Origin of the sequence: Candidatus Thiothrix phosphatis (assembly GCF_035668035.1) — a bacterium.
GTDB classification, from domain to species: domain Bacteria; phylum Pseudomonadota; class Gammaproteobacteria; order Thiotrichales; family Thiotrichaceae; genus Thiothrix; species Thiothrix phosphatis.
The window spans coordinates 54193-111275 of the sequence record NZ_JAYMYJ010000152.1 but is presented as its reverse complement, the minus strand read 5'-3'; the positions used below and the strand labels follow the sequence as shown (position 1 = coordinate 111275).

Annotated in this window: 53 protein-coding genes (2 of these 53 only partly in view); 27 read left to right on the top strand and 26 right to left on the bottom strand. The window is 56.9% G+C overall.

The window, feature by feature from the left end; genetic code table 11:
- From urtA to urtE, 5 genes are all read left to right on the top strand, one after another.
- On the top strand, nucleotides 1-473 hold the end of the coding sequence (gene urtA, locus VSS37_RS19935; protein ID WP_324698064.1) for an urea ABC transporter substrate-binding protein. The gene continues 838 nt to the left of window position 1, outside the view; 473 of the gene's 1311 nt are visible here — the last part of the coding sequence; its start codon lies beyond the left edge, outside the window; the stop codon is at nucleotides 471-473.
- Nucleotides 474-584: 111 nt separating this feature from the next.
- Entirely contained in the window at nucleotides 585-2255 is a 1671-nt protein-coding gene (gene urtB, locus VSS37_RS19930) for an urea ABC transporter permease subunit UrtB (RefSeq protein WP_324698062.1), read from the top strand.
- A 3-nt stretch (nucleotides 2256-2258) separates the two neighbouring features.
- Nucleotides 2259-3371, top strand: coding sequence for an urea ABC transporter permease subunit UrtC (urtC, locus tag VSS37_RS19925; RefSeq protein ID WP_324698060.1), 1113 nt, complete (start codon nucleotides 2259-2261; stop codon nucleotides 3369-3371).
- Nucleotides 3368-4159, top strand: coding sequence for an urea ABC transporter ATP-binding protein UrtD (gene urtD / locus VSS37_RS19920; protein ID WP_324698058.1), 792 nt, complete (start codon nucleotides 3368-3370; stop codon nucleotides 4157-4159). The genes urtC and urtD overlap by 4 nt, the downstream gene beginning before the upstream one ends.
- Nucleotides 4160-4181: 22 nt before the next feature.
- A complete protein-coding gene (gene urtE, locus VSS37_RS19915; protein WP_324698056.1) occupies nucleotides 4182-4877 on the top strand; it encodes an urea ABC transporter ATP-binding subunit UrtE in 696 nt (231 codons plus the stop codon).
- A 15-nt stretch (nucleotides 4878-4892) separates the two neighbouring features.
- Here the strand turns inward: urtE and VSS37_RS19910 are convergent, their stop codons facing one another.
- The gene (locus VSS37_RS19910; protein ID WP_324698054.1) at nucleotides 4893-5198 is read right to left on the bottom strand and encodes a helix-turn-helix transcriptional regulator; all 306 of its coding nucleotides are present in this window, start codon (nucleotides 5196-5198) and stop codon (nucleotides 4893-4895) included.
- Nucleotides 5198-6058: a HipA N-terminal domain-containing protein gene (locus VSS37_RS19905; RefSeq protein WP_324698052.1), complete on the bottom strand. Its 861-nt coding sequence runs from the start codon at nucleotides 6056-6058 to the stop codon at nucleotides 5198-5200. Before VSS37_RS19905 ends, VSS37_RS19910 begins: the two co-directional genes overlap by 1 nt.
- A 145-nt stretch (nucleotides 6059-6203) precedes the next feature.
- Between VSS37_RS19905 and VSS37_RS19900 the strand changes: the two genes are divergently transcribed.
- The gene (locus VSS37_RS19900; protein ID WP_324698051.1) at nucleotides 6204-7751 is read left to right on the top strand and encodes a PD-(D/E)XK nuclease domain-containing ATP-binding protein; all 1548 of its coding nucleotides are present in this window, start codon (nucleotides 6204-6206) and stop codon (nucleotides 7749-7751) included.
- Nucleotides 7748-8428: a uracil-DNA glycosylase gene (ung, locus tag VSS37_RS19895; RefSeq protein WP_324698049.1), complete on the top strand. Its 681-nt coding sequence runs from the start codon at nucleotides 7748-7750 to the stop codon at nucleotides 8426-8428. The genes VSS37_RS19900 and ung overlap by 4 nt, the downstream gene beginning before the upstream one ends.
- Here ung and VSS37_RS19890 read toward each other — a convergent pair.
- Genes VSS37_RS19890 through VSS37_RS19865 form a run of 6 tightly spaced genes read right to left on the bottom strand, consistent with a single transcriptional unit; the run spans nucleotide 8425 to nucleotide 14787 of the window.
- Nucleotides 8425-9372: an HpcH/HpaI aldolase/citrate lyase family protein gene (locus VSS37_RS19890; RefSeq protein ID WP_324698047.1), complete on the bottom strand. Its 948-nt coding sequence runs from the start codon at nucleotides 9370-9372 to the stop codon at nucleotides 8425-8427. The genes ung and VSS37_RS19890 overlap by 4 nt on opposite strands.
- A complete protein-coding gene (locus VSS37_RS19885) occupies nucleotides 9369-10442 on the bottom strand; it encodes a cysteine protease StiP domain-containing protein (RefSeq protein WP_324698046.1) in 1074 nt (357 codons plus the stop codon). The genes VSS37_RS19890 and VSS37_RS19885 overlap by 4 nt, the downstream gene beginning before the upstream one ends.
- Entirely contained in the window at nucleotides 10439-11173 is a 735-nt protein-coding gene (locus VSS37_RS19880) for an HAD family hydrolase (RefSeq protein WP_324698045.1), read from the bottom strand. Before VSS37_RS19880 ends, VSS37_RS19885 begins: the two co-directional genes overlap by 4 nt.
- On the bottom strand, nucleotides 11170-12276 hold the full coding sequence (locus tag VSS37_RS19875; RefSeq protein ID WP_324698043.1) for a phosphoribosyltransferase domain-containing protein: 1107 nt from the start codon (nucleotides 12274-12276) through the stop codon (nucleotides 11170-11172). Before VSS37_RS19875 ends, VSS37_RS19880 begins: the two co-directional genes overlap by 4 nt.
- Entirely contained in the window at nucleotides 12276-13619 is a 1344-nt protein-coding gene (locus tag VSS37_RS19870; RefSeq protein WP_324698042.1) for a VWA domain-containing protein, read from the bottom strand. Before VSS37_RS19870 ends, VSS37_RS19875 begins: the two co-directional genes overlap by 1 nt.
- Nucleotides 13620-13653: 34 nt before the next feature.
- Nucleotides 13654-14787 (bottom strand): trypsin-like peptidase domain-containing protein, encoded by a 1134-nt coding sequence (locus VSS37_RS19865; RefSeq protein ID WP_324698041.1) that lies wholly within the window; start codon nucleotides 14785-14787, stop codon nucleotides 13654-13656.
- Nucleotides 14788-14922: 135 nt separating this feature from the next.
- Here VSS37_RS19865 and VSS37_RS19860 point away from each other — a divergent pair, with 135 nt between their 5' ends.
- The 7 genes from VSS37_RS19860 (at nucleotide 14923) to VSS37_RS19830 (ending at nucleotide 20713) form a co-directional block, all read left to right on the top strand.
- Nucleotides 14923-15948 (top strand): ATP-grasp domain-containing protein, encoded by a 1026-nt coding sequence (locus tag VSS37_RS19860; RefSeq protein WP_324698039.1) that lies wholly within the window; start codon nucleotides 14923-14925, stop codon nucleotides 15946-15948.
- Between the two features lie 92 nt (nucleotides 15949-16040).
- Complete coding sequence (locus VSS37_RS19855) at nucleotides 16041-16640, top strand: TerD family protein (RefSeq protein ID WP_324698038.1); 600 nt, start codon at nucleotides 16041-16043, stop codon at nucleotides 16638-16640.
- A gap of 11 nt (nucleotides 16641-16651) precedes the next feature.
- Complete coding sequence (locus tag VSS37_RS19850; RefSeq protein WP_324698037.1) at nucleotides 16652-17866, top strand: TerD family protein; 1215 nt, start codon at nucleotides 16652-16654, stop codon at nucleotides 17864-17866.
- 41 nt (nucleotides 17867-17907) lie between these two features.
- Nucleotides 17908-18486 carry a TerD family protein gene (locus tag VSS37_RS19845; RefSeq protein ID WP_324698035.1) on the top strand — a complete coding sequence of 193 codons (579 nt, stop codon included), beginning with the start codon at nucleotides 17908-17910 and terminating at the stop codon, nucleotides 18484-18486.
- A gap of 38 nt (nucleotides 18487-18524) precedes the next feature.
- Nucleotides 18525-19103, top strand: coding sequence for a TerD family protein (locus VSS37_RS19840; protein ID WP_324698034.1), 579 nt, complete (start codon nucleotides 18525-18527; stop codon nucleotides 19101-19103).
- A 95-nt stretch (nucleotides 19104-19198) separates the two neighbouring features.
- Nucleotides 19199-20239, top strand: a complete 1041-nt coding sequence (locus VSS37_RS19835; protein WP_324698032.1) for a DUF475 domain-containing protein — start codon at nucleotides 19199-19201, stop codon at nucleotides 20237-20239.
- Between the two features lie 18 nt (nucleotides 20240-20257).
- Complete coding sequence (locus VSS37_RS19830) at nucleotides 20258-20713, top strand: tellurite resistance TerB family protein (protein ID WP_324698031.1); 456 nt, start codon at nucleotides 20258-20260, stop codon at nucleotides 20711-20713.
- Here VSS37_RS19830 and nhaR read toward each other — a convergent pair.
- On the bottom strand, nucleotides 20691-21614 hold the full coding sequence (gene nhaR, locus VSS37_RS19825; RefSeq protein WP_324698030.1) for a transcriptional activator NhaR: 924 nt from the start codon (nucleotides 21612-21614) through the stop codon (nucleotides 20691-20693). The two genes, VSS37_RS19830 and nhaR, sit on opposite strands and share 23 nt — an antisense overlap.
- A gap of 81 nt (nucleotides 21615-21695) precedes the next feature.
- On the bottom strand, nucleotides 21696-22424 hold the full coding sequence (locus tag VSS37_RS19820) for a LytTR family transcriptional regulator DNA-binding domain-containing protein (protein ID WP_324698029.1): 729 nt from the start codon (nucleotides 22422-22424) through the stop codon (nucleotides 21696-21698).
- Between the two features lie 390 nt (nucleotides 22425-22814).
- Here VSS37_RS19820 and VSS37_RS19815 point away from each other — a divergent pair, with 390 nt between their 5' ends.
- The 8 genes from VSS37_RS19815 to VSS37_RS19780 are packed head-to-tail and all read left to right on the top strand — an operon-like array spanning nucleotide 22815 to nucleotide 31106.
- Nucleotides 22815-23678: an FAD binding domain-containing protein gene (locus tag VSS37_RS19815; RefSeq protein ID WP_324698028.1), complete on the top strand. Its 864-nt coding sequence runs from the start codon at nucleotides 22815-22817 to the stop codon at nucleotides 23676-23678.
- Between the two features lie 4 nt (nucleotides 23679-23682).
- Nucleotides 23683-24159, top strand: a complete 477-nt coding sequence (locus VSS37_RS19810) for a (2Fe-2S)-binding protein (RefSeq protein WP_324698025.1) — start codon at nucleotides 23683-23685, stop codon at nucleotides 24157-24159.
- 13 nt (nucleotides 24160-24172) lie between these two features.
- Nucleotides 24173-26578 (top strand): aerobic carbon-monoxide dehydrogenase large subunit, encoded by a 2406-nt coding sequence (locus tag VSS37_RS19805; RefSeq protein WP_324698023.1) that lies wholly within the window; start codon nucleotides 24173-24175, stop codon nucleotides 26576-26578.
- Between the two features lie 20 nt (nucleotides 26579-26598).
- On the top strand, nucleotides 26599-27198 hold the full coding sequence (locus tag VSS37_RS19800) for an SRPBCC family protein (protein WP_324698021.1): 600 nt from the start codon (nucleotides 26599-26601) through the stop codon (nucleotides 27196-27198).
- Between the two features lie 32 nt (nucleotides 27199-27230).
- The gene (locus VSS37_RS19795) at nucleotides 27231-28118 is read left to right on the top strand and encodes an AAA family ATPase (protein WP_324698020.1); all 888 of its coding nucleotides are present in this window, start codon (nucleotides 27231-27233) and stop codon (nucleotides 28116-28118) included.
- 5 nt (nucleotides 28119-28123) lie between these two features.
- Nucleotides 28124-29299: a vWA domain-containing protein gene (locus VSS37_RS19790; RefSeq protein WP_510952329.1), complete on the top strand. Its 1176-nt coding sequence runs from the start codon at nucleotides 28124-28126 to the stop codon at nucleotides 29297-29299.
- Between the two features lie 38 nt (nucleotides 29300-29337).
- A complete protein-coding gene (locus VSS37_RS19785) occupies nucleotides 29338-30393 on the top strand; it encodes an XdhC family protein (protein WP_324698017.1) in 1056 nt (351 codons plus the stop codon).
- On the top strand, nucleotides 30390-31106 hold the full coding sequence (locus VSS37_RS19780) for a hypothetical protein (RefSeq protein ID WP_324698016.1): 717 nt from the start codon (nucleotides 30390-30392) through the stop codon (nucleotides 31104-31106). Before VSS37_RS19785 ends, VSS37_RS19780 begins: the two co-directional genes overlap by 4 nt.
- Before the next feature lie 22 nt (nucleotides 31107-31128).
- On the opposite strand, the gene guaD is transcribed toward VSS37_RS19780, so the two are convergent.
- The 16 genes from guaD to VSS37_RS19700 form a co-directional block, all read right to left on the bottom strand.
- Nucleotides 31129-32436: a guanine deaminase gene (gene guaD, locus VSS37_RS19775; RefSeq protein ID WP_324698014.1), complete on the bottom strand. Its 1308-nt coding sequence runs from the start codon at nucleotides 32434-32436 to the stop codon at nucleotides 31129-31131.
- Between the two features lie 167 nt (nucleotides 32437-32603).
- Nucleotides 32604-35351 (bottom strand): DEAD/DEAH box helicase family protein, encoded by a 2748-nt coding sequence (locus tag VSS37_RS19770; RefSeq protein WP_324698013.1) that lies wholly within the window; start codon nucleotides 35349-35351, stop codon nucleotides 32604-32606.
- 2 nt (nucleotides 35352-35353) lie between these two features.
- Nucleotides 35354-37129 (bottom strand): site-specific DNA-methyltransferase, encoded by a 1776-nt coding sequence (locus VSS37_RS19765; RefSeq protein WP_324698011.1) that lies wholly within the window; start codon nucleotides 37127-37129, stop codon nucleotides 35354-35356.
- Nucleotides 37130-37212: 83 nt separating this feature from the next.
- Complete coding sequence (locus tag VSS37_RS19760) at nucleotides 37213-39525, bottom strand: AAA family ATPase (RefSeq protein WP_324698009.1); 2313 nt, start codon at nucleotides 39523-39525, stop codon at nucleotides 37213-37215.
- On the bottom strand, nucleotides 39522-39728 hold the full coding sequence (locus VSS37_RS19755) for a hypothetical protein (protein ID WP_324698008.1): 207 nt from the start codon (nucleotides 39726-39728) through the stop codon (nucleotides 39522-39524). The genes VSS37_RS19760 and VSS37_RS19755 overlap by 4 nt, the downstream gene beginning before the upstream one ends.
- A 69-nt stretch (nucleotides 39729-39797) precedes the next feature.
- A complete protein-coding gene (locus tag VSS37_RS19750) occupies nucleotides 39798-40292 on the bottom strand; it encodes a PIN domain-containing protein (RefSeq protein WP_324698007.1) in 495 nt (164 codons plus the stop codon).
- Nucleotides 40285-40536: a UPF0175 family protein gene (locus VSS37_RS19745; RefSeq protein ID WP_324698006.1), complete on the bottom strand. Its 252-nt coding sequence runs from the start codon at nucleotides 40534-40536 to the stop codon at nucleotides 40285-40287. Before VSS37_RS19745 ends, VSS37_RS19750 begins: the two co-directional genes overlap by 8 nt.
- Before the next feature lie 68 nt (nucleotides 40537-40604).
- The gene (locus VSS37_RS19740) at nucleotides 40605-43463 is read right to left on the bottom strand and encodes an SNF2-related protein (protein WP_324698005.1); all 2859 of its coding nucleotides are present in this window, start codon (nucleotides 43461-43463) and stop codon (nucleotides 40605-40607) included.
- A gap of 130 nt (nucleotides 43464-43593) precedes the next feature.
- Nucleotides 43594-44709 (bottom strand): BMP family ABC transporter substrate-binding protein, encoded by a 1116-nt coding sequence (locus VSS37_RS19735; RefSeq protein WP_324698003.1) that lies wholly within the window; start codon nucleotides 44707-44709, stop codon nucleotides 43594-43596.
- A 20-nt stretch (nucleotides 44710-44729) separates the two neighbouring features.
- Nucleotides 44730-45659: an ABC transporter permease gene (locus VSS37_RS19730; RefSeq protein ID WP_324698002.1), complete on the bottom strand. Its 930-nt coding sequence runs from the start codon at nucleotides 45657-45659 to the stop codon at nucleotides 44730-44732.
- Nucleotides 45656-46777 carry an ABC transporter permease gene (locus tag VSS37_RS19725; protein WP_324698000.1) on the bottom strand — a complete coding sequence of 374 codons (1122 nt, stop codon included), beginning with the start codon at nucleotides 46775-46777 and terminating at the stop codon, nucleotides 45656-45658. Before VSS37_RS19725 ends, VSS37_RS19730 begins: the two co-directional genes overlap by 4 nt.
- Nucleotides 46774-48333 carry an ABC transporter ATP-binding protein gene (locus VSS37_RS19720; protein ID WP_324697998.1) on the bottom strand — a complete coding sequence of 520 codons (1560 nt, stop codon included), beginning with the start codon at nucleotides 48331-48333 and terminating at the stop codon, nucleotides 46774-46776. The genes VSS37_RS19725 and VSS37_RS19720 overlap by 4 nt, the downstream gene beginning before the upstream one ends.
- The gene (xdhC, locus tag VSS37_RS19715; protein ID WP_324697997.1) at nucleotides 48326-49108 is read right to left on the bottom strand and encodes a xanthine dehydrogenase accessory protein XdhC; all 783 of its coding nucleotides are present in this window, start codon (nucleotides 49106-49108) and stop codon (nucleotides 48326-48328) included. Before xdhC ends, VSS37_RS19720 begins: the two co-directional genes overlap by 8 nt.
- The gene (gene xdhB, locus VSS37_RS19710) at nucleotides 49105-51435 is read right to left on the bottom strand and encodes a xanthine dehydrogenase molybdopterin binding subunit (protein ID WP_324697996.1); all 2331 of its coding nucleotides are present in this window, start codon (nucleotides 51433-51435) and stop codon (nucleotides 49105-49107) included. Before xdhB ends, xdhC begins: the two co-directional genes overlap by 4 nt.
- Complete coding sequence (gene xdhA / locus VSS37_RS19705; RefSeq protein ID WP_324697994.1) at nucleotides 51432-52916, bottom strand: xanthine dehydrogenase small subunit; 1485 nt, start codon at nucleotides 52914-52916, stop codon at nucleotides 51432-51434. The genes xdhB and xdhA overlap by 4 nt, the downstream gene beginning before the upstream one ends.
- A gap of 92 nt (nucleotides 52917-53008) precedes the next feature.
- Nucleotides 53009-53740, bottom strand: coding sequence for an outer membrane protein OmpK (locus VSS37_RS19700; protein WP_324697992.1), 732 nt, complete (start codon nucleotides 53738-53740; stop codon nucleotides 53009-53011).
- 233 nt (nucleotides 53741-53973) lie between these two features.
- Between VSS37_RS19700 and VSS37_RS19695 the strand changes: the two genes are divergently transcribed.
- From VSS37_RS19695 to puuE, 5 genes are all read left to right on the top strand, one after another.
- Nucleotides 53974-54636 carry a TetR/AcrR family transcriptional regulator gene (locus tag VSS37_RS19695; RefSeq protein ID WP_324697990.1) on the top strand — a complete coding sequence of 221 codons (663 nt, stop codon included), beginning with the start codon at nucleotides 53974-53976 and terminating at the stop codon, nucleotides 54634-54636.
- Between the two features lie 133 nt (nucleotides 54637-54769).
- A complete protein-coding gene (gene uraH, locus VSS37_RS19690; RefSeq protein WP_324697988.1) occupies nucleotides 54770-55126 on the top strand; it encodes a hydroxyisourate hydrolase in 357 nt (118 codons plus the stop codon).
- A gap of 22 nt (nucleotides 55127-55148) precedes the next feature.
- Nucleotides 55149-56327, top strand: a complete 1179-nt coding sequence (locus tag VSS37_RS19685; RefSeq protein ID WP_324697986.1) for a urate hydroxylase PuuD — start codon at nucleotides 55149-55151, stop codon at nucleotides 56325-56327.
- The gene (locus VSS37_RS19680) at nucleotides 56324-57022 is read left to right on the top strand and encodes a GntR family transcriptional regulator (protein ID WP_324697984.1); all 699 of its coding nucleotides are present in this window, start codon (nucleotides 56324-56326) and stop codon (nucleotides 57020-57022) included. Before VSS37_RS19685 ends, VSS37_RS19680 begins: the two co-directional genes overlap by 4 nt.
- Nucleotides 57023-57024: 2 nt before the next feature.
- Nucleotides 57025-57083, top strand: partial view of an allantoinase PuuE gene (gene puuE / locus VSS37_RS19675; RefSeq protein ID WP_324697982.1) — the start only. Its footprint extends 856 nt past the window's final position; 59 of the gene's 915 nt are visible here — the first part of the coding sequence; the start codon lies at nucleotides 57025-57027; its stop codon lies off the right edge, out of view.

Below are 57083 nucleotides of genomic sequence, written 5' to 3'. Positions count from 1 at the left end.
TGGCGGCCTGGAACTACTTCATGAGCGTCGACACGCCCGCCAACAAAGCCTTCATCAAACAGTGGCATGCATTCATCAAGGACGACAAGCGCGTCACCAATGACCCGATGGAAGCGCACATGATCGGCTTCAACCTGTGGGTCAAGGCGGTGGAAAAAGCCGGTACGACCGACCCCGACAAAGTGGCGGAAGCCATCATCGGCCTGGACACACCCAACCTGACCGGCGGCACCGCCAAAATGCTGCCCAACCACCACATCACCAAGCCGGTGCTGATTGGCGAAATCCAGGAAGACGGCCAATTTGATGTGGTCTGGAAAACCGACAAAGAAGTTCCCGGCGACGCATGGTCTGACTACCTGCCTTCCTCAAAGGTCATTGAAGCCGACTGGACTGGCGAGAAAACAGGCGGTAAACCGTGCGGTAACTACAATACCGAAACCAAAAAGTGTTCCGGCCAGAACTACAAGTGATCAGAAAATGATTAACCTCTGACCTTCCAAGCACTGCTGGGCGTCCCGCCCGGTCGCCGGGAACGGCGGGCGGACGCCCTGTTCTCCCCTCACCCCAACGGACGGTTCATTATGGCGTTGAAGACCACCACAGGATTCGCCGCATTCCTGGCCGCCCTGCTGCTGATGGCGGCAGCCGCCAGCCAAGCTGATCCGGCCAGCCAGCCCCCCGCCGCCGCGCCGCCGGATGCGCCAGCCGCCAGCAGTGGCGCGCAACCCGCCGCCCTGCCCCCGCTGCAACAAGCCGCGCTCTGGCTGCAAGACCCCTCTTTCCAGCAAAAGGCCAATGCCATCGAGCTGCTGGCCAACAGCAACGAGGCGCACGCGCAACGCTGGCTGGAAGCCCTGCTCAACGGCAAGCTGTACGCCGACAAGCAGGACAACCGCATCGCCTTGCTGGATGGCAGCCAGCTCACCGACGCCATCACCGGCAATGCAGTCGACAGCGCCGACCAAGGCAATTTCAGCAAGATCACCATCAACAACAGCATGCGCAAACAGCTGCGCGCAGGCATCGCCCGGTTAAGCTTGGCCAGCCCGGACGACAGCGTGCGCCTGCAAGCGGTCAATGCGATGCTTGACGCCATTGACCCGGACAGCGCCGCCTTGCTGCAAACCCTGGCAGCCAAGGAAACCAACCCGGCCATCCACGAAGCCATGCAGCTCGGGGTTGCCATGTCCGCGCTGAACAACGGTTCGGCGGAAGGGCAACTGGCGGCGATCGCAACCGTTTCCGGCAGCCTGCACCCGAAAGTGCGCAACCGCTTGGCCAACCTGGCCAGCCATGCAAACCCGCAGATTGCGGCGGCGGCCAAACACGCACTGCAAAGCATCGATGAGCGCATTGCCCTGTACGGTTACGCCGAAACCCTGTTTTTCGGCCTCAGCCTCGGCTCGGTGCTGGTGCTGGCGGCGATCGGGCTGGCCATCACCTTCGGCGTCATGGGCGTGATCAATATGGCGCACGGCGAGCTGATCATGCTGGGGGCGTACACCACTTGGCTGGTGCAGCAACTGATGCCGAATTTCATTGATTATTCACTGTTTATTGCCATTCCCGCCGCGTTCATAGTCTCCGGCGCGGCAGGGATTTTTATTGAACGCAGCGTGATCCGCCACCTGTACGGCAGGCCGCTGGAAACCTTGCTGGCCACCTTCGGCGTCAGCCTGATCCTGCAACAACTGGTGCGCACGGTGATTTCGCCGCAGAACGTGCCGGTTTCCAACCCGGCCTGGATGTCGGGCACGCTGGACATCAACGCCGTGCTGTCGCTGACGCTCAACCGCCTGTACATCATCCTGTTCTGCCTGCTGGTGTTCGCCGCACTGTTCATGATTTTGCGCAAGACCCACCTGGGCTTGCAGGTGCGCGCCGTGTCGCAGAACCGGGCGATGGCGCGGGCAATGGGGGTGCGTTCGGCGCGGGTGGATGCGCTGACCTTCGGCCTGGGTTCCGGCATTGCGGGCGTGGCGGGCGTGGCCCTCAGCCAACTGACCAATGTCGGGCCGAACTTGGGGCAGTCCTACATCATCGACTCCTTCATGGTGGTGGTGTTCGGCGGGGTCGGCAACCTGTGGGGGACACTGCTGGCCGGGCTGTCGCTGGGCGTCATCAACAAGGTGCTGGAGCCGTGGGCAGGCGCGGTGCTGGCCAAGATCCTGGTGCTGGTGTTCATTATCCTGTTCATCCAGAAACGGCCACGCGGCTTGTTCCCGCAAAAAGGCCGGGCGGCGGGGGATTAGGCCATGTTGATTGCACGTATCCTGCAAGGCGACCGAGGCGGGCAAATCATGCTGGCGCTGCTGGCACTGATGATAGTGCTGGTGCCGGTGCTGAACCTGCTGGTGCCGGAAGGCAGTTTCCTGCACCTGCCCACTTACTTGGTCACGCTGATGGGCAAATACCTGACCTATGCATTGCTGGCGGTGGCGGTGGATCTGGCCTGGGGGTATCTGGGAATCCTCAGCCTCGGCCATGGCGCGTTCTTTGCACTCGGCGGCTATGCGATGGGCATGTACCTGATGCGCCAGATCGGCGACCGGGGCGTGTACGGCAACCCGGAACTGCCGGATTTCATGGTGTTCCTCAACTGGAAAGAGCTGCCGTGGTTCTGGCATGGCTTCGACCTGTTCTGGTTCGCCGTGCTGATGGCGGCGCTGGTGCCGGGGCTGTTGGCGTTCGTGTTCGGCTGGCTGGCGTTCCGCTCGCGGGTCACGGGCGTGTACCTGTCGATCATCACCCAGGCGCTGACCTATGCGCTGATGCTGGCGTTTTTCCGCAATGAAATGGGCTTCGGCGGCAACAATGGCCTGACCGACTTCAAGGACATCCTCGGCTTCAGCCTGCAAGCGGACAGCACCCGCATCGCGCTGTTCCTGCTGTCGGGGCTGGCGCTGGCGGGCGGCTACCTGCTGTGCCGTCACATCATCAGCTCCAAACTGGGGCGGGTGGTGGTCGCCATCCGCGATGCGGAAAGCCGCGCGCGCTTCACCGGCTACCGCGTCGAGCACTACAAAGCCTGGGTGTTCACCGTGTCGGCAGTGCTGGCCGGGATCGCGGGCGCGCTGTATGTGCCGCAGGTGGGCATCATCAACCCCGGCGAGTTTTCCCCGCTCAACTCGATTGAGGTGGTGATCTGGGTCGCCATCGGCGGGCGTGCCACGCTGTACGGCGCGGTCATGGGCGCGATCCTGGTCAATTACGCCAAAACCGTGTTCACCGGGCTGATGCCGGATTCGTGGCTGTTCATGCTCGGCGCGCTGTTCGTGCTGGTGACGCTGTACCTGCCACAAGGGTTGGCGGGGCTGGCGCGCCACCTCAGGCGTAGCCGCTGGCTGCACAAGGGGGCGGAAGCATGAGCGAAGGCGCGCACCTGCGGAAACAGGAGGCCGGGCGGCCAGACGCCAGCCACCAAACGATCCTCTACCTGGAAGACCTCAACGTCAGTTTCGACGGCTTCAAGGCCATCAACAACCTGAGCCTGCACATCGACGCCGGGGAATTGCGCTGCATCATCGGCCCCAATGGCGCAGGCAAAACCACCATGATGGACATCATCACCGGCAAGACCCGCCCGGACAGCGGCAAGGCGTTTTTCGGCCAGACCCTCGACCTGTTGCGCATGTCGGAGCCGGAAATCGCCAACGCAGGCATCGGGCGCAAGTTCCAGAAACCCACCGTGTTCGAATCGCATACGGTCGCGGAAAACCTGGAGCTGGCCATGCACGGCGACAAAGGCGTCTGGCACAGCCTGTGGGCGAAGCTCAACGGCGAGCAGCAGGCGCAGATCGACGCAACCCTGCTCACCATCGGCCTGACGGAACATTACCGGCGTCCGGCGGGCGCGCTTTCCCACGGCCAGAAGCAATGGCTGGAAATCGGCATGCTGCTGGTGCAAAAGCCTTACCTGCTGCTGGTGGATGAGCCGGTGGCGGGGATGACCCATCAGGAAATGGGCCGCACCGCCGAACTGCTGACCTCGCTGGCCGGGCAACACGCGGTGGTGGTGGTCGAGCATGACATGGATTTCGTCCGCTCCATCGCCCGCAAGGTGACGGTGCTGCACCAGGGCAGTGTGCTGGCCGAAGGCAGCATGGACGAAGTGCAGGACGACCCGCGCGTGATCGAAGTCTATCTGGGGGAATAACCCCCCATCCCGGAGAATAACCATGTTGACTGTTGAAAAACTCAACCAGTATTACGGTGAGAGCCATACCCTGTGGGATCTCGGCATGCAGGTGCCGGAAGGCCAGTGCACCGTCTTGATGGGGCGCAACGGCGTCGGCAAAACCACCCTGCTGCAATGCATTATGGGCTTGCTGCCGGTGCGCAGCGGCAACATCCAATACCAGGGTGAAAACCTGCTCCAATACAACGCCGAGCGCCGCGCCAACCTAGGCATCGGCTATGTGCCGCAAGGGCGGCAAATTTTCCCGCTGCTGACAGTGGAGGAAAACCTGCTGATCGGCCTGCCTGCACGGCGCGACAAGGTGCGCACGATCCCGCCGTTCATTTTCGGGCTGTTCCCGGTGCTGAAGGAAATGCTGGGGCGGCGTGGCGGCGATTTGTCCGGTGGCCAGCAACAGCAACTGGCGATAGGCCGCGCGCTGGTGCTGGACCCGAAACTGCTGATCCTGGATGAACCCACCGAAGGCATCCAGCCGAACATCGTGCATGAAATCGGCGACATCATCCGCAAGCTCAATCAGGAAACCGGCCTGACCGTCTTGCTGGTGGAGCAGAAACTGCCGTTTGCGCGCAGGGTCGGGGATCGGTTCTGCATCCTCGATCGCGGGCGGCAGGTGGCGGAAGGCGCAATGGATGCGCTGGATGAGGGGCTGGTGCAGCGTTACTTGACCGTGTGAGGGCTGGGCATCATTTCACTGCCCGGTTTGCCCGTCGCGGGCAACAGCAGCCACTACGCCCAAGGTCAGCCCAAAAGGTTGCAACAACCTGTAAATCGTATTGACGGAGGGGTTGGCCGTTCCCGCTTCAATGGCCTGTATAGTCCGGGCAGCGACCCCGGTCAGCCGCGCATATTCCGCCACGGTCAAATGCAAGCCCGTGCGCAACTGGCGCACCACCTGCTCCAGCGGCATGTCCGGCTGTTGTTGGATCTGCCCCAACAAGGCGATGCGTTGCTGAAGCTGTTCAACCGGCGAAAGTGGCTTGTAACGCCGATCCATCAGCAACAAGCCTCTAGCTGTGCGGCGGCATCACGGCATAAAGGTGCAAAGCGTTCCACAATCCCTGCCGGAACGCCTGATTGCCGCATCTTGTCCGGCAATGCCGCCAATGGTTCACACATTGCCGCCAGCCCAGAAGCCAATGCCGTGCAAACTGCATTGTGGGTCAATTGGGAGCCAAAACCGCTGCATTGGCACAGGGCATACACGCTTTCCTGGGCGTGGCGCTGCACCCCCGAGGAGGTCAGTTCACGGTCAAAGCGGGGGATAAACAAGGCTCTCCCCTGCAATATATGATCCAGGAAAAATTGCCCGCTGTGATCTTCAGTCAACAACAATTTGGGCCATTCGCCCTGCACGCCTGAAGATCCCGCCACAAACAAGCCGTAATTTGCCAAATACTCGGCAAAATGCTCCCCACGCTGCGCCACTTCAGCCAGTGGGAAACCTTGCGACCGGGCCGTATCCCGTGCTTGCAGCCACTCATAAGCTTCCCGCGCCCGGCAGTTGCCGATAGGGTCGCCAGCCCCCGCCAACAGCAAACGCCAGTCTGCGCCTGCCTCCGCCCGTCCCGGCAAACCCAATTGACGTAACAGCTCCTGGCGGCCATAGCCTTGGGGCAGCAAGTCCATAACAAAGCCTGGCCAGACGGCAGTCCGCAAAGGGGCAAGACTGACCGGAAAAGTCCAGGAAAGGGCTGGCGCATCCCGCCGTCCGGCATACTCGATGGCATGGTCAACGGCATAGCCCAGATATGCGGCACCTTGCCAGCCTTTATCTGCAGACGCCAACAAGGCCATACCGCCAGCTTCACGCCATGCGCCATTGAGAAACAACTCGAAAGTGCAATCTGTCTTCATTTCCGCAGTATAGTGCGGATTTAGACGCTTTTCAGGCGATAGTTACGCAATATAGAGCGCAATCCTCCTCCGCCCTGATCTTCGCCAGCAAGGCCATGCTGGTGGATCATGCTAAACTCAGCGCAACAGCAGCAAACAGGCCAGCATGATGCAGCGCAAACTTTTACCCATCGGTATCCAGACCTTCAGCGAAATCCGCCGGAATAACCACTATTACGTGGATAAATCCCATCTGGCGGTGAAGCTGGCGAAAGAAGGCAAGCATTATTTCCTCTCCCGCCCCCGCCGTTTTGGCAAAAGCCTGTTCCTCGACACCCTGAAAGAACTGTTTGAAGGCAATGAACCGCTGTTTGAAGGGCTGGCCGCCCACCAACAGTGGGATTGGTCGGTAAAATATCCGGTGCTGCGTTTCAGCTTCGGTGGTGAAAATTACCGCCAGACAGAAAGCCTGGTGGCGACGCTGGATGCGCAATTACGTTTACTGGAGGCGCAGTACCAGTTACCGCCGCAGGTGGATAGCATGAGTGGCCGTTTTGCCCACCTGATCGTCAAGCTGCATCAGCAGAGCGGGCAGCCGGTGGTGATTCTGATCGATGAATACGACAAACCGATTCTGGATGCCTTGCTATACCCGGAAGTCGCCCGCGCCAACCGTGATTTCCTGCGCGGTTTCTACGGCAACATCAAGGACTACGACGCGCATATCAAGTTCAGCTTCCTGACCGGGGTGAGCAAGTTTTCCAAGGTCAGCCTGTTTTCCGGCCTGAACAATCTGAATGACATTACGCTGGACAAGCGTTATTCAACCCTATGTGGTTATACCGACAACGATATTGATAGTATATTTGCAGCGGAACTGGAGGGTCTGAACCGAAACCAAATCCGTGAGTGGTACAACGGTTATCACTGGCTGGGAACAGGCGTTTACAACCCGTTCGATATTCTGCAACTGTTTGATAAGCGTGAGTTCAAGAGCTACTGGTTTGAAACCGGCACACCGACTTTTTTGCTGGATCTGCTGTTCCAGCGGCAAGTGCCAAGCCTGAATCTGGGGGAAATGATCAGCAGCAGCAGCATGTTGTCCAGCTTTGACGTGGATGACATCACCACCGAAGCCCTGTTGTTCCAGACCGGCTACCTGACCATCCACAAAGAGGAAAATCTCGGCGGGCAGTATTTCTACACACTGGGTTACCCTAACCGTGAGGTCTACCAAAGCCTGAATGAATCCCTGCTGTCGGTGCTGGTCAAGGACAAATCCAAACAGGCGGTGCAAAGCCTGCAATTGTACCGGCTGCTGGAAGCCAACGATTTTGCCGGTCTGAAACGGCTTTTCCAGAGCTTTTTCGCCAGCATCCCTTATCACTGGTACACCAATAACGACATACAAAGTTACGAAGGCTATTATGCCTCGGTGTTTTATTCCTATTTCGCCTCATTGGGCTTGAATGTGACACTGGAAGACATCACCAACCTGGGGCGGATTGACATGACCCTGAAGTTTAATGCCCAGGTGTATATCTTCGAATTCAAGGTGGTGGAACTGGCCCCGGAAGGCAGGGCATTGCAGCAAATCAGGGACAAGGCTTACGCCGACAAATACCGGGGTTTGCAGCAGCCTATCCATCTGCTGGGGGTGGAGTTCAGCAAGGCATCCCGCAATATTGTGGGCTTTGAAGTGGAGCAGGCATGAACGATCCGTTGCCACCATCCTGGCAGGCGGCTGTCGGCGCAGAATTTTCCAAACCCTACATGCAATCGCTGGGTGCTTTCCTGCAAGCCGAGGAGGCCGCCGGTAAGCTGCTCCTGCCACCTGCCGCACAACGTTTCAACGCGCTGCAAAGCACGCCGCTGGAACAGGTGAAAGTGGTGATCCTCGGGCAAGACCCTTACCCTACCCCCGGCCATGCGCACGGCCTGTCATTTTCGGTGCAGCCGGAAGTCAGCCCCCTGCCCCGCTCACTGCTCAATATCAACCGCGAATTGCAGGACGACCTGGGCATCAACAATGGCCACACAGGCTGCCTGCAAGCCTGGGCGGAACAGGGCGTGCTGCTGCTGAACACCGTGCTGACGGTGGCGGCGGGCAATGCAGGCAGCCATCAGAAACGCGGCTGGGAAAGCTTCACTGATGCGGTGATCCGCGCCATCAGCGCCCAGGAACAGCCAGTGGTGTTTATCCTCTGGGGCAGCCACGCGCAGAAGAAAGCGGAGCTGATCGACAGCCAGCGCCACCACATCATCGCCAGCGCCCACCCGTCACCCTTGTCAGCGCGGCGCGGCTTTTTCGGCAGCAAACCGTTTTCCCGTGCGAATGGATTCTTGCAAGCCAACGGCAGGACGCCGGTCGAGTGGGCTTTGCCCGCCTAAGGGCTAGCCGCCAGTGGAGTGCTGGCCATGGGGACGGAGTGCAGGTAACAACCGAAATGTTGCGCCCGCTCCATGATCTGCACCGCCCAATGGTGGTGGGTCGCCGGTTCACACATGGCGCCTTCAAACTGGAACACCGCAGGCATGGTGTCATCCAGAATCTGCAAGGCGGCTTCGTAGTCACGGCTATCAACCTTCAAGGCGTGATGGATGACCGCAATCTGGCTGGGGTGGATCACGGTTTTGCCTACCAGGCCATGCAGCAAATCGCGCTGGAACTCGGCCTGCAAGATAGTGTGATCCTGAAAATATTCAAACACCGGCGCGGTCAGGTGGAATCCGGCGGGCGCAAACTGCGTCACCAGCATGGCCACCGCATGCCCCAACGGGCCGTCGTACAAGGTATGGGCGCGATGGGTGCGCAGCCGCAGGCAGGAAGACAAATCATTCCCGCCAATCCTCAAGGCCAATATCCGTGGCTTAATCCCGGCATGTTGCAAGCGTCCACACAATTCCCGCACGGCGGCCGCATCCAGCATTTGCGCGGTTTCCAGTGTGGGCATAAACAACCAGTGGGAAGGTGCGGCCCGTATCACTGCATGCCAGGCCGCAAATGAGTGGTTATCAAATTTTGGCAGCACAAAACCGTCAATACAGCCAATCCCCTGCATGGCCAACAATTCCTGCGCCATCTTCGGGTGGCGTGGCCGGACGAACACCAAAGGGCGCATCCGGCCTTCCTGCTCATTTAGTTCGTGCAGGCAGTGTTGCAGGCTGGCCAAACTTCTGGCGATTTCCTCCTCACGCACGGCATCCTCAAGACAAATCACCATCGAGCGTAGGTCAGGGATTTTTTGCCGCAAAATGACATCGGGCAAGTCGGGGCGCGTCGCTGGCATGTACAAGGTGGCGCCTAATTGGTAAGGGGAAATGCGTGTGCTCATGACGTCTTCTTGATTATGGTTATCGCATGGTACGGGGCCAGTTCATCGCCGACCGCTTGCAGGGGAATGCCCCGTATTGCAGCAAGATGGCGCAATAAACGGATATTGGGGTCATCTGTCCGCTGTATCAAAATATGTTCCGGCACCCGCCGCATGACGGCGCGGGTGGCTTCCGCAATCCCCGGTTTGAGGCGGTTGATATTGCGGATTTGATACCTGCCAACCAAATGTTGGATGATGCGGCGGGAGGCCGCCTGCAAGGCCTGGCGCTGTTCCGGCAACCATTCCAGCGGGGGCTGGGCGGCCAACTGGCGGCGGTAATGGTCGACCTCGCTGATAAAGGCCTGGCTGACATCGTAAGCAGCCAAATGCTGGTAATACATGCAGGCATGCCAACCGCCATCATGGGTGAGGATGGAGCGCGACACCAGACCCGATACGGTCGCCCCCAGAATGCCGAATGGGATCAGCCAGTCATCCCCCGATGCGGACAGCCATGCCCTGCCGGTCGGGTCTGCCAGCACGGCAAAAGGGATTTCCCCCTCGGGGTAACGTTCCCCGAGGGAAGCTTGCAATTGGCTGTGGATGGCACCTTTGCCAACCCAGCCATCGACCCACACGATGTCACCAAAGGCATGGCGTTGCCCAATCCAATCCAGCGCGGCCTGGTCAATGCCCTTGTCGCGGATAATGCTGACGCCGTAATGCGTGCTTTCCATCCCGAGGTCGCGCAACGCCCGCACCAGCAGCACCCCCAGGGGCACACCAGCACGCACGAAACTGACCAGCACCAGCGGGCGGCCAGGGCGGCGCTGCTGCAAGGCGACCGCCAATTGCTGCACTTCTGTCGCCAACCGCTGCAAGCCGTCAGCCAGTGCCTGTTGGTAGAGCGCCTGATGTTCTGCAGAAGGTGCGGATTCCGTGCTGATCATTTCGGAATAATGGCGTTGGCCGCTCTGGATCAGGCGTTCCTTTTCCTCGACCGGGGTGGCTTCCAATTCGGTCAGGCGCAGCAGGAACGTGACATCATCAGGCGGATACGAGCCGTGGAAACCTTGCGGCGCACTCATGGCAATTGCCCACCCAACTGGCTGGGCGGCGGGAAGGCCGCAAAATCGCACAAGCGCATAAAGCCCAGATCCGACACGCTATCCCCCAGGCCAAACACCGGCACACGCCCGTGTGCAGCGGTATGCCGCCGCAGGATTTCAGCGGCAGCGGCGCGTTTGTTCACCGGGTCTGGCAACAAGGCCAGATTATTCGCATTCATGTGGATGTAGAAACCGTGTAAGTCGAGCGTTTCGCGCAAGGCATGCAATAACTGTTGCAGGTCTTCCGGGCGGGAAGCATTGCTCTTCACCACCAAGTAAGCCGCATAATCTTCTACCGATTCCAGCCAGCCGCGTAAAGATAACCCCAGCATTTCACCCGTTTGCAACGCGCTGGCCAACAGGGCGGGCAAGCGCGGCTGGTAGGGGGCGAGCTGCTGCCGCATGTATGCATGCCAGTCTGCATCCAGCATGCCTTGCGGGTTCAGGATGGCGGCACCGTGCACACAAACGGCTGCGTGCTGGAACGGCAGTTGCACCCGTTGAAATGATTCAATACCCCGCGCGGTGACCGGCACGACATGCATGCAGCCGAGCGCCCAGTGGATGAAATCGTGCTGCCAAGGGTGCATGAAGCTGATAACGCCGCCCTGCAAACCTTGCGCAGCAGGGATTTTCGCCGCATCCAGCGGCATTTTGCGGGCAGTCTGAAACAGGGTGTCATCCAGGTCGGTGAGCAATAAAGGCTTCACGGGTAAAACTCCAGGCAAGTGGGGCGCAGCGTGTTGATTAATTCCTGATCCAGCAAACGGGCGGGCGGCTCGCTGCACAGCAGGATACGGCCGTAATGGCTTGGCTCGACGTTGTAAAGGAAGTTGGCGATGCCTTGCCCGTAATTGTCGTGCAGGCAATAGCGCTGTTGGATGCTATGCCCCAGGGCAATCGGTGAACGGGTGGTGGCGCTGAACTGCACATTGGCGCCTTGCTGCTCCAGGTATTCCGCCAGCAGGAAAGGCGGCCAGACGAATTCGCCGGTGCCCAACACCAGGATGCGTTCGCCGGGGGTGACGCCCAACTGCTGGGCAAGCGGGGTAAGCGTATGTTGGCGCACGCCCAGACGCCCCCAGTCATTGGCCGGGTTGGGATGCCATTCGCCCGTACCCAGCACATCGACTTGCGGCATTTCCGGCAGCGGCGCATCGTTGGCTTGCCAATGCCAATGTCCGGCCAGCAGCGATACGGCGCTGGCGCGCGGGCCCAAACGCTGGGCGGCGGCACCGCCTGACCAGTCAGTAAGGGTGGTGGCTACAATGTGCTCAAACTGGTCTAGCCCGGCGCGTTGCAAGGCTTCCAGCAGATTGGCGAAGGTTTTGCCAGTGGAGGCTTCATCATCCACCAGCACCAAGGTGCGCGCTGTCCGCAGCAAATCAATATCGGCAGGATGCTGGGGAAGGTGCAGCACTTGCTGGGTGGCGTGGCTGTGCTCTTCACGGAATTCGGCCAGGATGGGCAAATCCAGCGGATGGCGCGTGGTGCAAAGGTAGAGCGTGTCGTTACGCTGGCGGCTGAGGGCCTGCTGCACACCCGCGCCCAGGGCAATGGCGGTTTCCGCCATGCCGATGACGGCCACCGGCCCTGGCAGGTCAGCGGGAATTTGTGCGGCCAAGGCGTCCGTCGCGTTGCGCATGACCGCCGGGGATACCGGGATATGCCGCCCCAGCACCTTGGAGACAAACAGGAAGGCGCGTTTCGGGTTGCGGCGTTGGGCAAAGCCAAAGAGCTCATCCGGGGAATAAGCGCCTGCTTCGATGCTCAGGTTGAGCGTGCCTTGTTCGAGGGTGACGGTTAAGGCCATTAACGGAGGATTCCTTGTTGTTTGGCGAGTGTGATCCAACCGGGGTATTCGCCCATCATCAGGTCGTAAAGCGCTTCATCACTGTGCTCATTGGGGGATTCCACCGAGAAGAAGCCTGCGTTGTCGAGTAAGCGCCCCGGCAATTCATCCAGTTTTTCCAGAAACGGAAAGTCTGAGTTGGCAAACGCCGCCAGCAGTTTTGAGCGGGATTTGCGACCTTTGCCGATGCCCATGAATTGCCAGAAGATGGGTTCCTGGCTAGACCAGCGCAATTGCTTTTCGGTTAAGCCTTGGTCAGACGTGCCGCCATCGGTCACAAACATGACATAGACCGGCATGTCAGCTTGCAAGGTTGTTTTGCGTTCACCCCCAGCGGCGTCGGGGAAATAGTGGCGGCGGATAGCCTGCATGGCGAGCCCATAACGGGTGTCGCCTTCCAGCGGGTGTTGTTGGATGATGCGGGCAATATACGTCGCGTAATTGCCAATGCCCATGGGGGCTGGCTGATGGACATGCCTGCCAAACAGGAACACGTCAATTTCCCCATCGTCATCAAAACGGCAACCCAGCGCCAGAATCCGTTCCGAGAATGCCTGGATCAGGCCGTCACGGTACAGGCGGTTCATGGAGCCGGAAATGTCAAGGCACAGGCAGACTTTCGCGCGGTGGCTTTCCAGCCCGACTTTGGCCAGGGAGATCGCCGATTTTTTGGCTAGACTGAGCAGCTTGGGCGCTTCTGTTTCCAGCCGTTTTTCCAGGGAAATGCGCGCCGGGTTCACCACTGGCGGCGGTGGGGTGCTAGGGGCCGGTGCTTCCGCCACGGTCGCGCCAAAATGTTTGACCAAGGCATCCAGCCCGCCATTGAACCCTTGCGCTGTCGCACTGATCCGCCAAACCCCGGCTTTGCGGTAGAGCTCCACCAACATCACCGCCCGTTCCTGTTCAAAATCACTCCCTGCAAAGCTGAACTGCGCCACCGTTTTCCCCTGCGACTCCAACTTGACGGTGCCATTGGGAATATCGTGCATGGTCGCCTGACCATCAATCGCGGCGGTCAGCACCAAGCGTTCAATGGTGTCGGGAAGCCGCTGGAGGTCTATCTTGAAGGCCGCACTGCTGGCGGTTGCACTTTCTTGCAAGGCAACGCCGCCACATGGGGTGACATGCTGGTTGAAAAAGGTCATGTAACGGTCGTCCGACAGCATCCCGGCGGCGTCCAGCCCGAAACAGGCAAAATCCAGCGTGACGCCAGCACCGTTATAGTCGGCGTGCAGCAAAAAAGCCGTGTGTTCCGGGACAATTTCAGCCAGCTTCAGGCGTTGTCCTTTTTGGATTTGTATCATTTTTATACTCCCTCGATGGTGGCATTTACCGCTGTCAGCTGGCGCATTCCACCCGCCAGATGGCGTTTTGGGCCTGCGTGACCATCTGTGCGGCTGTCAATGTTTGCATGCTGCTTTGCAGGCTGTATTGGATATTGGCAGCTTCCATCAATGCAATCGCCAAACTGTGACGGATGGCGAAATTCATGTTTTGCGCATGGGTGAAAGTGGACGACACCACCCCCAACACCGCGCCGGTTTCGTCCAGCAACGGGCTGCCGCTGGAACCGGGCTGGATCGGGGCGGTGAATTGCAACAGACGGACATCGTTGTGCGCCCCAAACAAGCCGGAAATCACCCCTTGCGTGACCTGGATGCCAGCACCCATCAAACCCGCCAGTGGATAGCCCAGGGTGGTGATGCTTTGCGCCAGACCGACCCCGCTGCTACGGAATGGGAGCGCTTGCAAATGGGCGGGTGCGGCTGCCCGCAGCAAGGCAAGGTCATTGGTGCTGTCGCTGATAATGGGTTCGGCGTCCAGATTGCCTTGCAGCGAACTCAGGCGGATGCGGCTTGCCCCATCGGCGACATGCGCATTGGTCATGAACACATTGGGGGCGACCAGGAAGGCTGTCCCCGTCCAATTGCCGGGCAGTTGTTCGCGGTTGCCCGGCGTGCTGAAGGGCGAGCTTTCGTCCACGTCCATGCCCATCCTGCGCCCCAGGGCGGCAAGCCCGTAAGCGGAGGTTTCCGCCAACGCCCGCACTTTCCACTGCCCTGCCCGCAGGTAAAACTCGGCGGCAATCAGCGCTGACGCCTGCATTTCCCCCAACGCAATGCTGTGGCTGAACACATCATCCATTTGCACGTTGACTGCGTCGCCAACATTCACCGGCCCCCGCGCCCCGTAGCGGTACAGCACGACACACAAGCGGGTAATGTTCGGGGCGGGCAAGGCGCTGACATCGAGCGTGAGGCGGTAACTGGTGCCCGCTTCATCCAGTTGGATGCTTGCCCAGTCTGCGGCTTTGGCATGGGCCAATTGCGGCGGGGCCACCAATTGCTTGGCTTCATTCACCGGCAAGACTGCCAGCCCCAAGTCATGGCGGATGTTGTGTGGAAAGGTGATGCCCACTGTCCAGCGGTTTCCAGTGAGCGGCAAGTTGGCTCCCAAGGGTAAAGTCATCATAATTATTGTTACCGAGATACATGAGTATGCGTGGGATGATAACAAGAATTTCGAAGCCGATGCCTAAAATCATTTACACTGGCAGGGCATACCCATTACCCAGCATCATGATTAAAATTTTAAACAAGGCATACCATGCGCATTTGGTTCAACAAGACATTTTCCAGTATCAGTTCCGTGTTCCACAACCTGCGCCAAGCCCGTATTGAGGGTGGGCTGGCCGTCATTTACTCGCATAACAACCCCGTTGCTTCGGCCTTCCTCGCGGCGGATGAGGCTTACCTGGAGCCTGCCGGATTAACCGGGGCCGCTTACGTCGAGTGGTGTTTGAATTTTTGTCAGGAACATGGCATCAGCCATTTCTGGGCCGCCAAAGAGGCGCGCCTCATTGGGCAACAGCGCGCCGCATTCGCTGCGTTGGGGACGCAGGTGATTGCGGTCGCCACGCCGGAAACACTCAAGCACCTGAACCACAAGGGTGAATTTTATCAACATCTGCCTGTAACAGTGGCTCCGGCGATGGCGTGCATCCGCGTGCAGGATGCCGCTGGTTTCGATAACGCCGTGGCCGTTTTGTCGCAACAGCATGCGCAGTTGTGCGTGAAACCGGCCATTTCGGTGTTTGGTTTGGGCTTCCGGATTCTGGATAGGCAGCGTGACAGCATTACGCATTTGCTCAAAGGCGTTGAGTATGAAATCCCACTGGCAGAATTGCGGGCAGGCATGGGGCACACGCCGGAATTTCCCGAACTGCTGGTGATGGAACATCTGCCGGGTGCGGAATGGAGTGTGGACTGCGCCGGACGGGACGGGCAATTGCTGTGCGCCATCCAACGCAAGAAGCATCCGCAGGCGGGGTATGGGCAGGAAATCGACAATAACCCTGAGATCCAAGGCATGGTTGAACGTTTGGCCACGCACTACGGCCTGAATGGCCTGTTCAATATCCAGTTCAAGGCGAATGCGGCAGGTGAGGCGCGTTTGCTGGAAATCAACCCACGCCCCTCCGGCGGCTTTGGGATGGCGTGCCTGGCTGGGGTAAACCTAGCGGAGGTTTTCCTGCAAAGCCTGCAAGGGAGAACCCCAGCCATTGCGCCCCTGCGTTACGGTTTGCTGGTCGGTGAAGTCAGCAAACCCGTGGAATTACAAGCACTAAGCTGAAATAACCCGACATTGATGGGTGAGTGTTGTTTGCACATAAACGACCCGCTAAGATTGTGGCTACTCAACAATACAAAATGACGGAGATTCTCATGGCTGTAAGTTTAAGCAAAGGTCAACGCATTTCCTTGGAAAAAAGTAACGGCGCTGGCTTGAGTAAAGTGCGCATGGGGTTGGGCTGGGATCCGGCGCAAGCACCGAAAAAAGGCGGTTTCTTTGGTGGCCTGTTTGGCGGCGGCGGTGCAGATGAAATCGATCTGGACGCCTCCTGCCTGTTGCTGGATGCGCAAAAGAACCTGCTGGATGTCGTATGGTTCCGTCAATTGCAAAGCCGCGATGGCTCCATCAAGCATTCTGGCGACAACCTGACGGGTGAAGGGGATGGCGATGATGAAACCATTTTCGTCGACCTGACCCGCTTGCCGGGCAACGTGGCGCATTTGGCGTTTACGGTCTGTTCATTCCGTGGGCAAACATTCAATGAAGTCGAGGGCGCATTCTGCCGCTTGGTCGATGACTCCAACAATACCGAACTGGCAAAATTTAACCTCTCGGAGAAAGGCGCGCATACCGGCGTGGTGATGGCGATTGTCAGCCGGGATGGCGCAGGCTGGCAAATGAAGGCCGTGGGCGCACCGACTGCGGGCGCGATCGCCAACGACATGATGCCTGCGGTATTGGCCGCCCTATAAGGAGCATTGCGATGTCAGTGACGCAACTGGTGGCCGGGGCAAATTGCCCAGTACCACGCGAGAAACTATCTGTTGAAGTCCTGTTGTCGCCCACTCAAGTCAGCGGTGCAGAAGTGGACATTTCCGCTTTTGCCCTGACGGCCAGCAGCAAGGTGCGCGGTGACGATGACATGGTGTTTTACGGCCAACCGCGTCCCGGCAATGGCAGCGTTGCGTTGCTGGCAAACAGCGCTGGCCGTGCAGAATTCAGCGTCGACTTGCCGAACTTGCTGGCAAGCACGGAAAAAGTGGCATTCACCGCCACCATCCATGAAAACCGCGCCAACTTCGGTGCCTTCAGCAGCCTCCAGGTCACAGTGAAAAATGCCGCCGGGCAAGCCATCTTGCAAGCCAGCCTGCCCTCCTCCGGCATGGTCGAATCCGCCCTGATCCTGGGCGAGCTGTACCTGCGCCAAGGGCAGTGGAAATTCCGTGCCGTCGGCCAGGGCTTTGCCGGTGGGCTGAAACCGTTGGCGGAACATTTTGGGGTGGAAATCAGCGACCCTGCCCCAACGGCTGCGCCACCTGCCCCGCCACCGCCCAGCCCCGCGAAAAAACCCATTTCCTTAAGCAAGGTGACGCTGGACAAAACCAAGCCGCGCGTAAGCCTGGAAAAGAAAACCGAAGGCTTTGGCGAAATCCGCATCAATCTGAATTGGAACCGTGGCCAGGCTCCGGCAGCGAAAAGCGGCGGTTTGTTGGGGGGCTTGTTTGGCGGCGGCAATAAGGGGGTGGATCTGGATGTCGGTTGCCTGTACGAACAACGTGACGGCACAATCAGCGCCATCCAAGCGCTCGGCAACCGTTTTGGTTCACTCCGCAGTGACCCGTTCATTGAGCTTAAAGGCGATGACCGCACCGGGGCGATCAGCGAAGGCGAATGGCTGCACATCAATGGGCAACAATGGCATACCTTTAAACGGATTCTGGTGTATGCCTTTATCTATGAGGGCGCGCCTAACTGGGCACAGACGGATGGCATTGTCACCATTTATGTGCCGAACGAAGCGCCAGTGGAGATTCGTTTGACCGAAGGTGGCAACTCCCTGGGCATGTGTGCGGTTGTATTGCTGGAAAACAACAACGGCGCTTTGCAGGTTAACCGCGAAGTGCGTTATTTCCATGGCCATCAGGATATGGATCAAGCTTACCGCTGGGGCTTGAATTGGCGGGCAGGCTCCAAATAATGTATCCGTAACACTAAAAACACTCTCCCAGGAGGCAAATCATGGCATTAAGTTTACAAAAGGGTGGCAACCTCTCATTAAGCAAGGCCGACCCCAGTTTAAGCAAAATTTTGGTGGGTTTAGGTTGGGATGAACGCACGACCGACGGCTCAGGGTTTGACCTGGACGCCAGCGCATTTTTGCTGACCGCCAACGGCAAAGTGCGGGGTGATTCTGATTTCATTTTTTACAACCAATTGAAATCCACTGATGGTTCCGTCGAACATACCGGCGACAACCGCACCGGGCAAGGTGAAGGGGATGATGAATCCTTGAAAGTGGATTTGACCAAAGTCCCGGCGGCGATTGAAAAAATTGCTTTTACCGTCACCATCCACGATGCGGAAGCACGGCGGCAGAATTTCGGGCAGGTGGCCAATGCCTTCATCCGTATCGTCAATGATGTGAGTGGCGCTGAAATCGTCCGTTACGATCTGGCGGAAGATTATTCCACCGAAACCGCCATGGTGTTTGGGGAATTGTACCGTTACAACAATGAGTGGAAATTCCGTGCGGTCGGGCAAGGCTACGCCGGTGGTTTAAAAGCGATGTGTGACCAATTCGGCATTCAGATCGGCTAATTCATTTTTATCAATAATAGTGATGTGGAGTTCATAATATGGCAGTCAGTTTACAAAAAGGCGGCAACGTTTCTTTAACCAAAGAAGCCCCAGGTTTAACCGCCGTCACCGTGGGGCTGGGTTGGGATACCCGCGCCACCGATGGCGCAGACTTTGACCTTGACGCCTCTGTGTTTATGTTGGGTGAAGATGGCAAGGTTTTGTCCGACGATTCCTTCATTTTCTACAACAACAAAAAATCCGCTTGCGGCAATGTGGAACACCTGGGCGACAACCGCACCGGCGCTGGTGACGGTGATGACGAACAAGTCAATGTGAACCTGGCGGGCTTGGCGGACAACGTCAAAAAAATGGTGTTTTCCGTCACCATCCATGAAGCAGAAGCGCGCAAACAAAACTTTGGCCAAGTCAGCAATGCGTATATCCGTTTGGTGAATCAGGCGGATGGCAAGGAAATTGCGCGTTATGACCTGTCTGAAGACGCCAGTGTGGAAACCGCCATGCTGTTTGGCGAAATTTACCGTCATAACACCGAGTGGAAATTCAAAGCGGTTGGCCAAGGCTTCGCCGGTGGTTTGGGGCCAATGGCCTCATCGATGGGCGTTAACCTTGGTTAAATAGCGCAAGGCCTCGGGCAGTGCGCTTATGATCTGGCAGGCATCTGATGGTAGATGCCTGTTTTGTTTGACCCTATGATAAAGTTAATAACGCTATGATGCAGGATTTCAAGTATTCGTTTTTAGTCACCATCCTCTGTGTCGGCCTGGCGATTTGGTGGGGCGCGACCACCTCGATGGGCATTGCCACCGCTGTGTTCCTGGTGTTGGTTTTGGGCATCATGGAAGTGAGCCTTTCATTTGACAATGCCGTGGTGAATGCCTCTGTCCTGAAGGAAATGGACGAAAAGTGGCAAATGCTGTTCCTGACGGTCGGCATCCTGATCGCTGTATTCGGCATGCGCCTGATTTTCCCGATTGTGATCGTCGCCATTGCGACCGGGTTGGGCACGTTTGATGTCGTGCATATGGCGTTGAACAATCCCGAAGAATATTCCCGGCATTTGATGGAAAGCCACGCAGGCATCGCTGCATTTGGCGGCATGTTCCTGTTGTTGGTGTTCCTGAGCTTTATGTTTGACAACGAGAAAGATGTCCACTGGATTCATGTGATCGAAGAACGCATGAGCGCCATGGGCAAACTCGATGTGATCAGCGTGCTGCTGGCCTTGATCGTGTTGTTCCTGTTGCAGGAATTCCTGCCCATTAGCGATGCAACCCGTTTGACTATCCTGGTGGCTGGCTTGGCGGGCATCGTGCTATACATTGCCGTCAGCAGCCTGGATATGTTTTTTGAAGACGAGGCGGAAGGCGACGCGGTCGTAAAAAGCGTCAAGCGCAATGGTTTGGCGGGCTTTTTATACCTTGAAGTCCTGGATGCCTCATTCTCGTTTGACGGGGTGATCGGTGCCTTTGCGATTACCAACGATGTCGTCATCATTATGCTGGGTTTGGCGATTGGCGCCATGTTTGTGCGTTCCCTGACCGTGCATTTGGTGCATAAGGGCACATTGGATGAATACATTTATCTGGAACACGGCGCGCATTACGGGATCGGCGCATTGGCGGTCATTATGCTGTTCAGCATCCACTACCACATCCCTGAAGTGGTCACAGGCCTGATTGGCGTGACATTCATTGCCTTGTCAATTGTTTCGTCTTTGCGCCACAAAAAATTACTGGCGAACACCCAATAACGCTTAAGGAGATTATCTATGTCATTTTTTGATACCTTGAAACAAAAAGCCGGGGAAGCCCGTGCAAAACTGGCGACCGAAGTCGGCAAATTCCGTAACCGCGAATTCATGGAAGCCTGTGTCGCCGGTTGCGCTTTGGTGGCGGCGGCAGATGGCAATATTGACTCTTCTGAAAAACAGAAGATGATGAAATTCATCCAGCAGTCCGATGAATTGAAAGTGTTTGAAACCAAAGATGTCATCGCCTTCTTCAATAAGATTGTAGAAAACTTTGAGTTTGATAATGAGATCGGCAAAGCGGAAGCCCTGAAAGTGATCGGCAAGCTGCGCAGCAAACCGGACGCCGCCCGTCTGATGGTGCGGGTCTGTGTCGCCATTGGCAGCGCCGACGGCTCGTTTGATGATAAAGAAAAACAAGTGGTGCGTGAAATTTGCCGTGACCTTGGTGTCCCTATGGAAGATTTCGGCCTGTAATCAAACCGCTGGTTTGTAGCCAATCCTGCGCACTCTTGGTGATTGCCAAGACCGCAGGATGGCTAATCCGCCGCTCAACAGAAATCGCAAAAAACTGCTCCATCACCCCGTCTGCCCGCCCAATGCACTGGATGTCCACTTCCTGGGTAAAGGTGCCTTCCTGCACCGATGGCGCGATGAAGATGCCCGCCCCCCCAAAACCAAACGCCCGCATCAGTGCGCTGTCATCAAACTCCCCAATAATTTTCGGCTGCACTTTCTGCTGGTGAAACCAGTTCATCAGTTCATTACGCACGGAAGTGCCCTCACTGGGAATCAGCAATGGTGCATTGTTCAGGCTTTGCGGAAACTTACCCCGCAATTGCGCCGCCACCTTGGCATGCGCAAAAAAGCTGATGCCGCTGAAACCCAGGCGATGGGAAAACCCCTTGATCGGCATGGTGTTGGGCAACGGCTTGTCCGCAATCACCAGTTCAATGCGGTGCATGGCCAGCTCCCCCAACAAATCCTGCAACGGGCCTTCGTTGCACACAATGTGGATGGGCGGATTGAGCAGCATCGCAGGCTCCAATAGCTTGTAGGCAATGGTTTTAGGCACAACATCGACAATGCCGACCCGAAACAGGCGCTCCTGCCCGGATGGATGGTTTTGCAAGGCCTGCTCCAAAGCGCTGCCTAGCTGGAAAATCTCATCCGCATAGCGCCGCGCCGTATGCCCGGCGTCTGTCAGCTCCAGGTTACGGCCTTGCTTGCGGAAAAGCTTGACGCCAAGGGACTCTTCCAACAGCTGCAATTGCCCGCTGATGGTTTGCGGCGTTAGCTTGAGGCTTTCACAGGCGCGGCTAATGCTGCCGGTGGCCGCAACTTCCCGAAAGTAGTATAAGTGTTTGTAATTTATCATGGTATTGTATAGAAAAATTAAAATGGCAGGCGGAGGGGCAATCCTGAGAATGTCTCCGCACTAAAGATTCAAATTGACGTTTTAAGCCATGCCCAGCAACTGTTTCAGGTAGGTTGCTTTGCTGCGGCTGATCGGCACCTTGATATCGTCCATGTGCTTCATGATCAGGTAACATTGGTCGTCGATCTTTTCAAAGGCCATGGCGAACATTAAATTGACAAGATAACTGCGATGCACGCGGAGGAAGCGTTTCTTGTTCATGCGATATTCCAGTTCCGAGAGGGATAAATTACAAAAGTAGCTCCCTTCCTCAGTATATAGGGTCGAATACTTGCCGTCCGCCTTGATTCCGGCAACCGATTCCAGGTCAACAAGCAGCACGCCCTTATTCTTGTAAACCGGCAGTTTGTACAATTCGCGAGGTCGCTCGCTTATATCTTTTTCATCATCGTCTTCACCCGGCCTGGTGGCCAGATCAGTCAGGTCGTAGAAAACCATGCAGGTGCCAACCGCACCGTCCCTGCCATGCATTTTCGATACCTTGATAAGCAACACCCGTTCGGGGATGTTGATCATCATGGTCATGGGGGGCGGTGAATTGATGGGGCAGGATGAGCTTTCCAGCAACCAGCGAACCTTGTCACGGCTGGCTTCCGGGTGTAATTGCAAAACTTCCTGGCCTACCAGATCGCCCGGTTTGGCAGCCAGGGTTTCCATGGCAAAACTGTTCATTGCTGAAATGCGGTTGTCCGCATCCAGCCAGACCATGCCCAGTTCAAATTGCTGCAATTTGTGGTGGATAGACTCCACTGTTGATCCTGTAAATTAATCAGACTATTTATAATCCTGGCATCTAAAGCGTCAGGTGTTTTTGCGCGGCTCCAAAGCGGTACCTGCAATAAATCCCCTCGAAACGGGCCTGTATTGAGCCTACAAGTATAGCCCAATGAATAGGGGTTAACAGAGACCCTACCGGCCTCGTGGGTGGTGTGATGTGCCTGCCTGTGAAATATTATAAATACCTTATTATTAATGAGTTTTTTCTTCTTCCGCTCGATTGTTCATACGCTATATCCGCTATTGGTGTCAGGAATCCGCAGTTCATTCCTGGTGTGTTGTCTTCCCGTCAGGCAGGGGTAGAGTAGTGGACAAGCGGGGCGCTGCAATGGCCTCCCGGCACTAAAAATGGAGGAGGAGACAATGATTCCGAGTGGTTTTGAATATCACGCCCCTTCCAGTGTGAACGATGCGCTCAAGCTTCTTGCAGAACACGATAACGCCAAAATCCTGGCGGGCGGGCATAGCCTGCTGCCCATGATGAAACTGCGCTTTGCCGAGCCTGATCACCTGGTGGATTTGAATGGCGTAGCTGAACTGAAGGGTATCCGTCTGGATGGTGACACAATCTGCATCGGTGCCATGACGACCGAAAGTGAACTGATTGCATCCGAGGTTTTGCGCGAACACTGCCCGCTGATAGTCGATGTCGCCAAGTTGATCGCTGACCCGCAAGTGCGTAACAAAGGCACGATCGGTGGGGACATTGCCCATGGTGACCCCGGCAATGACCACCCTGCGCTGATGTTGGCGCTGGATGCCGAACTGCTCATCCGCAATTCACAGGCGGACAGGGTCGTACCTGCTGCCGATTTCTTTCTGGGAACCTACTGGACGGCGCTGGAAGAGGGAGAAATCCTGACGGAGATTCGTGTGCCGGTTTTCCAGCCCCATACGGGTTACGGCTATAACAAGCTCAAACGCAAGACCGGCGATTTCGCCACCGCAGCTTCACCCGTCGTTCTTACCCTGGATGGCGATAGCTGCCGCGACATCCGCATTGGCTTGACCAATGTGGCGCCCATGGCCATTCGTGCAACAGCAGCGGAAGACCTGTTACGCGGTCAGGTGATCACTGACAGCCTGATAGAACAGGCAGCGGAAAAGGTAATGGCTGCCTGCGAGCCAGTCGAGGATCTGCGCGGGGACGTTGAATACAAAACCCACATGGCGGCAGAGATGGCTCGCCGCTCCATGCGTGACGCCCTGGAGCGGGCAAGGAGCTGACACCATGGCCAAGCAACACATTATGTTCAAATTGAATGGCCAGCCGATTGATGCGCTGGTCGAGCCACGCGAGTTGCTGGTTTACGTTATCCGTGACCAGCTTGGTTTGACCGGCACCCATGTCGGTTGTGATACCAGCCATTGCGGTGCCTGCACCGTGGATCTGAACGGGCAATCGGTGAAGTCCTGCACCGTCCTGGCTATCCAGGCCAATAAGGGTGAAGTGCTGACTGTGGAAGGTCTGGCGGATGCCTCCGGGTTGCACGCATTACAGCAATCCTTTATTGACGAGCACGGTCTGCAATGCGGCTTTTGTACGCCCGGTATGTTGGTGCGCGCCTACCGTTTCCTACAGGAAAACCCCAACCCAAGTGATGAGGAAATTCGCGTGGGCATGGCGGGCAACCTATGCCGTTGCACCGGCTACCAGAACATTATCAAGGCGGTGAAGTCGGCTGCCCAAAAACTGCAACAGGCGTGAGGAGGAACAGATCATGGCAACAAGCGCTGAAGGCATCACCACTCAAGACCCCATCCAAGGCATCGGCTGTTCCCGCAAACGCAAGGAAGACCCTCGCTTTGTGCAAGGCAAAGGCAATTACGTTGATGACGTGAAAATGACCGGCATGGTCTACGCGGATATTGTGCGTAGCCCCTATGCCCATGCACGCATCAAATCCATCAACAAGGAAAAGGCGCTGGCAGTACCAGGCGTGCACGCCGTATTGACGGCAGACGACCTGAAGCCCCTGAAACTGCACTGGATGCCAACGCTGGCAGGCGATGTGCAGGCCGTACTGGCGGATGAAAAAGTCCACATGCAATACCAGGAAGTGGCGGTCGTCATTGCCGACAGCCGTTACATCGCGGCTGATGCAGTCGATCTGGTTGAGGTCGAATACGAACCGCTGCCGGTGCTGGTTGACCCACACAAGGCGCTGGAGCCGGATGCGCCCATCCTGCGGGAAGACACCGTCGGCAAGGATAATGTCGGCCAAGGCCCGCGCAAACACCCTAACCATATATTCAGCTGGGAAGTCGGCGACGCCAGTGCGACAGAGCGGGCGTTTGATACGGCTGAAGTCAGTGTGGCACAGGAAATGTACTACCCGCGTGTACACCCCAGTCCGCTGGAAACCTGTGGGTGCGTGGCCTCTTTCGACAAGGCCAGAGGGCATCTGACGGTCTACATTACCTCGCAGGCGCCACATGTGGTGCGTACCGTGGTTTCCCTGTTATCCGGCCTGCCGGAAAGCAAGATTCGGATCATTTCCCCCGATATCGGCGGTGGTTTCGGCAATAAAGTGGGGATCTACCCCGGTTACGTGACGGCCATCGTTGCCTCCATCGTGCTGGGACGTCCGGTGAAATGGGTGGAAGACCGTATGGAACACCTGTCTACCACCGCCTGGGCGCGTGATTACTGGATGAGTGGTGAACTCGCCGCAGACAAGGAAGGCCACATCAAAGGCTTGAGAGTAAAGGTGCTGGCTGATCACGGTGCGTTCAACTCACACGCGCAACCCACCAAGTGGCCCGCCGGGCTGTTCAGTATCGTCACGGGTTCCTATGACATCCCCACGGCTTACGTCAAGGTGGATGGTGTTTACACCAACAAATCACCGGGGGGCGTTGCTTACCGCTGCTCCTTCCGCGTCACCGAAGCGGTCTATCTGATTGAACGCATGATGGATGTGCTGGCGCAGAAGCTCGGTATGGACAAGGCTGAAATCCGCCGCCGCAATTTCGTGAAAAAGGAACAGTTCCCCTACGACACCGCGCTGGGCTGGCAACTGGATAGCGGCGATTACCACACCGCTTTGGAAAAGGTGCTGGACGCGGTGGATTACGCAGGCTTGCGCAAGGAGCAGGCGGAGAAACGCGCCCAAGGCGAGCTGATGGGTATCGGTCTGGTTACCTTTACCGAAATCGTGGGCGCAGGGCCGAGCAAGGCCTGTGACATTCTCGGTGTTGGCATGTTTGATAGCGCTGAAATCCGGGTGCATCCTACCGGCAGCGTGATTGCCCGCATGGGTACCATCACCCAAGGGCAGGGGCATCAAACGACTTATGCGCAAATCATTGCGACGGAACTGGGCCTGCCTTCCGAGGATATTCAGATTGAGGAAGGCGATACGGATACCGCCCCTTACGGCCTGGGTACTTACGGATCACGTTCGACGCCGGTAGGTGGTGCGGCCACCGCCGTGGCTGCGCGCAAGATTCATGCGAAAGCACAGAAAATTGCCGCTCACCTGTTGGAAGTCAGCGAAAACGACCTGGAATGGGAAGTCGATCGCTTCAAGGTCAAAGGCTTGCCAGGGCAGGAAAAAACCATGAAGGAAATCGCCTGGGCAGCTTACAACGATGTGCCTGAAGGCATGGAAATGGGGCTGGAGGCAGTGGATTACTACGACCCGCCCAATTTCACCTATCCGTTTGGCGTTTACCTGTGTGTGGTGGATATCGACAAATACACAGGGCAGGTGCACGTCCGCCGTTTCTATGCATTGGACGATTGCGGTACCCGTATCAACCCGATGATTATCGAAGGGCAGATTCACGGTGGTCTGAACGAAGGTTTCGCTGTAGCCATGGGCCAGGAACTGCCTTATGACGAAGACGGCAATCTAATGGGTAATACCTTTATGGATTACTTCATCCCGACCTTTGTCGAAACGCCGTATTGGGAAACCGACTACACCGTGACCCCATCGCCACATCATCCATTGGGAGCCAAAGGCGTGGCCGAGTCGCCGCATGTGGGCAGCATTCCGTGCTTCACTTCAGCGATTGTTGATGCATTCGCACATCTGGGCATCACCCACATGAATATGCCGCACAACGCCTACCGGGTCTGGAAGCAAATCCATGAACTGGGCCTGGATAAACGCGGTTAGGGTAGTCAGGGAGGAGATACATGCACGTTAATCTGGACAAGACTTTTCCCATTGAAGTACCGCTCAACAGCGCCTGGAAATTCCTACAGGATATTCCCGGTGTGGCCAGTTGTATGCCGGGGGCGGAAATCACTGAAGTTGTCGATGACCGCCATTACAAAGGCGCAGTCAAGGCCAAGCTTGGCCCGGCTACCATGGCGTTCAATGGCGATATTGAAGTTAAAGGTATGGATGCCGCCAAGCACGAATTACAGCTGCTTGGCCGTGGTCAGGATACCAAGGGCAGTTCCTCTGCTGAGATGGATCTGACTGCGCAACTGGTGGAAACCGGCAGCAATGCCTGTGAGCTTAAAGGAAGTGCTGTGGTAACGGTAAATGGCAAGGCAGCCAGCCTGGGCGGGCGCATGATGACGCAGGTAGCCGATCAGATTTTGAACCAGTTCGGCAAAAATTTTACTGCTCATGTTCTGGCCACGCAGGAAGGCGACGCTGCTGCCGCGTCTGAGGCCCAGGAACGTCTTGCAGAGCAACCCAAGGAACTGAACGGGCTGGCCTTTGCCTGGTCGGTGATCGTGGGGTTCTTTCGCAGCCTGTTTGGAGCAAAAAGTTCCAGCAATTAAATAGCGGGTGAGGATCGCAAAGGTGGCGCATTATGACTGAACACAATCGGGTCGGTGAATTGCAGCAGAGCCTTGCCGGAGCTGGGTATATTGCTGACCGGGCATTGGCCGCGACCCTGTTGCTGTTCACCGAATTGCAACGGCCTTTGCTGCTGGAAGGTGATGCCGGTGTCGGCAAAACCGAGGTGGCGCGTGTTTTGTCAGACGTGTTTGCCTGCCCGCTCATCAGATTGCAGTGTTATGAGGGGCTGGATGTCAATTCGTCTGTGTACGAATGGAATTACCAACACCAGTTACTGGCAATCAAGTTGCTCGAGCGGGGCGAAGTGTCACCTGACAGCGCGGAGCAGCATATTTTCAGTCAGAAGTATTTGCTGGAAAGGCCGCTGTTGCGTGCGATTACCCAGCCAGATTCCCCGGTACTGCTGATTGATGAAATCGACCGGGCCGATGAGGAATTTGAAGCCTACCTGCTGGAGTTACTGTCTGATTTCCAGATCAGCGTTCCCGAGTTGGGGACCATTACGGCGCGCAGTCGGCCTTATGTCATTCTGACTTCAAACGGTACCCGTGAACTCAGTGATGCCTTGCGCCGCCGTTGCCTTTATCACTACCTGGAATACCCGGATTTCGATAAGGAACTCAGCATTATTCATGCACGGGTGCCTGAAATCGGGCCGCAACTGGCCCGGCAGGTAGTGGCTTTCGTGCAGGAGCTACGCAAGCAGGATTTACGCAAGAAACCGGGCGTGGCGGAAGCCCTGGATTGGGTCGCTGCTTTGCTGAATCTGCGGGTAACAGGTTTGGCGGAAGACCCGCAAGCCGTGGTGGATTCCCTGGTTTGCCTGCTTAAAACAAGGGAAGACCGCGCAGCGATTCACGAGCCTTTATTGGAGCGATTAATCGCCCAGGCGGTGTGAAGCGGATGAACGCAACGCCAACAAACCTTGCAACTTCCATTCAGTCCCGTTTGGTGGGTTTTGTGCGCATGGCGCGCTTCAACGATTTCCGGGTAGGTGTCGCGGAAGAAATTGATACCCAGCGGGTCGCCGCTTTGTGCGGGGTTGATGATGTCCAGCGTTTGCGCTGGGGCTTGCGTGCGCTGCTGTGCAATAACCAGGATGACTGGGAGCGTTTCGACGAATTGTTTGATGCTTATTGGCGGCCCGGCAATGTGCGGCAACGCATTCAGGAACAGCCACGCGCCGCAACCTTGCGGAAACCTTCCCAGGATGCAGGCAGTGCTTCCGGTAATGCCAATCAGCCTGCTGCCAGTGAAGCGGACGAGCCGGGTTATGACGAAGGCGACAATGCTGCTCCAACCGGTGTGCGTTCCGGTGCCAGCGCATTCGAGCGGATGGCAGGTGCTGATTTCCGGCAGCTTGTTGACGATGGGCAAATGCGGGAACTGGAACGTTTGGCAGAACAGCTTGCACGCCATATGCGGCGACGCCTGATCCGACGGCAGAAGGTGCAGCGTCATGGTCGGCGTATTGATTTACGCCATACCTTCAGAGCCAGTCTCCGCTATGGCGGTACGCCGCTGGAACTGGTGTTTCGCCACCGCTACCGTCGCCCGCCACGTTTATTGCTGATTGTGGATGTCAGCCGTTCGATGTCGCTGTACAGCAATGTGTTCCTGCGCTTTGCCCGTGGCATTGTCAATGCGTTTCAGGAGGCCAGTGCTTTTGCCTATCACACCACGCTGGTGCCGATTACGGAGGCCTTGCGCCAGTCAGACCCGATACGGATGCGCACCAGTCTGGCGCTGATTTCGCAGGGTTGGTCTGGCGGAACCCGGATTGGCGAATGCCTGGAAAAATTCAACCGGGATTATCGGCGTCTGCTGACCAGCCGGACATTGGTGATGATTGTCAGCGACGGGCTGGATACCGGCGAGCCCGCTTTACTGGCCAGACAACTGGCTGACATTAGGCAACAGTGCCGCAAACTTGTCTGGCTGAGTCCTTTGCTGGGCAGGGAAGGTTATGAAATCAAAACGGCATCCATGCTGGCAGCCTTGCCACACATTGACGTATTGGCTCCAGCGCACAATTTGCAAAGCCTGTTAGCGCTGGAAGACACGCTGAGCAGCCTTTGACAGTGGCTATTGAAACAGATAGCAGGAGGTATTCATTTATGTTGATGCAAAGCGATACGGTTCTGGACAGGGCTGCCTCCCTCAAGGCTGAAGGCAAGCCGTTTGCGCTTGTCACAGTGGTGCGATGTGAAGCGCCGATATCGGCACGCCCAGGAGCCAAGGCGGTGGTGGATAGCGAAGGCAATATCGACGGCTGGATTGGGGGCGGTTGCGCCCAACCTGCGGTCATCGACACAGTGAAAAAAGCTCTGCAAGACGGTCAGGCCAGATTGATTCGGATCAGCCCAACGCGGGATGCAGCCGGGGAAGAGGGAATCATCGACTTTGGCATGACCTGCCACAGCGGTGGAATGCTGGAGATCTTCATTGACCCGGTTGTTCCCCGGCCTATGCTGCTGATTATCGGTGCATCGCCAGCCGCGCGGAGTCTGGCTGTGCTGGCTTCCCGTGCCGGTTTTGCAGTGACAGTCGCTTTTCCTGATGTGGATGCGGAGATGTTCCCGGATGCAGACAAGCTGCTGAACACCTTTGAGGCAAGCCAGTTACAGGGTTATCGGTCGGCTTTTGTGGTGGTGGCGACCCAGGGCAAGCGGGATGAAGCAGGGCTGGAATTCGCGCTGGCCACGGAAGCTTCCTACATCGCCTGCATTGCCAGCAGGCGCAAGGCTGAAAAGCTGCGTGCCTACCTCAAGGAACGTGGGCACGATGCGAAACGGGTTGACGCCATTATTGCGCCAGCAGGTTTGGATATTGGTGCTGTGAGCAGTGAAGAGATTGCGGTATCGGTGCTGGCTGGTGTGATTCAGGCCAGACACCCACGCAACATCAGTACGGTACAAACCGGGAAAAAGGTCGAGCTGCCAGTTTGGTCGCCAGTTTCGGTGCAGGCCAAGCCGGTATATGCCCAGATACAGGCAGTGGAATCTTCCGGCCACGCCATTGATCCGGTCTGTGGCATGCGTGTGGCAATGGCGGGGGCTGAATTCACCGCTGAATACCAGGGAACCCGTTACTTTTTCTGCTGCGCCGGTTGCCAGCACAGTTTCGAAAAGTCACCCGAGCAATACCTTGAAACAGAGGCAAGCAGTGCATGAAAAGCTTTCACTTGTCGCCGGGATTGATGTATGGGAAGAATCCAGGTTCTGGTAGGCTGTCCCGGCTTGATGAAGTGTTGGCTGTAATGTTCCTGCTGGGGTGCGCGGTGTATCTCAGCATATGGCTGCTGGGGGTGTATGTATACCAACTGCCAATGGCCATTCTCCTGGCGATTCCTGCCGCGTTATTGTTTCTTTATGGGTGTGCCACCTGCGCCCGGCGGTTTGGCATGCTGCGGGAACTCGTTGTCATGGCCTTGCTCGGCTACCTTGGCATGCTCATCGGTTTGATGGCAGATTATGGTGAGTTGGGCTTGCTGGCTTTGAGCAATGAATTGTGCCGGGTTCCGCTTGGCAGTGGCTGGATGGGCTGGAGGGATAAGTTTGTGCAGGCGCCGTGGACACATGTAGGCATGTTTATCGGTTGCAACCTGGGCGGTTGCTGGCGGCGTCGTCTATTCGCACATTCCTCATCGCGTCAGTTGCTGCTGGGCATTCTGGCGCTATCAAATGTGGGCATGTTGTTGGGTATGTCCCTATCTCACAACCTGTTTCCCCCACCAGATGACAATCTCGCCCGGCAATTGCTGCAAATGCCAATACAGATGTCATTGCTAATGGCAGGGGCGATGATCGTTTTCAGGGAAGGGGCCTTGTACCTGTGCAAAGCGATGGCCGTCCCCCACTCAAGTCAGGTTATGAGGCGCTGTTAGAGGCCTGCATAAGTGCGCCATCCTACAGGCCCATGATCCTGGTTTGCGCAACCACCCGGTCATCACCCAGCATAATCAGCACAAACAGCAGCTCGGCAATCGTCTGGCAATGCTGTATTCGCCGTGCCAGCAACGGTGTTGCCGCCGGGTTCAGCACCACAAAATCGGCTTCCTTGCCAGGTGCGAAATTACCAATCCTGTCATCCAGGTACAACGATTTGGCACCGCCCAGGGTTGCCAGATACAGCATCTGGAACGGGGAGAGCTTGTTACCACGCAACTGGGTGACCTTGTAGGCTTCATTGGCGGTCTGCAACAGGCTGAAGCTGCTGCCTGCGCCCACATCTGTACCCATGCCGACACGCACGCCGTGTGCTTTCACATCCATCAGGTCAAACAGGCCGCTGCCAATGAACAGGTTGGAGGTCGGGCAGAAAGACGCCGCTGCACCCGTTTCCGCCATGCATTGCTTGTCGGCCTCATCCAGATGGATGCAATGCGCCATCACCGAGCGCGGTTTCAGCAGGCCATGCTGGTGGTAAACATCGAGGTAGCTACGGCTTGCCGGGAACAGTTCGCGCACCCACGCCACTTCGTCGCGGTTTTCCGCCACATGGGTGTGCAGGTAGACATCCGGGTATTCTTCCAGCAATTGCCCCGCTTTGCTGAGCTGTTCCGGCGAGGAAGTCGGCGCAAAGCGTGGGGTGACGGCGTAGGACAAGCGTCCGCGTCCGTGCCACTTTTCGATTAACGCCTTGCTTTGCTGGTAGCCGGTTTCGGGCGTGTCCTGCAAGTATTCGGGGCAGTTGCGGTCCATCATCACCTTACCGGCAATCATGCGCAGGTTGCGGGCTTCCGCTGCCTCAAAGAAAGCGTCCACCGATTCTGGGTGCACGGTGCCGAACACGCAGGCGGTGGTGGTGCCGTTGCGCATTAACTCATCGAGGAAGGCTTCAGCGACTTCGCGGGCGTGTATGGGGTCGGAGAACTGCTTTTCGGTGGGGAAGGTGTAGATTTCCAGCCATTGCAGCAGCTGCTCGCCGTAAGCCGCAATCATGTCGGTCTGTGGGTAGTGGATGTGGGTGTCGATCATGCCGGGGATGATCAACTGGTCGGGGAACACCTGCAATTCGCAGTCATCCGGCAGCTTCTCCAACATCTCGCTGGCAGACCCGCAGGCCGTCACGTAACCGTCTTCGACCAGCAGGATACCGTCTTCGAAATATTCAACCTCGGCAGGCATGGGGCTTAATTCATAGCCGGGGTCATCCAGCAGGTGCAGGATGGCGGCGCGGAAGGCTTTTTTGCCGGAAGTCTTGGGTTGATTCATCAATTCGCCTCTCGTTGGTGCTGATTCAATGCTTTGCAACGTAATCGTCCAATTGTTGCAGATGCCGTGCCATAACTGCTGGGGGCGGAATTTAGCAAGGTCTCACGCAATTGTCGGCTTTGGGGTGGAGCACCTGTGACCCCCTTCGCAATAGCTGTAACCCGGATTTATTGGAAGCGCAGGAAATCCATTAGCTTATAGTCTTCCCGCACTTCATCATGGGGAACCAGCAGGTAATGCCACGGCTTGGTTCCCTGTTCCTGTGCGTAAGTGGATGCATGCTGGCACCAGCGGCGAGCGGCATTTGCTTTGGCCTGCACCTCCTGTGAATCCATATCCGTTTTCGCTTTGGTTTCCACCACCAGGATGGCGGTGTCGGTTTCTGCCACAAAGTCCGGCACGTATTCCGGCTGCTCTGTCCCCAATTTGTAGTAAATCTGGAACTGGCCTTTGACGGGTTTGAACCACTTTTGCGCGTCACGTTCCAGTATCACGGCGAAACGGCGCTCGGTGTCAGAATCAAATTTCTGCAACGGGTAAAGGCATTTTTCAAAGCCAGCAAACAGCATTTGTTTGATCTTGCTGGTTTCCAACACGGTTTCACGGTAGGAACTCGGCGGCTGGTTGGCATTTGCCGTGAAGTTGCACGTTTTCAACGGAGTGAAACCACGGCTGACCTGCACTTCGTAACCGCTGGCCCGTTCCCAGAAATGCTTGAGCATTTGCGCGTGGATTTCGCGGGCGATCAGGCGACGATCCTTGTTCAGCACGTTGTGCGCTTCGTCTTCCGACAGGTAGGAGCGCAGGTGTGCCACCATTTGCCCGGCCAGATCGTAGAGGATTTCCTTCTGGCTGAAGTAGTCGATGTCGTCGTAATCAATCAGGGCGAACACGACGTAATCTTCCAGCCGCTGTTCCTGTTTGCCTGCATCGGCTTTGAGGTGGAATTGTTCGTTGGTGCGCAGCATCTGCCCGACCAGTTCGCGTTCACCGGGTTGCAGGTGCAGGCCGCTCACATCCAGTTTGAAGGGGTGGAAGCCGGTTTCGACTTCGCCGGTCGGGTTGACCAGTATGCGCGGGATGTCGATGGTTTGTTGCACCATGACTTCGGTGGTTTTGGCGACAATGGTGGCGAGGTCGGGGGTATTTTCGGCAGTGAACAGTGTGCCTTGTTGCGGGGTCAGGCGTTCGCTGACTTCGATAGCGATGGCTTGCTGGATTTCTGGGGCTAGCAATGCCTGACTGGTGGGAACAAGGTCGCGTTTGGCGGCGTAGCTGGCGGCGACTTCAGCAACGACACGGGCGGTTTCGCGCTCGGTTTCGGTTTTGAATATGGGAGTAGAAACCCCTCCTAACCTCCCCTTATCAGGGGAGGAACCGGAAGATGGCACGTCCCGTCCTCCCCCTGATAAGGGGGAGTTAGAGGGGGTTTCTTCTCTTCGGCCTTCTTGCCCCAGCATCGTTTCATAATTCGGCCTGATTTCGATGCTGACCTTTTTGTCATCGGGTGTGGGCGCATCCAGAATCACGCGCTGAAGCCGGATCGGGGAATCACCCTGGTTGGCTTCGTCAATGATTTCCTGAAAGCGGTCGTGGGCGACAATGTTGAGACGATCCACGGCGGGGTTGCCGGTGCGTTTGCCGTAGGGCAGGCGCAGACCGCGCCCGATGGACTGTTCAATCAGGGTGCGAGCGTTGGCGGCGCGTAGTGGTACGATGGTGTAGAGGTTGGTGACATCCCAGCCTTCCTTGAGCATGTTGACATGGATGACGATTTCAGTCGGTTCATTCACACTTTCCACAGCCAGCAGGCGGGTGATCATTTCCTCTTCTTCCGCGCCGGATTTGCTGCTGTCGACTTGTATCGCCTTGCCCTGATAACGCCCCTCGAACAGGGTTTGCACCTTGTCGAGCAGTTGCGCGGCGTGGGTGGTGTCGCGGGCGATCACCAGCATGAAGGGCTTGACGATGGGCACGCTGTTTTCGCGGGCGTGGGTGATCAGTTCCACCTTGGTGATTTCGTGCAGGCGGATGCCATCTTCCAGCTTGATGCGTTCGATTTCATCCGGGGTGTGGGCGGCAGCGGTAAAGCCGCGCTGGGTGACGACTGCCGGTTCCTTGACGAAGCCATCCGCCATTGCCCGCGCCAGCGGGTAGTCCATCACCACGTTTTTGAAGGCGACCGGGCCACGGCTGGTTTCCACGAATGGGGTGGCGGTGAGTTCCAGCCCGAACAGCGGCTTGAGTTCGTTGATGGAGCGCACCCCGGCGCTGGCACGGTAGCGGTGCGATTCGTCCATCAGCATGACCAGATCGGGCAGGTTGGCAAGGTAGTTGAAATAGCTGTCGCCCAGCACTTCCTTCATGCGCTTGATGCGCGGTTCCTTGCCGCCACGCACTTCCGAGTTGATCTTGGCGATGTTGAAAATGTTGATGGTGACGGGGGAAAGCAGGCTGCCCTGCACTTGCGCAGCGCGGTATTCGTAGTTGTCGCCGGTGATGATTTCCGGTGGCTGGAACACGAAATGGTGGATGCCCTTGAACACGTATTTAGGCGTATTCGGGGTGAAATCGGCAATCAGCTTGTTGTAGATGGTGAGGTTGGGGGCAAGCACAAAGAAGTTGTTGATGCCGTAAGCCTGATGCAAATAGGTGATGAACGCGCCCATCAGACGGGTTTTGCCCACGCCGGTCGCCAGTGCGAAGCACAGCGAGGGGAATTCACGCTCGAAGTCTTCCAACGTAGGGAACTGCGTTTTCAGGCTATCCAGAATACCGCTGAGGTCGCGTTCGCCGCTTTGCCGCATGGCGGGGGCGGTTTCCAGCGCGGTTGCCAGTTTTTGCAGGGATTCGGCCTGCGGCGGGCGCAGGGAAAGGCTGGTTTTGATGTCGTGCAGGGTTTGGCTACGTGTCATGGTTATTCCCCTTCCCCAAACAGGCTGGTTTGCTGCGGGTTGGCTGCTTTGCTTGCTGGTTTTTCGGCAGGTTGTTCCGGTTCGGGTTGCGCCATTGGCAGGTTGGCGACGTTGAGGCTGTAGTCATCCTTGCCCCATTCGCACAGGTTGAGGATGCTGTTGGGGATTTTCTTCAGGGTGAGGTTGGGCCAGTGGCGGCTGGCTTCCTCGCCGCTGATGCCGCGCCAGGCGGCGGCGATGATCAGCAGGGAACGGTGTTCGCCGACTTCTTCCGCCAGCACCTGCAATTGTTCCAGGCTGAGGTTCTGGGTGGTGGCGTAGAGGAAACTGCGTTCGTTGGCGTGGCCTTGTTGCCAGAACACGGTTTCGGAGGGGGCGTAGGTGTAGCCGTGCTGTTTGCACAGGGCTTCGCTGAGCATGGCGGCGTTGTAGTCGGCATTGATGGTGAGGTTGCCCCAGCGGTCGCGCTCCAGCAGGGAGGGGGCGAGTTTGTAATAGCGGAAGCCGCCGCCGCCTTGCCAGTCCACCGCCTTGCTGATGCCGCCCTGATCCGTGCCGTCGATGACTTTTTGCAGGCGCGGGATGATGTGGGTGTGGCAGTGGTCGCCCAGCTCCACCATGATCCACTTGCGCCCCATCTTGTGCGCTACCGCGCCGGTCGTGCCGCTCCCCGCAAACGAATCCAATACCCAATCCCCCGCATTCGTCGCTAAGTCAAGACATCTTTTGATCAATGCTTCTGGCTTTTTACCTTTAGGAAAGTTTACTGCACCTTCGTTATGCAAATTATTCGATAGAAGGTCATCCCATATAGATGTCAGTGACTCTCCAGCAACATACTCCCCATCAATAAATTTGAGCTTATCTGAATAAAAAAGTACTCGCTCACCATTAACAAAATACATATCAGAATGATTTTCTCGTTTAAGTAGCATAACTGTATGAGGCTTTGCTTTTGAACGATCAATCATTCCTCTCGCTTCATTACTTACAGCTTTGTAGTCTGGTCTTGCTAAACGAACAACTCTCTTTGCATTTTTCAGTACAAACTTGGAAAGTAATTTTTCATATTCATCACCTAGAGCCTTTTTCAAGCCTTTTTCAGGAAGATCTTGAGAGCGGGCAAACGCTTTTGCCAAGGGTATAAATTCCCATTTAGAAAAGCCCTCCCCAAAATTTTCTATGTATTGACTGTATCGAGTGTCCCTGCTGTCTCTTGCTGAAAATACACGATTCGGCGTCCATGAAGACTTATTTTTCGCATAAATCAAAACAAAATTTGATGTACTGACTACACCAGGGTTGATTGACTTATGTCCTGTTGCAGCACCTTGTTTAAAGGTAATTATGGAAATCCTGTTTGATCTACCAAAAATCTCATCAATAAGAACAATTAAATAGGCAAGCTCGTTATCGTCGATATGAACAAAAAGAGTACCATCATCCGAAAGCAATTTTCGAATGATCTCTAAGCGATCACGAATTAATCCTAGCCAGATAGAGTGTTCTAACCCGTCATCATAGTGTTCAAATGCTTGTTTAGTATTAAACGGGGGGTCGATGTAGACGCATTTGATCTTGCCCGCAAACTCGCTTTCCAGCGCCCGTAACGCCAGCAGATTATCCCCGAAAATCAGGCGGTTGTCGAACTGGTCGGTATCGCCCACGCGGGCAGCAGCGTGGTAGGATTTTGCCGGGTCTTCCAGCAGGATGCGCGGTTCGAGTTTGGGGCGTTTGTCTTTGCCGATCCAGGTGAGTTCGAGTTTGGGTTGGGTCATCTCAAGTTTTACTTAGGTTTGGGCTTAGGAAAAGGAAAGCGGTTTTCTTTAACTAAGCGGATTCAAATTCAGTTTTGCGCCATTTAGCCGGGTTTTCTCAGCGGATACAAACGGCGCGAACCCCCGGTTGTAGACCAATATTCACCGGATTTTGCGCTACGCGGCCAGCCAACCTCCTGATCCAGTAGGTGTTCCGCCAGCTCGTAGACCTGTTCCCCAAAGCGTAGCGCATCAGCATCCAGCAAGTCAGAGGATAGTTGATTGAAATGACAACCAAAAATATTCCTGACCTGCATTATTTTGTGCAGCTCGTCAAAGTAGGGTTGCAGCGGGACAGACTGGTAGCAGCGATTGCCGTCAGCGTCGATGGTTAAGCGCTCAATTTTCAGGGCAGGCCGCAGCTTTTTATCAATGGCGGGCAGCAAATCGCCCAGCGTATAACCACGCGAATGCCTTGGCAACGAACTCTCGTAAAGCTGGGTCAGGAAGTCCAGCACCGCTTTCAGAATCACCCCCGCTTTGGCACAAACCAGTTGCGGATCAGGGGCGTGTTCGTCCAGCAGCATCCGCAAACGGGTAATGTCGGTAACACTGTTACTTAACATGACTCCCCGGCTACTGTTCCAGCCACTGAGTTCAATGAACTGACATTGGCCATTCGCCAGCCAGCCCCAGCGGTATTTATGCCGCCACGGTTTATAGTGCGTCGAAATGATGCAATGCCCGAAGCGTTTGCTTTCCTCATACAGCATCAGAATCAACCGGTCTGCGTGACGTTCGTCAACGCTTGCCAATACATCATCCAAGACCAGAATGGTGTCTTCCGGCTTGTTCATCCCAGCCAACGCAAGAAACACGCACAAGCCCAGCGTATCCAGATGCGATTCGCTGAAATAAGCCTGCGGCGGCACTTCCTCTGCATTGAAATTAGCGCCAAGTTCAAGCGATGCCCGTTTATTGGGGTCAAGGGTAAGACTGATTTTGTCCAGCCCTTCACCGCAATGGACAGCTTCATAAAGCCGCCCCACTTCCGTGGAAATCTGGCTCAGGATGTTGTCGGTGAATGTATGCCGTTCTTCCCGTGCAATATCCAGCGCCTGATTGAGCTTTGGCAACAAATCACTGAGTTCTTTTTGTTTCTGCTCGTTGTCTTTGAGGTTTTCCAGCGCTTTTTCCAGCGCGATTCGCCTGTTCCTGAATTCCCTGCGTGAGGATTCGGCGCTTTTCCAGCCTGCCAGCAGATCATTGTGTTCTTCCAGCCATGCGGGCCAGCTTTCTGGTTCGTCGGGGATTGGGTGTGCAGGTAGCTGAATGCCGGGAAGTGATTGAATCTTTTCGACCTGTTGGGCAAATCCGGTTTTGTGCGTGGCAGATTTCTCTCTGGACTCCTTGACCCGGCTTTCGGCCTGCTCCAATGCCCTTGCGGCTTTTGTTTTACTGTCCTGTAGCTGATTTAACTTGCCCAGTTCATTATGGAATGTCAGCTTTTCGTTGATTCTTTCAGCGAGGCCACCAACTTTTTCATCACTGCCACACAGGGGGCAAACCGAAGGATTGGGTGTTTTGCGGAAATAGTTTTGCGCCACCTTGAGTATCTCAACTATATCTGCCGCATCCTGGGCGGCTTTGCTTTGCTGCTGGGAGAATGCTTCCTGCGCAGCAAGGGCTGCTGTTTTAGCTTTTGTATGGTTTGCCAGATGTTGTTGAAACTCATCTGAAAAATCAGTCAGACGACGGTATGCCTTCTGGAGGTCATCAAGGATTTTTGCCTCATCCTCTATATGGGCAATGTCTTGGGTGGACTCTGTTTTCGCCCATGCAAGCGCACCTTCTATAGGTCTGCCTGCACTTTCCCAATGACGTCCGATTTCATCCCGGTTCTCTCGTACAAGAGCAGCGTAGTCGTTTTGGTAGCGATCAGTGTCACGGATTAAATCACTCAGCGTTTTCTCGGCGCTTTCAATGGCAGTAACATCAATGAAGTGCTTGATTGCGTCGTAACGCTTGCCATCTGTGGCTTCGATTAATTCCAGAATCTGTTTTCGCCTCAGTACTCTAACATTCGGGCGGTTTTCTTGGGGTGAGGCAATTACGTTTGATCTGCTAAAAGTTGCCGTGCAACTCCCGGACGATGTTTCGAGTTGAACATGGACATCAGCTTTTCCTTTGCCAGCGGAAGGCCAGTACTTTTCTGTATTCCCCAAGCCCCGATTGTTTAGAGAGCCGACCATGCCGTTACCGAGAAAATCGAATGCATCACAAATGGTGGATTTACCCGTGCCGTTTTCACCATAAATGATGGTCAGCTTCTTCTTTCTTTCAAATGAAAGCGTAAAAGGTTTGACTGAGCCACGCAGATGCCCAATGGTGATTTTTTCCAAAGCCCCGATAGTCATATGCTTTCCTTGCTGTCCATGGCCTTTTCGACGGCTAAGCGCCAGTCTTCCGGCTTGGTTTTTCCCGTAGCCATTTTTTCAGAAAAGCGTTGCATATCCTGCTGGGTTAGAAGCCCTGCCTGCTTTAGTTTTTCGCAGATTATCTTGGCCAGTTCGTCTGAGGGTGAGGTCAACGATTCCGGTGGGGAGGGGGGAGTCGCCATGCAGTAAGCCCTGTTAAATACGATTAATTCCTTATATGGTAATTATTCAGGACATTGTTTGCCAGAATTTTATCCTTCCTCGCCTACATCCCGTAGTACAGCGGCTACCAGATTATCAGCCATATAGATGTTATTGGCTTTGAGATATTCAATGTGGGGGCGGATAGCCGCTATCAACCCGCGTTTTTTTGCACGGCGTAAAATGCCCAGTGTACCAATCCGGGGAATATTGAATCGTTCTGCGACTCGTCGGGCTTGCGAGTCATCCAGCAACACAATGCTGTCTGCAATGGTCTGGGCAAGTGCAATGGCTTCAGCTTCACCTGGGTCAACCAGAATGGATAGCGGTTGAAGTACTTGTGGCTCTGGTGTGCGGACTTCCAGCCACGTCAGTTGGGAAACCGCTTCCGCCCCAGGCAATCCTCTACCTTTAACGGTAACTTCATGCCAAACCGCTGGTGGAACAAGGACTTGTTGATATAACTGGCGCAACAAATCCAGCTGCTCAATCAGGGCTAAAGAAATCAACGGGCCACTATCGGCAACAATTGCAGGCTTAGTCATCCCGCAACTCATCTGCGATTTGATCGTCGCTCAGGTTGACAACAGGGACTTTCAACCGCCCCACTTCAAACATGAAGCGCAGTTTGACCATACCGCAGAATTCGGCGGCTTTGCCCAGTGACAGACGGTGCATTTCAAACAGCTTGACTGCCAGCAGGAAACGTAGTTCTTCTTCCAGTTCTTGCGGTGCTTTGCCGGATGTTACCAATAGGTCATCGGTGTAAGGTATTGATAGGCTGTGCATAGTCATTTTTCCAAATAGCGTTGGATTTAGTGTAGCGTAGGTGCCCATTGCCTCAAAATACCGGGCAACTACACCAGTTCCCATTCGATGGTAAATAGCGTCTGTTCTTCCACCCGCTGTTGCAGGCGGTTTTCCAGCCCGGTGATCAGGTCGTTGCGCTGGTCATCAATGTCATCTTGTCGCCGGAACAGTTCGCGGCGTGATTTGCTGCGTTTGGTTTCCAGCTCACGCTGGCGCTTTTGCCAATGGAGTTTTTCATCCAGCGTCGGTGCGACTGCCGCAGTACGGCGGACTTCCTTGATTTCGCGGTCGATATCCTTGATTTCCTGCTCCAGCCCCAACTTCAGGTCATCGGCCCATGCATCCAGCTTTTGCACTTCCTGATCAAAATAGCTGAGGTTGCGCTCATTGATTTGGCGCAACAGGTTATTCTTGCGCTGTGCCAAGTCTTGCTGCAACTTGGGGTTATCTGGAATATCAATCGCGGTAGCTGTAACCGTTGCGGGAATACGCAGCAGTTTGTCCGGGTCATCTTCTGGCAGCGTGCGTCCATGCTGATCAACCGCAGCAACCAGGATGTGCTGTTCTGCTTCTGCCAAAGCTGAAACAGTCACAAGTTTGGCTTGCAAGCTACCTCGTTTGCCTTGATAACTTTCCAGCGTTGTAATTCTCCCGGCATAGGCTGCGTAATCAAATCTCAGGCTGGCGGCTGGCAAATGGATTTGTTTGGCTTGTTCCAGAACCCATTCCGCCAGTGGATGCCCCAGCCGGTACAGATGGGACTCTCCGGTACGGCGTGGCAACTCATAGCGCCCCAGTGGAGCCTGGTTCGTCAAAGCTGGCGTTGGCAGCGAGAGCAATTCAAAATGGTTCTCCGCACCAAAATCTGCGTGATCCCGCAGGGCGGTACGGCTCAAATCCATCAGCATACGCTCGTAACGATCCAGAATGACTTTGCTGTCTTCCGCATGTTGCCTGAGTCGCGCATTTACGGTTTCGTCAAAAGTTTCCAGCAGCACCTGTCGGGTTTGCTGCATGGCTGCGCTGATTTCGCCCGCAAGTTCCTGTTGCAACGTTTCAAAACTGTGTCGGATCACATTTGGGTCACGGCAATCCTGCTGATAAATCTGGGCAATGCGGCGTTCAAAGTCGATGCCAGAACCAATCGCCCCCAGCACTTCATCACTTGCGCCGAATACGCCATCAAAGAGCTGGAATTTTTGCGCCAGCAATTCATACACACGCCGGTCAGCTTCATTCGTGCGGTCAACGAAATTGACCACGACGACATCATGCCTTTGCCCGTAACGGTGACAACGGCCAATGCGCTGTTCTATCCGTTGCGGGTTCCAGGGCAAGTCGTAATTGATGACCAATGAACAGAATTGCAGGTTGATGCCTTCCGCACCTGCTTCCGTGGCAATCATGACCGTGCCTTGCTCGCGGAAGTAATCAACCAGCGCCGCACGGGTGTCGGCTGTTTTGGAACCTGTTACCTTGTCAGTACCGGCATGACGCTGTGCCCACTCTTTGTAGATTTTCTGCGCCTGTGGATCACTGTTTGTACCATTGAACAAAACCAGACCGTCACCGTAGGAGGTGCTTTTTAGTAGTTCTTGCAAATAGTTTTGGGTGCGTTTGGATTCGGTGAAAATAATAGCCTTCCGGGCTGCTCCCAACCGTTCCAGTTCACTGAACGCCCGTTCCAACGCAGTCAGCAGGGCCTGGCCTTTACTGTTGTCCCGAATCTGGTCGGCTTTTTCCCTGAACAGGCGTAACTCGTCCACTTCTTGCCGAATGGCTTCGCGTACATTGGGTTTGTCGTTGACCTGGTCATCGGATTCCCACTCATCAGCGGTTTCATCCAATGCCTCGTAATCATCATCGAGTGTGTACAGCAGGTCAGGCGAGGTGGCGTCATCCAGCACAGATTGGAGGCGGTTCGCCATTGTTTCCAAAGCACCGGAAATGGCCTGGGGGGAGGAAGCCAGCAATTTCCACAATACCAGCGAAATCAGTTGGCGCTGGCCTTCTGGCAAGGCTTGCAGATTGGGGCGGCGCAGATAATCCGACACTAACAGGGAGAACTCCTGTTCATCCTGCGAGGGCGTAAACTCTTCCAGCAGCGGGATGCGTTTGGTGTAAGGGACGTATTGCTGCACTTGTCGGCGCAGGGTGCGTTTGCAGAACGGGGTAATCCGCTGCCGCAGGTTTTGTAGGGTTTGCTCCCGATTGGTTTGCCCGAACTGGGTGCGGAAACTGTCCAGATCACCAAACACTCGTTCATCAATCAGGCTGACCAGTCCGTACAGTTCCAGCAAGGAGTTTTGCAGTGGGGTGGCGGTCAGCAGGATTTTGGATTGCACCCGTTCCAGGGAATCCTTGAGTGTGCGGGCAATGACATTGCCGGTTTTGTAGACGTTACGCAGACGATGGGCTTCATCCAACACCACCAAATGCCAATCTACCGCCTTGACATCCTTGGCCTTACTGTTGGCGAATTGATACGAGCAGATAACGATGCTATCCGAGGCAAAAGGGTTACGGGCACCGTCCTTTTGCAGTGCGTTATAGTTTTTGCTTTCCAGTAACAGGCATGACAGGCCAAACTTGTCTTGTAATTCCTGATGCCACTGTTTACGCAGGTTGGCGGGGACGATAATCAATATATGGCGCTTACGTTCCGCCCAACGTTGGGCGATGACCAGACCAGCTTCAATGGTTTTCCCCAAACCAACTTCGTCGGCAAGAATAACGCCTTTGGATAAGGGGTTTTCATAAGCGAAAAGAGCTGCTTCGACTTGATGGGGATTCAAATCTATCTGGGCGTTTACCAAGGTCGGTGCAAGGGATTCCAGTGAATTGCTGGCCGCGTGACGGGTTAATTGCCAAGCGAAGTATTGTGATTGGTGCGGTGTTAGCTGCATATCCAACTATGGCTATTTGTTTAAATGATTGCAGTATAGCGGAATGTGTCTCTTGCACCGATTATAACAACACACCTTTGCAATGACTGAAAAAGCCAGACCTTTCTGGGCTGGCTTCTATCCGGCGGGTTTACTTCGGCAATTTGCCGTTGACCCCTTTCACGTAGTAATCCATTTTGGAAAGGTCTTCGTCCGACAGGCTGCCGCCTGCGGCGACCACTTCCTTGCCGTCTTGCATGACGACTGGGCCGCCAAACGGATGCAAGCTGCCGTCGACAATCGACGCCTTGGCCTTTTCCACCTTTTCCTTGACGTCGGCTGGCACCACCGCATTCAGGGGTGCCAAGTCAATCATGCCATCCTTGATGCCGCCCCAAATGCTGCCGGGTTCCCATTTGCCATCCAGTTCCGCTTGCACCTCCTTGGTGTAATAGTCACCCCAGTGGTGGGTAACGGCGGTCAGGTGCGCATCCTTGCCATACTTGGACATGTCGGAATGGTAGGCGATCGCGTATTTGCCCTTTTCCTGCGCGGCGATGACGACGGCGGTGGAGTCGGTGTGGTGGGTGACGACATCCGCGCCCTGGTCGATCAGGGTGTCGGCGGCCTCGCGCTCACGGCCCGGGTCGAACCAGGAGTTGACCCACACCACGTTCAGCTCCACATCCGGATTGACGCTCTGTGCGCCCCGCAGATAAGCGTTGATGCCTTGCAGCACTTCCGGGATCGGGAAAGCGGCGACATAACCCAGCTTTTTGCTCTTGGTCATGGAACCGGCCACGATGCCCGCCAAATAGCGGCCTTCGTAGAAACGGGCGTTGTAATTGCCGAGATTCTTGGCGGTCTTGTAGCCGGTGGCATGCTCGAAATGCGTGTTAGGGAACGCCTTGGCGACCTTGAGCATCGGGTTCATATAACCAAAGGACGTGCCAAAGATCAGCTTGTAGCCGCTGCTGGCCAGCTCACGGACGACCCGCTCGACTTCCGCGCCTTCCGGCACGCTGTCGAGCACCTTCACCTCCACCTTGTCGCCGAGCTTGTCCTGCATTTGCTTGCGCCCCTGGTCATGCTGGTACGTCCAGCCAGCGTCGCCGATCGGGCTGACATAAATGAAGGCGACCTTCAGCTTTTCCTTGTCGTCCGCCAGCGCCAGACTGCTGAACAGGGGCAGCGACCCGGCCATCAGGGAGGAACCCAGCAGGATTTTCAGCACCTGCCTGCGGTCTGTTGTGAACTTGTCTGTCATGGTGAAACGTCTCCTTCAGATCAATGAACTTCGTTATGGAAAGCCTGCCCGAGCGAGGCCGGGGCGTTCAGCCGGATGGTGGCGGCGTTGCGTGAAATCAGCACCAGCACGGTAATGGTCGCCAGATAAGGCAGCATCGACAGGAACTGGGAGGGGATTTCCACGCCCATACCCTGCACATGGAACTGGGCGATGGTCACGCCGCCAAACAGGAACGCGCCCAGCAGCACCCTGCCCGGCCTCCAAGTGGCGAACACCACCAGCGCCAGCGCAATCCAGCCGCGCCCGGCGGTCATGCCTTCCGACCACAGCGGGGTATAGGCCAGCGACAGGTAAGCGCCGCCAATGCCCGCCATGGCACCGCCGAACAACACCGCCAGATAGCGGATTTTAATCACCGGGTAGCCCAGCGCATGCGCCGAACTGGGGGATTCGCCAATGGCGCGCAAGATCAGCCCACCCCGGCTGTAATACAAAAACCATACCAGCAGCGGATACATCAGCAGCGCCAGATACACCAGCGGGTCATAACCGAACAGCAGCTTGCCGACCACCGGCAGGTCGCTCAAGAGCGGAATCTGGATAGCCTTGAGCCCATCCAGCGCCACGCTGTTATACGCCTGCCCCATATAAGCGCTCAGGCCGATGCCGAAAATGGTCAGCGCCAGCCCACTCGCCACCTGGTTGGCCATCAGGCTGAGGGTGAGAAAAGCGAAGACCAGCGCCATCAACATGCCAGCAAAGGCTCCGGCCAGCACGCCCAGCCACAGCGAACCGCTTTCCGCCGCCACCATGAAACCGCTGATGGCACCGACGATCATCATGCCTTCCACGCCCAGGTTGAGCACGCCGGATTTTTCCACAATCAGTTCGCCCAGGGCAGCGAAGATCAACGGCACGCCAGCGGCCACCGTCGCCACCAAGATCAAGACAAGGGTGTCTGCACTCATTGTTCGCCCTCCATCACAGGTTTGGCCACCGCTTGCGGGGCAGCCGCTGCGGGTTTGGGCCTGCCACCGCCCCAGCTAATGCGGAAATTGATCAGCACGTCCGTCGCCAGCAGGAAGAACAACAACAAGCCTTGGAACACGCCGCTGACCGCCGCTGGCAATGCCAGTTGCATCTGCGCCGATTCCCCGCCCAGATACAGCAGCGCCATCAGCAAGCTGGCCAGCAAAATGCCGATGGGGTTCAGGCGCCCGACAAAGGCGACAATAATCGCCGCGAACCCATACCCCGGCGACAACGGGATGCTCAACTGCCCGATCGGCCCGGCGATTTCACTGGTCCCCGCCAACCCGGCAGCAGCCCCGCCCGCCAGCAAGCCAATCCAGATGGTGCGCTTGGCGTTGAAACCGGCGTAATCCGCCGCCCTCGGCGCCAGCCCCGCCACCCGCATCTGGAACGCCACCACGCTCCAGCGCAGGAAGACATACGTCACCGCCAGCGCGACCAGCGTGATCAGCAGACCCGCATGGGCGCGGGTGCCTTCCAGCAGCACCGGCAGCAACGCCGAATCAGAAAACTGCTTGGATTGCGGGAAACCGAAACCGTCCGGGTCGCGCCACGGCCCATGCACCAGCCAGCTGAGGACCAGTTCGGCCACATACACCAGCATCAGGCTGACCAAGATTTCACTGGTGTTGAAACGGGTGCGCAGGAATGCCGGAATCGCCGCCCACAACATGCCGCCCAGCGCCCCGGCGATGAGCATCAACGGCAGCACAAAATGGCTTTCACTGTCGTAAAACCACAGCGCAACACCGCCCGCCGCAATGGCGCCCATGGTCAACTGCCCTTCCGCACCGATATTCCACACATTGGCGCGGAACCCGACCGACAGCCCCAGCGCGATCAACGCCAGCGGCGACGCCTTGATGAACAGCTCGCCAATGCCGTACAGGTCATTGACCGGCTCAATAAAGAAAGCATGGAACGCCTTGAGCGGGTTTTGCCCCAGCAAGGTGAACACAATCATCCCAACCACCAGCATCAGGGCGATCGCCAGCAAGGGCGACAACCAAAGCATCTGCTGGGAAGGTTGCGGACGCGGCGTCAATTTGATCATGGGTGCGCCTCCGTATTGGCAGTGGTTGGCAAGTCAGCGGGCGCTGTCTGGGCAAGGCTGCCGCCGCCCATCAGCACGCCGATTTCATCCAGCGTGATTGCCCGCGCCGGGTAAGGCTCCGACAATTTGCCATGATGGATGACAGCGAGCCGGTCACAGATTTCAAACAATTCATCCAGCTCTTCGGACACCACCAGGATGGCCACGCCTTTTTCGCGCAGGTCGACCAAGGTCTGGCGGATGAAGCTGGCCGCGCCCACGTCCACACCCCAGGTCGGTTGCGAAATCACCAGCACTTCGGGGTTGAGCAGCAGTTCGCGGCCTACGATGTATTTCTGCACATTGCCGCCGGAGAGGCTCTTGGCTTCCGCATCCGGCCCGCCGCACTTGACGTTGAAGCGTTCAATGCTGTTGAGGGAAAAATCCCGCATGCGCCCGTGATGGATGAAACCGTTTTTGGTCATTTCGCCATCATGCCCGGTCAACAGCGCATTGTAGGACAGCGACATGGGCGGAACGGCACCGCGCCCGAGGCGTTCTTCCGGCACGAAACGCAAGCCCAACTTGCGCCGCTGGGCCGGGTTCATGCGCCCGGCGGGCTGGCCGTTGATGAGGATTTCGGCGGCGTCCTTGGAAGGCTTTTCGCCGCTGAGGGCGTACAGCAGTTCCTGCTGGCCGTTGCCGGACACCCCAGCGATGCCGAAGATTTCCCCGGCGCGCACGCTAAGGCCCACGTCCTTCAAATCGGTGCCAAACGGGTCTTCGGACTGGCGGGAAAGCTGCCTGACCACCAGCAGTTCCGCGCCGTCGGTGCGGGCGGGCGGGTGTTCGCAGATAGGCAGTTCCTTGCCCACCATCATTTCCGCCAGGCTCTTGGCGGTTTCCTGGCGCGGGTCTGCCGTGCCGCTGACCTTGCCCGCGCGCAACACGGTGGCGCTGTGGCAGAGTTCGCGGATTTCCTCCAGCTTGTGGCTGATGTAGAGGATGCTGCATCCTTCATCGGAAAGGCGGCGCAGGGTTTCAAACAGCTTGCGCACCGCCTGCGGGGTGAGGACGGAAGTGGGTTCGTCCATGATCAGCAGGCGCGGCTCCTGCAACAGGCAGCGCACGATTTCCACCCGCTGGCGTTCGCCGACGGACAAATCATGCACCAAACGGTGCGGGTTCAGCGGCAGGCCGTAGCTTTCCGACACCTCTTCAATGCGCTTGGCCAGCTTGCCCATATGGTGCTTGTCGTCCATCGCCAGCGAGATGTTTTGGGTGACGCTGAGGGTGTCGAACAGCGAAAAGTGTTGGAACACCATGCCGATCCCCAGCTTGCGCGCCTGCGCCGGGCTGTTGATGTGGACTTCCTCGCCGTTCCAGAAAATCTGCCCCTTGTCGGGCTTGACCACGCCGTACACCGCTTTCATCAGGGTGCTTTTGCCTGCGCCGTTTTCACCCAGCAGGGCGTGGATTTCACCGGGCATAACGGTCAGGCTGACATCCTCGTTGGCGACCACCGAAGGGTAATATTTGCTGATGCCGCGCAATTCAAGGCGGGGGGGGCTAGTCATGCGGGTTCTCCTGTTCCTGTAGGGCCAGCAGTTGGGCGGCGGCAGCCAGGGCGATGCGTTCCGGCTGCTTGCTGCGGATTTGCGGGATGCCGATGGGGGACGTGACGCGCCCCAATTGTTCGCTGCTGTGGCCGCTGTCCAGCAGGTGTTTGCGGAATTTCGCCAGTTTGGTCTGCGAACCGATCAAGCCCAGAAAACGGAAACGGTCGCGGCGCAAAACCGCATCGCAAATCGCCAAGTCCAGCGCATGGTCGTGGGTCATGATCAACACCCAGGCGTCGGGGGGCAGTTCACACACAAGATCGGCGGGGTTGGCCGCCACATACTGGCGGGTGTTGGCGGGCAAGGCGGCGGGGAACTGTTCCTCGCGGTTGTCCACCCAGTGCAGGCGGCAATGCTGGGTGGCGAGGATCGCGGCCAGCGCCTTGCCGACATGCCCGGCACCAAACAATGCAATTTGGAAAGCCTCAGCGCCGTGTTGTTGCGGGTGCCGCCACTGGCCTACGTCCGCGCAGTACTGGTAACGGATGCGGATGCGCCCACCGCAACACTGGCCGAGTTCCGGGCCAAGCGTGAACACGTCGTCGCGGAAACCGGCAAACGGCCCGTCCAGCAACCATTTGCGCGCCGCCTCAATCACCCGATGTTCCAGACGCCCGCCGCCAATGCTGCCCAGCGTGGCTTGCGGCGCAATCAGCATAGACGCGCCGTGTTCCCGCGGGGAAGAGCCACGGACTTCGGCAATGCGGGCGATAATGAAGGCGGGTGGCGTCATGCCGTTTCCTGGTGGGCGGACTGCACCGCCTGCACCGCGTTCAGGATGGCTTCCGGCGTGGCGGGCGGCTGCAACGGCGGTTGGAGACGGTAATCGCCGACGCTGGCGACCGCATCCCGCAAGGCGAAAAACACCGACATGGCCAGCATCAACGGCGGCTCGCCCACCGCTTTGGAACGGTAGATGGTCTGTTCCACATTGGCGTTGTTTTCCAGCAGTTTCACATGGAAGACTGGCGGAATATCGCCCGCCACCGGAATCTTGTAGGTGGAAGGCGCATGCGTGCGCAAGCGGCCTTTGGCGTCCCACCATAGCTCTTCGGTGGTCAGCCAGCCCATGCCCTGGATGAAGCCGCCTTCAATCTGGCCAATGTCCAGCGCCGGGTTCAGCGACTGGCCGACATCGTGGAGGATGTCCACCCGCAGCACCCGGTTTTCGCCGGTGAGGGTGTCGATCATCACTTCGGACACCGCCGCGCCATAGGCGAAGTAGTAAAATGGCCGCCCGGTCATGGTTTGCGGGTCGTAATGGATTTTCGGCGTGCGGTAAAAGCCGGTGGCGGACAGCGAAATCCGGTTCATCCAGGCGGCGTGCGCCAGTTCCTTGAAACTGACGGTTTGTTCACCGACCTGCACCTCGCCGTCATGGAACACGACGGCGCTGGTTTCCTCCCCGTAATGGCTGGCGGCGAAGGCGGTCAGGCGCTGCTTCAGCTGCTGGGCGGCATCGCGTGCGGCCATGCCATTGAGGTCGGAGCCGGAAGAGGCGGCGGTGGCGGAGGCGTTCGGCACCTTGTCGGTGCGGGTGGCGGTGCAGCGGATATATGACAGCGGCACCTGCAATTCTTCCGCCACCACCTGCGAGACTTTGGTGTACAGCCCCTGCCCCATTTCCATGCCGCCATGGTTCAACTGCACCGAACCGTCACTGTAAATGTGCAGCAACGCGCCCGCCTGATTGTAGAACGTCGCGGTAAAGGAGATGCCAAACTTCACCGGGGTGAGCGCAATGCCTTTCTTCAGCCACGGGCTGTTGCGGTTGAATTCCCTGATGGCGGCGCGGCGCTGCTGGTAATCCGCGCTGGTTTCCAGCTCATCGACAATACGGTGGATGATATTGTCTTCCACCTCCATGCCGTAGTGGGTTTGGTTGCGGGTGCCATCCACGCCGTAGAAATTGGCGCGGCGCACCTGTAGCGGGTCAAGTTGTAAATGGCGGGCGACATCATCCATGATGTATTCAATGGCAATCATCCCTTGCGGCCCGCCGAAACCACGGAAAGCGGTGTTCGACTGCGAATTGGTCTTGCAGCGGTAGGAAGCAATGTCGACGTGCTCCAGGTAATAGGCATTGTCGGCGTGGAACATGCTGCGGTCATTGACCGGCCCGGACAGGTCGGCGGAAATGCCGCAACGGGAGGCATACACCAGTTTCACCGCCTGCAATACGCCCGCGTCATCGAAGCCGGCTTGGTACTGGATGTCGTAACAGTGGCGTTTGCCGGTAATGGTGATGTCATCGTCACGATCCAGGCGCAGCTTCACCGCCCGCCCGGTTTTCAGGGCAAGGAGGGCGGCGATGGAGGCGAACAGCGACGGCTGGCTTTCCTTGCCGCCGAACGCGCCACCCATGCGGCGGCATTCGATCACCACATCCTTTTCGGTCAGGCCCAGCACATCGGCCACCACTTTCTGGTCATGGTGCGGATGCTGGGTGGAATTGTAGACCAACACATCGCCATGTTCGCGCGGCAAGGCCATCGCCACCATGCCTTCCAGGTAGAACTGTTCCTGCCCGCCGAGGTGGAAACCACCACTGATTTTGTGCGCAGCTTGTTGCAGTGCCGTGTCCGGCTGGCCGCGTTGCAGGAATTTGCTGGGCAACACGAATTGCTGTTGCGCCAGCGCCTGCTGGATGTCGAGGTTGTGCGGCAGGGTTTCGTAATCAATCTCAGCCAGCTGGGCGGCGCGGCGGGCAGCTTCCATCGTGGTGGCGGCCACCGCAAAGATCGGCTGGCCGATGTATTCCACGACATCAATAGCAAACACCGGCTCATCTTTCATCGAGCCGCCCAAGTGGTTGGCACCGGGAATGTCGGCGGCGGTAATCACGGCCACCACGCCGGGGGCGTTCCAGACCGGCTCCAGATTCACGCTGCACAAACGCGCATGAGCCTGCTGGCTGATGCCGATGGCGGCGTATAGCGTGCCGCGTGGTTCGGGAATGTCGTCGGTGTATTGCGCCGCGCCGGTGACGTGCAGTTCGGCGCTGTCGTGTTTCGTCGGCTGGCCGACGCTATGGCGGGGCTGGGTTTGCGCTAACGTCATGCCTGGGCTCCTTGCCGGTACAGGGAAAGCTGCTGGCCTTCGCTTTCCAGCAGGCTTTTCAACAACAGGTTTTTGGCCGTCGCCATACGGTAGGCAGACGAGGCGCGCATGTCGGACAGCGGTTTGAAATCCTGCTCCAGCGCCTGCATCGCGGCGGTGACGCTGGCCTGCTCCCACGGCTGGCCGAGCAAGGCGGCTTCGCAGTGCGCAGCGCGTTGGGGAACCGCCGCCATGCCGCCGTAGGCAATCCGCGCCTGTGTGACTTGCCGCTGCGCATCCAGTTTGATGTGGAAGGCGGCGCACACGGCGGAAATGTCCTGTTCGAAGCGTTTCGATAATTTATAGCAGCGAACCAAGCTGTTTGCGTCAGCCGATGTCGGCAGCGGAATGCGCACGGCCTCGACAAACTCGCCCGCCCGCAAATCCTTTTGCTGGTAACCCAGGTAGAAATCTTCCAACGCCAGTTCGCGCACCGCGTCGCCTTGCCGCAAACGGATGCGCGCGCCCAACACCATCAGCGCGGGCATGGAGTCGCCGATCGGCGAACCGTTGGCGATATTGCCCACCAGCGTGCCTGCGTTGCGGATCGGCAGGGAGGCGAAGCGCTCATGCAATTCGGACAGTTGCGGATAGTGTTTCACCAGTGCCTGGAAAGCTTCTTCCAGCGAAACGGCGGCGGCGATTTCCAGCCAACCATCTTGCTCGCTGATAGTCTCCAGCCCGGCGACCTTGGCCAGCGAAATGATGACGGGCAGGTCGCGGTGCTGCTTGGTGATCCACAAACCCACGTCGGTGGCACCCGCCAGCAACGTGGCGGAAGGGTATTGTTCCAACAGTCCGGCCAATGCTTCCAGGCTGGTCGGGGCGAAAAAGCGCTTGCCATCCTGTTCTATCGCCAACGCTTGCTGCGTGTCCGCCCATTCCTGCAAGGTGTCCAGCATGGCTTGATCGGCGTCAGCAGCGACGGCGAATCCGTATCCGTACATGCGTTCCCCGGCATCCAGGATGGGGCGGTAACCAGTGCAGCGGCACAGGTTGCCGGACAATGCCTGGCTGACCTGCTCACGGCTGGCGTTGGGCTGGTTGTGATAGAGGGCGAACAGCGACATGACGAAACCCGGTGTGCAGAAGCCGCATTGCGAGCCGTGATGATCAACCATCGCCTGTTGCGCCGGGTGCAGTTGCTGGCCGCGTTGCAGGCTTTCCACCGTAAACAGCGCCTTGCCATCCAGCGTGGCGAGCAGTTGTACGCAAGCGTTCAGCGAGCGGTGGCGCAATTGACCCCGGTGCAGGTCAGCGGCCACCACGGTGCAAGCGCCGCAATCGCCTTCGGCGCAGCCTTCCTTGGTTCCCCGGCGGTCAAGGTGTTCGCGCAAATAATTGAGCAAGGTGGTGTCAGGGGCAAATGGCTGAGGCGTATGCTTTTGCCCGTCAAGCATGAAGGTGATGGTCTGTTTGGCCGCAGTTCCGTTGACACTCATTCCGTAACTCCCACGCCCTGTGCGAATTATCCTAAGAAGGGGGGAGGGAAATTCCTCCCCAAAAACTCATGAAAACACAATGTACAGAAAACTTAGAAATGCGCCTTGAGCAGGAAGCTGGGGTTTTTCTCGGTCACACCATCGATGCCGAACTTGTTTTTCCAGTGGGCGTACTCAAAGCCGACATAGACCGGCTTTTTGGTGTGGAACAACTGCTTGCCCATATTCCACTTCAACTGGGAAGTGAAGTTGGTCTCAGCGGCGTGGTCATCCGCCTTGGTCGATGCGTCCAAAAAGCCATCATACAGGAATTCGGCGCTGCCGATCTGGAAAGGCAGCGCCCAGGTGACGGTCGCCTGCTGGTCGTTGTCCTTGCCGCCGCCATTGTTGGCTTGGTACAGGTCGACATTGAAGTACTTGAACTTAGGCACATCCAGGCTGACGCCAACGCCCCCCAAATAGTTGGTGGCCTTGCCGCCGCCTTCCATCGTGCCTGACAGGTAAACATCCTTGATGAAGTGGCCTTCAGGCACCAGTTTCCCTTTGGTCAGGTAGTTCAGGCTAAGGCGTGGGGACAACTCGAAATAATGTTCCTTGGTCCCATTGTCAGACATCAGATAGTCCATGAAGAAGAAGGTGGTGCCCCAGTCATGGCCGCTGGCATGTTCAAATGTCATGACCTGGCGGCTGTCGTCGCCCACTTCATATTTGTTACCGTTCAGGTAGGTCACGCTGGCGTCGCTCCATTTCTGTTCGGCCATGGCCGCCGGAGCTGCCAGCACGCCCATGATGACAGCAAGACTTGAAAAATTTCTGGATAGCATAAACATTCACCTCGTTGGGACTCAAAATAACTTGACCAATTGGACAGCTTTTGCGATCAAGCAAATTCTAGGCCAATCCCACAATCATGAACAGGAATTAATGCAAGACCTCGGACGTAGCTGGATTCCGTAAGCTTTCCGGCAAGTTACGAAACCGTATCCTTCCGGAAGTGGTGCTCTAGCGTAGTGCACAGTAGACTATGCGTAGTGCATTGCGAACAAAAAGGCCCCTAATGCTTATCCAGCTTGAGTCACATCCAAACCACGGCGCAACCGGACGCATCCGCCGGGAAAATGAGTGCAGGATCATTACCGCAGCGGAAGCTGAATTCGCCCGGCATGGCTATAAAGGTGCCAGTATTCAGAAAATTGCCGAACGCGCAGGCTTGCCCAAAGCCAATATCCACTACTATTTCCGCTCCAAGCTGAAACTGTACGCAGCCGTGTTGGCACATATCTTGGATATGTGGGATGGCCTGCTGGGTGAATTGGACCCCGCTGGCGATCCGGCGGCGGAGATGGAAGCCTACATCCGCGCCAAAATGCGCCTGACCAGGCAATATCCGCTGGCCTCGCGCATTTTTGGCATCGAAATCATGAGCGGCGCGCCTTACCTGCAAGAATATTTCCAGGATGGCTACCAGGACTGGTTTCGGGAAAGGACGGCGGTGTTCGCCACCTGGATCGCACGGGGGGAAATGGATCCGGTCGATCCTGCCCACCTGATTTTTCTGTTGTGGTCATCCACCCAGCATTACGCGGATTTCTCCTGCCAGATCAGCTCCGCGCTCGGCAGGCAGGGGAATGAACTGGAGCAGGCAGATTACGAGCAGGCGACCGAAACGCTTTTGCATGTCATTTTGAAAGGCTGCGGGCTGCGCAAAGCCCTGGATTGAAAACACTTCATCCCGCTTGGCCCGTTGCCACAAAAGATTGTATACAATTTTTCTGAAGATTGGATACAATGCGCCTGCCTGCAAGACGCTTGTATAGTGACCAAACAACCTTCAGGGAGTTGAAATACACACGATGACGGGATTGACAACACACATTCTGGATACGGCCAACGGCTGCCCGGCTGCGGCAGTGAAACTGGCCTTGTACGCCTGCCCTGCGGCAGGGGCGCGCACCCTGGTCAAACAGGCCACCACCAACGCTGACGGACGCACCGACGCCCCCTTGCTGGACGCTGTGGGGATGCAGGCAGGCGTCTGGGAGCTGGAGTTCCACATCGCCGACTATTTCCGGCAGGCCAACACGCCGTTGGATGAGCCGCCGTTCCTGGACGTGATCACCTTGCGTTTCGGCATCGCCGACACCACCGCCCATTACCACGTACCGTTACTGGTATCCCCCTGGAGCTATTCCACTTACCGCGGCAGCTAGCCTGTCAAAGGAGCCCTTGCAGATGGAATCCATCATTCTTGAATGGCTGGGTCTGGCGTTTCGCTGGATACACATCATCACCGCCATCGCCTGGATTGGCGCGTCGTTTTACTTCAACTGGCTGCTGAACCACTTGCTGACCTCGGAAGACCCTAAAGTTTCCGGGCAATTGTGGGCCTTGCACGCAGGCGGTTTTTTCAATGTGGAAAAACGCAATATCGAGCCGGGCAAGCTGCCTGAGCCGCTGCACTGGTTCAAGTGGGAATCCTACTGGACTTGGATCAGCGGCTTCACCATGCTGGTCATTGTTTACTATTTCGGCGCAAGCGCCTACCTGATCGACCCCGCCGTCATGCCCTTGCAACCTTGGCAGGCGATCCTGATCAGCTTGGTGACGCTGGGCGGAAGCTGGCTGTTTTACCATTCCTTGTGGAACTCATCTTTCGGGCGCAGCAACCAGACGCGCAGCATGGCCCTGACGGCGGCCTTCATCGTGGTCATGTGCATTGTGCTGACGCACCTGTTCAGCGGGCGCGGGGCATTCCTGCACGCGGGCGCCATGTTGGCGACCTGGATGACCGCCAATGTGTTTTTCGTCATCATGCCCGCCCAGCGCCAGTTGGTGAAGGCGACCGAAGAAGGCCAGGAGCAGGACAAGCAATTGGCCAATGACGCCGGGCAACGCTCCTTGCACAACAACTACCTGACCCTGCCGGTATTGTTCTGCATGTTCAGCAACCACTACCCTTCCAGCTTTGGCAGCCACGCCAACTGGCTGGTGCTGATCGCCCTGTTCGCGGTGGGTGTGCTGGTGCGCCATTACTTTAATGTGCGGGAAAAAGCCGGTAATGAGAAAGCGGGCTGGATGCTGGGTGTGGCCTTCGCCGTGTTCCTGGGAACCGCCTTGTTTGCCAGTTATCCGGCGATTTCCCAACGGGCAGCGGGTGAAGTCAGCTTCAGCCAAGTGCACGGTTTGCTGCAAACGCACTGCCTGAGCTGCCATTCCGCCAAACCGACCAACGCCGCCTTCACCAGCCCACCCAAGGGCGTCGTGCTGGAAAGCGAAACGCTGGCCCGCAGCCAGGCGGCGCAGATTGCGATCCAGGTGTCGTCCCGCATCATGCCGCTGGGCAACACCACCGGCATGACCGATGACGAACGCAACCTGCTGGTGCAATGGGCGCGTCAGGCCCAGCAGTGAGCACCGGCAAGGCGCAGCAAGGCAAGGACGCCAACATCTACGAACAGGTGTTTGACGCCATTTTGGAGCAACGCCTGATTCCCGGCACCCGTTTGTCGGAAGACAAACTCGGCCAGTTGTTCGGCGTCAGCCGCACGATTGTGCGCACGGTGTTGCAGCGGCTGGCCTTTGAAGGGGTGGTGGAAATCCAGCGCCATCAGGGTGCGATCATCGCCCGCACCACGGCGGAGCAGGCCCGGCAGGTGTTCGCCGCCCGCAAGGCGGTGGAGTTGGAGGTGGTGCGCAACGCCTGCCGCCACATCAGCGCCGTGCAACTGGAACACCTGCACGCGCTGGTGTGGGAAGAACAGGAGGCGCGCGGCCAGCAGGATCATGGCCGCGCCCTGCGCCTGTCGGGGGAGCTGCACCTGTACCTGGCGGAGTATTGCGGCAATGAATTCCTGGCCGGGTTCCTGCGTTCGCTGGTGTCGCGCTGCTCCTTGATCATCGCCCAATATGAGGCCGCTGACCGGCATTCTTGCCCGCCTACCGAACATGGGGCTATTCTGGAGGCAATTGGGGCTGGCGATGAAGCGCTCGCCGTCAAGCTGATGGCGGCGCATATTGACCACATTGAAGCCAAGATTGATGTGCGGGAGAAAACGGCTCCGCCGGATCTTTCCGCCATTTTCAGTAAAACCAATAAAGAGAATTAAACATGTTTGAACACTCAAGCTACCCGCGTGACCTGATTGGTTACGCCGGTCAGCCGCCACA

Excerpts from the sequence above, each read along its gene's own strand:
- urtB (WP_324698062.1), top strand. The coding sequence starts at position 585 with ATGGCGTTGAAGACCACCACAGGATTCGCCGCATTCCTGGCCGCCCTG.
- urtC (WP_324698060.1), top strand. The coding sequence starts at position 2,259 with ATGTTGATTGCACGTATCCTGCAAGGCGACCGAGGCGGGCAAATCATG.
- urtD (WP_324698058.1), top strand. The coding sequence starts at position 3,368 with ATGAGCGAAGGCGCGCACCTGCGGAAACAGGAGGCCGGGCGGCCAGAC.
- urtE (WP_324698056.1), top strand. The coding sequence starts at position 4,182 with ATGTTGACTGTTGAAAAACTCAACCAGTATTACGGTGAGAGCCATACC.
- VSS37_RS19910 (WP_324698054.1), bottom strand. The coding sequence starts at position 5,198 with ATGGATCGGCGTTACAAGCCACTTTCGCCGGTTGAACAGCTTCAGCAA.
- VSS37_RS19905 (WP_324698052.1), bottom strand. The coding sequence starts at position 6,058 with ATGAAGACAGATTGCACTTTCGAGTTGTTTCTCAATGGCGCATGGCGT.
- VSS37_RS19900 (WP_324698051.1), top strand. The coding sequence starts at position 6,204 with ATGATGCAGCGCAAACTTTTACCCATCGGTATCCAGACCTTCAGCGAA.
- ung (WP_324698049.1), top strand. The coding sequence starts at position 7,748 with ATGAACGATCCGTTGCCACCATCCTGGCAGGCGGCTGTCGGCGCAGAA.
- VSS37_RS19890 (WP_324698047.1), bottom strand. The coding sequence starts at position 9,372 with ATGAGCACACGCATTTCCCCTTACCAATTAGGCGCCACCTTGTACATG.
- VSS37_RS19885 (WP_324698046.1), bottom strand. The coding sequence starts at position 10,442 with ATGAGTGCGCCGCAAGGTTTCCACGGCTCGTATCCGCCTGATGATGTC.
- VSS37_RS19875 (WP_324698043.1), bottom strand. The coding sequence starts at position 12,276 with ATGGCCTTAACCGTCACCCTCGAACAAGGCACGCTCAACCTGAGCATC.
- VSS37_RS19870 (WP_324698042.1), bottom strand. The coding sequence starts at position 13,619 with ATGATACAAATCCAAAAAGGACAACGCCTGAAGCTGGCTGAAATTGTC.
- VSS37_RS19865 (WP_324698041.1), bottom strand. The coding sequence starts at position 14,787 with ATGATGACTTTACCCTTGGGAGCCAACTTGCCGCTCACTGGAAACCGC.
- VSS37_RS19860 (WP_324698039.1), top strand. The coding sequence starts at position 14,923 with ATGCGCATTTGGTTCAACAAGACATTTTCCAGTATCAGTTCCGTGTTC.
- VSS37_RS19855 (WP_324698038.1), top strand. The coding sequence starts at position 16,041 with ATGGCTGTAAGTTTAAGCAAAGGTCAACGCATTTCCTTGGAAAAAAGT.
- VSS37_RS19850 (WP_324698037.1), top strand. The coding sequence starts at position 16,652 with ATGTCAGTGACGCAACTGGTGGCCGGGGCAAATTGCCCAGTACCACGC.
- VSS37_RS19845 (WP_324698035.1), top strand. The coding sequence starts at position 17,908 with ATGGCATTAAGTTTACAAAAGGGTGGCAACCTCTCATTAAGCAAGGCC.
- VSS37_RS19840 (WP_324698034.1), top strand. The coding sequence starts at position 18,525 with ATGGCAGTCAGTTTACAAAAAGGCGGCAACGTTTCTTTAACCAAAGAA.
- VSS37_RS19835 (WP_324698032.1), top strand. The coding sequence starts at position 19,199 with ATGATGCAGGATTTCAAGTATTCGTTTTTAGTCACCATCCTCTGTGTC.
- VSS37_RS19830 (WP_324698031.1), top strand. The coding sequence starts at position 20,258 with ATGTCATTTTTTGATACCTTGAAACAAAAAGCCGGGGAAGCCCGTGCA.
- nhaR (WP_324698030.1), bottom strand. The coding sequence starts at position 21,614 with ATGATAAATTACAAACACTTATACTACTTTCGGGAAGTTGCGGCCACC.
- VSS37_RS19815 (WP_324698028.1), top strand. The coding sequence starts at position 22,815 with ATGATTCCGAGTGGTTTTGAATATCACGCCCCTTCCAGTGTGAACGAT.
- VSS37_RS19810 (WP_324698025.1), top strand. The coding sequence starts at position 23,683 with ATGGCCAAGCAACACATTATGTTCAAATTGAATGGCCAGCCGATTGAT.
- VSS37_RS19805 (WP_324698023.1), top strand. The coding sequence starts at position 24,173 with ATGGCAACAAGCGCTGAAGGCATCACCACTCAAGACCCCATCCAAGGC.
- VSS37_RS19800 (WP_324698021.1), top strand. The coding sequence starts at position 26,599 with ATGCACGTTAATCTGGACAAGACTTTTCCCATTGAAGTACCGCTCAAC.
- VSS37_RS19795 (WP_324698020.1), top strand. The coding sequence starts at position 27,231 with ATGACTGAACACAATCGGGTCGGTGAATTGCAGCAGAGCCTTGCCGGA.
- VSS37_RS19790 (WP_510952329.1), top strand. The coding sequence starts at position 28,124 with ATGAACGCAACGCCAACAAACCTTGCAACTTCCATTCAGTCCCGTTTG.
- VSS37_RS19785 (WP_324698017.1), top strand. The coding sequence starts at position 29,338 with ATGTTGATGCAAAGCGATACGGTTCTGGACAGGGCTGCCTCCCTCAAG.
- VSS37_RS19780 (WP_324698016.1), top strand. The coding sequence starts at position 30,390 with ATGAAAAGCTTTCACTTGTCGCCGGGATTGATGTATGGGAAGAATCCA.
- guaD (WP_324698014.1), bottom strand. The coding sequence starts at position 32,436 with ATGAATCAACCCAAGACTTCCGGCAAAAAAGCCTTCCGCGCCGCCATC.
- VSS37_RS19770 (WP_324698013.1), bottom strand. The coding sequence starts at position 35,351 with ATGACACGTAGCCAAACCCTGCACGACATCAAAACCAGCCTTTCCCTG.
- VSS37_RS19765 (WP_324698011.1), bottom strand. The coding sequence starts at position 37,129 with ATGACCCAACCCAAACTCGAACTCACCTGGATCGGCAAAGACAAACGC.
- VSS37_RS19760 (WP_324698009.1), bottom strand. The coding sequence starts at position 39,525 with ATGACTATCGGGGCTTTGGAAAAAATCACCATTGGGCATCTGCGTGGC.
- VSS37_RS19755 (WP_324698008.1), bottom strand. The coding sequence starts at position 39,728 with ATGGCGACTCCCCCCTCCCCACCGGAATCGTTGACCTCACCCTCAGAC.
- VSS37_RS19750 (WP_324698007.1), bottom strand. The coding sequence starts at position 40,292 with ATGACTAAGCCTGCAATTGTTGCCGATAGTGGCCCGTTGATTTCTTTA.
- VSS37_RS19745 (WP_324698006.1), bottom strand. The coding sequence starts at position 40,536 with ATGCACAGCCTATCAATACCTTACACCGATGACCTATTGGTAACATCC.
- VSS37_RS19740 (WP_324698005.1), bottom strand. The coding sequence starts at position 43,463 with ATGCAGCTAACACCGCACCAATCACAATACTTCGCTTGGCAATTAACC.
- VSS37_RS19735 (WP_324698003.1), bottom strand. The coding sequence starts at position 44,709 with ATGACAGACAAGTTCACAACAGACCGCAGGCAGGTGCTGAAAATCCTG.
- VSS37_RS19730 (WP_324698002.1), bottom strand. The coding sequence starts at position 45,659 with ATGAGTGCAGACACCCTTGTCTTGATCTTGGTGGCGACGGTGGCCGCT.
- VSS37_RS19725 (WP_324698000.1), bottom strand. The coding sequence starts at position 46,777 with ATGATCAAATTGACGCCGCGTCCGCAACCTTCCCAGCAGATGCTTTGG.
- VSS37_RS19720 (WP_324697998.1), bottom strand. The coding sequence starts at position 48,333 with ATGACTAGCCCCCCCCGCCTTGAATTGCGCGGCATCAGCAAATATTAC.
- xdhC (WP_324697997.1), bottom strand. The coding sequence starts at position 49,108 with ATGACGCCACCCGCCTTCATTATCGCCCGCATTGCCGAAGTCCGTGGC.
- xdhB (WP_324697996.1), bottom strand. The coding sequence starts at position 51,435 with ATGACGTTAGCGCAAACCCAGCCCCGCCATAGCGTCGGCCAGCCGACG.
- xdhA (WP_324697994.1), bottom strand. The coding sequence starts at position 52,916 with ATGAGTGTCAACGGAACTGCGGCCAAACAGACCATCACCTTCATGCTT.
- VSS37_RS19700 (WP_324697992.1), bottom strand. The coding sequence starts at position 53,740 with ATGCTATCCAGAAATTTTTCAAGTCTTGCTGTCATCATGGGCGTGCTG.
- VSS37_RS19695 (WP_324697990.1), top strand. The coding sequence starts at position 53,974 with ATGCTTATCCAGCTTGAGTCACATCCAAACCACGGCGCAACCGGACGC.
- uraH (WP_324697988.1), top strand. The coding sequence starts at position 54,770 with ATGACGGGATTGACAACACACATTCTGGATACGGCCAACGGCTGCCCG.
- VSS37_RS19685 (WP_324697986.1), top strand. The coding sequence starts at position 55,149 with ATGGAATCCATCATTCTTGAATGGCTGGGTCTGGCGTTTCGCTGGATA.